At 71.4% G+C, this 57671-nt stretch carries 43 protein-coding genes (2 of these 43 running past the window's edge); 28 read left to right on the top strand and 15 right to left on the bottom strand.

Annotation, left to right across the window (positions count from 1 at the left end):
* Together nrfD and ACQPWW_RS19945 are read left to right on the top strand one after the other, a co-directional pair.
* Positions 1–60 carry the 3' end of an NrfD/PsrC family molybdoenzyme membrane anchor subunit gene (nrfD, locus tag ACQPWW_RS19950; protein ID WP_433124603.1) on the top strand. The gene continues 1017 nt to the left of window position 1, outside the view, so the window shows 60 of its 1077 coding nt (coding positions 1018–1077); the start codon falls outside the window, past its left edge; its stop codon occupies positions 58–60.
* Between the two features lie 83 nt (positions 61–143).
* Positions 144–1397, top strand: a complete 1254-nt coding sequence (locus ACQPWW_RS19945; RefSeq protein WP_433124601.1) for an L-lactate MFS transporter — start codon at positions 144–146, stop codon at positions 1395–1397.
* Between the two features lie 67 nt (positions 1398–1464).
* Here the strand turns inward: ACQPWW_RS19945 and ACQPWW_RS19940 are convergent, their stop codons facing one another.
* A complete protein-coding gene (locus ACQPWW_RS19940) occupies positions 1465–4296 on the bottom strand; it encodes a BTAD domain-containing putative transcriptional regulator (protein WP_433124600.1) in 2832 nt (943 codons plus the stop codon).
* Positions 4297–4421: 125 nt separating this feature from the next.
* On the bottom strand, positions 4422–5012 hold the full coding sequence (locus ACQPWW_RS19935; protein ID WP_433124598.1) for a winged helix-turn-helix domain-containing protein: 591 nt from the start codon (positions 5010–5012) through the stop codon (positions 4422–4424).
* A 242-nt stretch (positions 5013–5254) separates the two neighbouring features.
* Between ACQPWW_RS19935 and ACQPWW_RS19930 the strand changes: the two genes are divergently transcribed.
* On the top strand, positions 5255–9658 hold the full coding sequence (locus ACQPWW_RS19930) for a S8 family serine peptidase (protein ID WP_433124596.1): 4404 nt from the start codon (positions 5255–5257) through the stop codon (positions 9656–9658).
* Positions 9659–9729: 71 nt separating this feature from the next.
* Here the strand turns inward: ACQPWW_RS19930 and ACQPWW_RS19925 are convergent, their stop codons facing one another.
* Positions 9730–10233: a winged helix-turn-helix domain-containing protein gene (locus ACQPWW_RS19925; RefSeq protein ID WP_433124594.1), complete on the bottom strand. Its 504-nt coding sequence runs from the start codon at positions 10231–10233 to the stop codon at positions 9730–9732.
* A 251-nt stretch (positions 10234–10484) separates the two neighbouring features.
* Between ACQPWW_RS19925 and ACQPWW_RS19920 the strand changes: the two genes are divergently transcribed.
* Genes ACQPWW_RS19920 through ACQPWW_RS19905 form a run of 4 tightly spaced genes read left to right on the top strand, consistent with a single transcriptional unit; the run spans position 10485 to position 14107 of the window.
* Positions 10485–11456 (top strand): phosphatase PAP2 family protein, encoded by a 972-nt coding sequence (locus tag ACQPWW_RS19920; RefSeq protein ID WP_433124593.1) that lies wholly within the window; start codon positions 10485–10487, stop codon positions 11454–11456.
* Between the two features lie 16 nt (positions 11457–11472).
* Positions 11473–12168: a response regulator gene (locus ACQPWW_RS19915; RefSeq protein WP_433124592.1), complete on the top strand. Its 696-nt coding sequence runs from the start codon at positions 11473–11475 to the stop codon at positions 12166–12168.
* Positions 12165–13619 carry an ATP-binding protein gene (locus ACQPWW_RS19910; protein WP_433124591.1) on the top strand — a complete coding sequence of 485 codons (1455 nt, stop codon included), beginning with the start codon at positions 12165–12167 and terminating at the stop codon, positions 13617–13619. Before ACQPWW_RS19915 ends, ACQPWW_RS19910 begins: the two co-directional genes overlap by 4 nt.
* Positions 13616–14107 carry a hypothetical protein gene (locus ACQPWW_RS19905; RefSeq protein ID WP_433124590.1) on the top strand — a complete coding sequence of 164 codons (492 nt, stop codon included), beginning with the start codon at positions 13616–13618 and terminating at the stop codon, positions 14105–14107. Before ACQPWW_RS19910 ends, ACQPWW_RS19905 begins: the two co-directional genes overlap by 4 nt.
* Here ACQPWW_RS19905 and ACQPWW_RS19900 read toward each other — a convergent pair.
* The 3 genes from ACQPWW_RS19900 to ACQPWW_RS19890 are packed head-to-tail and all read right to left on the bottom strand — an operon-like array spanning position 14100 to position 17265.
* Positions 14100–15149: a D-alanine--D-alanine ligase family protein gene (locus tag ACQPWW_RS19900; RefSeq protein ID WP_433124589.1), complete on the bottom strand. Its 1050-nt coding sequence runs from the start codon at positions 15147–15149 to the stop codon at positions 14100–14102. The two genes, ACQPWW_RS19905 and ACQPWW_RS19900, sit on opposite strands and share 8 nt — an antisense overlap.
* Positions 15146–16288 (bottom strand): alanine racemase, encoded by a 1143-nt coding sequence (gene alr / locus ACQPWW_RS19895; RefSeq protein ID WP_433124588.1) that lies wholly within the window; start codon positions 16286–16288, stop codon positions 15146–15148. The genes ACQPWW_RS19900 and alr overlap by 4 nt, the downstream gene beginning before the upstream one ends.
* The gene (locus ACQPWW_RS19890) at positions 16285–17265 is read right to left on the bottom strand and encodes an acyltransferase family protein (protein ID WP_433124587.1); all 981 of its coding nucleotides are present in this window, start codon (positions 17263–17265) and stop codon (positions 16285–16287) included. Before ACQPWW_RS19890 ends, alr begins: the two co-directional genes overlap by 4 nt.
* A gap of 385 nt (positions 17266–17650) precedes the next feature.
* On the opposite strand from ACQPWW_RS19890, the gene ACQPWW_RS19885 reads away from it, so the two are divergent.
* Both ACQPWW_RS19885 and ACQPWW_RS19880 read left to right on the top strand, forming a co-directional pair.
* Positions 17651–18523: an LLM class F420-dependent oxidoreductase gene (locus ACQPWW_RS19885; protein ID WP_433124585.1), complete on the top strand. Its 873-nt coding sequence runs from the start codon at positions 17651–17653 to the stop codon at positions 18521–18523.
* 240 nt (positions 18524–18763) lie between these two features.
* A complete protein-coding gene (locus ACQPWW_RS19880) occupies positions 18764–20734 on the top strand; it encodes a serine/threonine protein kinase (RefSeq protein ID WP_433134443.1) in 1971 nt (656 codons plus the stop codon).
* A gap of 118 nt (positions 20735–20852) precedes the next feature.
* Here ACQPWW_RS19880 and ACQPWW_RS19875 read toward each other — a convergent pair whose 3' ends face one another.
* Positions 20853–23114, bottom strand: a complete 2262-nt coding sequence (locus tag ACQPWW_RS19875) for a catalase (RefSeq protein WP_433124584.1) — start codon at positions 23112–23114, stop codon at positions 20853–20855.
* A 184-nt stretch (positions 23115–23298) separates the two neighbouring features.
* Here ACQPWW_RS19875 and ACQPWW_RS19870 point away from each other — a divergent pair, with 184 nt between their 5' ends.
* The 10 genes from ACQPWW_RS19870 (at position 23299) to ACQPWW_RS19825 (ending at position 34702) form a co-directional block, all read left to right on the top strand.
* The gene (locus ACQPWW_RS19870; protein WP_433124583.1) at positions 23299–24189 is read left to right on the top strand and encodes an alpha/beta hydrolase family protein; all 891 of its coding nucleotides are present in this window, start codon (positions 23299–23301) and stop codon (positions 24187–24189) included.
* 136 nt (positions 24190–24325) lie between these two features.
* On the top strand, positions 24326–25111 hold the full coding sequence (locus ACQPWW_RS19865) for an ABC transporter ATP-binding protein (RefSeq protein WP_433124582.1): 786 nt from the start codon (positions 24326–24328) through the stop codon (positions 25109–25111).
* Positions 25108–25830 carry an ABC transporter ATP-binding protein gene (locus tag ACQPWW_RS19860; protein ID WP_433124581.1) on the top strand — a complete coding sequence of 241 codons (723 nt, stop codon included), beginning with the start codon at positions 25108–25110 and terminating at the stop codon, positions 25828–25830. The genes ACQPWW_RS19865 and ACQPWW_RS19860 overlap by 4 nt, the downstream gene beginning before the upstream one ends.
* 30 nt (positions 25831–25860) lie before the next feature.
* A complete protein-coding gene (locus ACQPWW_RS19855) occupies positions 25861–26739 on the top strand; it encodes a branched-chain amino acid ABC transporter permease (RefSeq protein WP_433124580.1) in 879 nt (292 codons plus the stop codon).
* Positions 26736–27833: a branched-chain amino acid ABC transporter permease gene (locus ACQPWW_RS19850; RefSeq protein WP_433124578.1), complete on the top strand. Its 1098-nt coding sequence runs from the start codon at positions 26736–26738 to the stop codon at positions 27831–27833. The genes ACQPWW_RS19855 and ACQPWW_RS19850 overlap by 4 nt, the downstream gene beginning before the upstream one ends.
* An 84-nt stretch (positions 27834–27917) precedes the next feature.
* Positions 27918–29204 carry an ABC transporter substrate-binding protein gene (locus ACQPWW_RS19845; protein WP_433124577.1) on the top strand — a complete coding sequence of 429 codons (1287 nt, stop codon included), beginning with the start codon at positions 27918–27920 and terminating at the stop codon, positions 29202–29204.
* 344 nt (positions 29205–29548) lie between these two features.
* Positions 29549–30160 (top strand): TetR/AcrR family transcriptional regulator, encoded by a 612-nt coding sequence (locus ACQPWW_RS19840; protein WP_433134441.1) that lies wholly within the window; start codon positions 29549–29551, stop codon positions 30158–30160.
* 63 nt (positions 30161–30223) lie between these two features.
* Entirely contained in the window at positions 30224–33010 is a 2787-nt protein-coding gene (locus ACQPWW_RS19835) for an AAA family ATPase (RefSeq protein ID WP_433124575.1), read from the top strand.
* Positions 33011–33071: 61 nt separating this feature from the next.
* Positions 33072–34220, top strand: a complete 1149-nt coding sequence (locus ACQPWW_RS19830) for an acyl-CoA dehydrogenase family protein (RefSeq protein ID WP_433124574.1) — start codon at positions 33072–33074, stop codon at positions 34218–34220.
* A 17-nt stretch (positions 34221–34237) separates the two neighbouring features.
* Positions 34238–34702, top strand: a complete 465-nt coding sequence (locus ACQPWW_RS19825; protein WP_433124572.1) for a MaoC family dehydratase — start codon at positions 34238–34240, stop codon at positions 34700–34702.
* A gap of 54 nt (positions 34703–34756) precedes the next feature.
* On the opposite strand, the gene ACQPWW_RS19820 is transcribed toward ACQPWW_RS19825, so the two are convergent.
* From ACQPWW_RS19820 to ACQPWW_RS19800, 5 genes are all read right to left on the bottom strand, one after another.
* Entirely contained in the window at positions 34757–35971 is a 1215-nt protein-coding gene (locus tag ACQPWW_RS19820) for an RNA polymerase sigma factor (RefSeq protein WP_433124570.1), read from the bottom strand.
* Positions 35971–36357, bottom strand: coding sequence for a YciI family protein (locus ACQPWW_RS19815; RefSeq protein WP_433124569.1), 387 nt, complete (start codon positions 36355–36357; stop codon positions 35971–35973). The genes ACQPWW_RS19820 and ACQPWW_RS19815 overlap by 1 nt, the downstream gene beginning before the upstream one ends.
* 143 nt (positions 36358–36500) lie before the next feature.
* On the bottom strand, positions 36501–37715 hold the full coding sequence (locus ACQPWW_RS19810; RefSeq protein WP_433124568.1) for a cellulose binding domain-containing protein: 1215 nt from the start codon (positions 37713–37715) through the stop codon (positions 36501–36503).
* Positions 37716–38018: 303 nt separating this feature from the next.
* Positions 38019–39023, bottom strand: coding sequence for an acetylxylan esterase (locus ACQPWW_RS19805; protein WP_433124566.1), 1005 nt, complete (start codon positions 39021–39023; stop codon positions 38019–38021).
* A gap of 22 nt (positions 39024–39045) precedes the next feature.
* Complete coding sequence (locus ACQPWW_RS19800; RefSeq protein WP_433124565.1) at positions 39046–40083, bottom strand: LacI family DNA-binding transcriptional regulator; 1038 nt, start codon at positions 40081–40083, stop codon at positions 39046–39048.
* 317 nt (positions 40084–40400) lie between these two features.
* Between ACQPWW_RS19800 and ACQPWW_RS19795 the strand changes: the two genes are divergently transcribed.
* From ACQPWW_RS19795 to ACQPWW_RS19765, 7 genes are all read left to right on the top strand, one after another.
* A complete protein-coding gene (locus ACQPWW_RS19795) occupies positions 40401–42776 on the top strand; it encodes a glycoside hydrolase family 3 N-terminal domain-containing protein (protein ID WP_433124564.1) in 2376 nt (791 codons plus the stop codon).
* Between the two features lie 12 nt (positions 42777–42788).
* Positions 42789–43778: an ABC transporter permease gene (locus tag ACQPWW_RS19790; RefSeq protein WP_433124563.1), complete on the top strand. Its 990-nt coding sequence runs from the start codon at positions 42789–42791 to the stop codon at positions 43776–43778.
* Positions 43775–44683, top strand: coding sequence for a carbohydrate ABC transporter permease (locus ACQPWW_RS19785; protein WP_433124562.1), 909 nt, complete (start codon positions 43775–43777; stop codon positions 44681–44683). Before ACQPWW_RS19790 ends, ACQPWW_RS19785 begins: the two co-directional genes overlap by 4 nt.
* A 46-nt stretch (positions 44684–44729) precedes the next feature.
* Positions 44730–46367: an ABC transporter substrate-binding protein gene (locus ACQPWW_RS19780; RefSeq protein WP_433124561.1), complete on the top strand. Its 1638-nt coding sequence runs from the start codon at positions 44730–44732 to the stop codon at positions 46365–46367.
* A 118-nt stretch (positions 46368–46485) separates the two neighbouring features.
* Entirely contained in the window at positions 46486–47172 is a 687-nt protein-coding gene (locus ACQPWW_RS19775; RefSeq protein WP_433124560.1) for a DUF624 domain-containing protein, read from the top strand.
* On the top strand, positions 47169–49202 hold the full coding sequence (locus tag ACQPWW_RS19770) for a beta-galactosidase (RefSeq protein WP_433124558.1): 2034 nt from the start codon (positions 47169–47171) through the stop codon (positions 49200–49202). The genes ACQPWW_RS19775 and ACQPWW_RS19770 overlap by 4 nt, the downstream gene beginning before the upstream one ends.
* Entirely contained in the window at positions 49199–51313 is a 2115-nt protein-coding gene (locus tag ACQPWW_RS19765) for an alpha-glucuronidase (protein WP_433124556.1), read from the top strand. The genes ACQPWW_RS19770 and ACQPWW_RS19765 overlap by 4 nt, the downstream gene beginning before the upstream one ends.
* Before the next feature lie 24 nt (positions 51314–51337).
* Here ACQPWW_RS19765 and manD read toward each other — a convergent pair whose 3' ends face one another.
* A complete protein-coding gene (gene manD, locus ACQPWW_RS19760) occupies positions 51338–52546 on the bottom strand; it encodes a D-mannonate dehydratase ManD (RefSeq protein ID WP_433124554.1) in 1209 nt (402 codons plus the stop codon).
* Positions 52547–52804: 258 nt separating this feature from the next.
* Between manD and ACQPWW_RS19755 the strand changes: the two genes are divergently transcribed.
* A complete protein-coding gene (locus ACQPWW_RS19755) occupies positions 52805–54190 on the top strand; it encodes an extracellular catalytic domain type 1 short-chain-length polyhydroxyalkanoate depolymerase (RefSeq protein ID WP_433124552.1) in 1386 nt (461 codons plus the stop codon).
* A 44-nt stretch (positions 54191–54234) separates the two neighbouring features.
* Positions 54235–55662 (top strand): endo-1,4-beta-xylanase, encoded by a 1428-nt coding sequence (locus ACQPWW_RS19750; protein ID WP_433124551.1) that lies wholly within the window; start codon positions 54235–54237, stop codon positions 55660–55662.
* 537 nt (positions 55663–56199) lie between these two features.
* Here ACQPWW_RS19750 and sthA read toward each other — a convergent pair.
* Both sthA and ACQPWW_RS19740 read right to left on the bottom strand, forming a co-directional pair.
* A complete protein-coding gene (sthA, locus tag ACQPWW_RS19745; protein ID WP_433124549.1) occupies positions 56200–57603 on the bottom strand; it encodes a Si-specific NAD(P)(+) transhydrogenase in 1404 nt (467 codons plus the stop codon).
* Between the two features lie 53 nt (positions 57604–57656).
* A protein-coding gene (locus ACQPWW_RS19740) for a fibronectin type III domain-containing protein (RefSeq protein WP_433124547.1) crosses the window boundary here: on the bottom strand, positions 57657–57671 show its end. 1008 nt of this gene lie beyond the right edge of the window; only the last 15 of its 1023 coding nucleotides appear in the window; its start codon lies beyond the right edge, outside the window — the gene reads right to left on this strand; its stop codon occupies positions 57657–57659.

Here is a 57671-nt window from a genome sequence, read left to right as displayed (position 1 = left end):
CCGCAACGGGAGCGGCGCGAGCGCAGGGAGGGCCGGTCGCCGGCCGAGAAGGGGACATAGCTCGACAAGCAGGCGCCAGCCAATGAGCAAGCAGACGGGGGACTCAGCTCATGGCACACACCGCAAGCGATCAAGGAAGATCCGTGCCGACGCGGGGCCGATGGGGTCTCGTCGTCGCCGCTGTGCTCGTCCAACTCGCGCTCGGCGCGGTGTACGCGTGGAGCGTGTTCAACAAGCCGTTGCAGGCCGAATTCGGCTGGGCGAAGTGGGAGGCCGTCCTGCCGTTCGAGGTGGCGATCGGCACGATCTTCATCGGCAGTCTGGTCGGCGGGCGCATCCAGGACCGGCGCGGCCCGCGACCTGTCGCGCTCGGCGGCGGCGTGCTCTACGCGATCGGCAACATGCTTGCCGCGCTCACCTCGTCGGCGGACCAACTGTGGTTGCTGGTGCTCACCTACGGCGTGTTGGGGGGAATCGGCCTGGGGGCGGCCTACATCACCCCGATCGCGATGCTCGCCAAGTGGTTCCCGGACCGGCGCGGCCTGATCACCGGCATCGCGGTCGCCGGGTTCGGCTTCGGCGCCGTGATCGTCGCACCGGTGGCGAAGGGACTGCTCAACGGCACCGACGATCCCACCCACGTGTTCTTCCCGCTGGGCGTCGCCTACCTTGTCGCGATCCTGCTCGGGGCGTCCTTCTTCCGTAACCCGCCGGCGGGCTACCAGGTGCCCGGGTTCACGCCGAAGACCACCGGTCGGGCCCTCGCCGGCACCCGGGTCTACACCCTGCGGGAGGCGCTGCGGACCCGGCAGTGGTACCTGCTGACCGGCATCCTCGCGCTCAACGTCACCTGCGGCATCGCACTGATCTCCCAGGCCTCCGACGCCGCCCAGGTGATCACCGGGGCGAGCGCGGCCGCCGCCGCCACCCTGGTTGGCGTCCTCGGCCTGTTCAACGGCGCCGGACGGGTGGCCTGGGCCTGGCTGTCCGACCGGATCGGCCGGATGCCGGCCTTCCTCGGGATGCTGCTCCTGCAGGCGATCTGCTTCTTCATCCTGCCGCACGCCGCGTCGCTGGCGCTCTTCGCGGTCCTGGCCGCGCTGGTCTACCTCGCGTACGGCGGTGGGTTCGGCACCATGCCCGCCACCGCGGCCGACTACTTCGGCACGCCCAACGGCGGTGCCATCTACGGCGCGATGATCGTGGCCTGGAGCATCGGCGGGGTGGTCGGCCCGCTTGTCACGTCGCTGCTCTACGAGGCGAGCGGCAAGAGCTACACGCTGCCGTTCACTGTCATCGCGATCGTCGCCGTCATCGCCCTGATCCTGCCGCCGATCACCCGGATGCCGTCCGAGCCGGGACTGCCCCAGTCGCTGGGCGGCGGCACCGGACGCTGAGCCGGCTGGCGAAGAGCGGCGCGGGGTGCGGCGCCCCCTTACCCGCTCGTCGCCGGCACCGGCACGGCTACTCGGTCGTCGGCGACGACCCGTCCTGCCGGCGCGACGTCTGCCGCGCCGGCAGGACCGACATCCGCTGGCGGAGCAGTGCGGCTTCTCCGGTGCGACGTTGGACCTGCAGCAGATCCACCGCCTCCTGCCACGCCTGCTGGGCCTCGGCCCGCCGGTCCATGCTTGTGTACAGCTCGCCCAGGCTGGTCAGGCAGTCGACCTCGCCCCTCGTGTTGCCCACCTCGGCGTACACCGTGCGGGCCTGCTGGTAGTAGGCCAGCGCCTCGGTGTGGCGCCCCGTCTGGTGGTCGATGTAGCCGAGGCTGTGCAGGGTGTCCGCAGCGGCGTCCGGGTGCTCGTGGCGGCGGTACAACTCGACGGCCTGCTCGCAGGCGGCGCGGGCCTCGTCGTACCGTCCGAGCTGGGCGAGGGACCAGCCCACTCCGTTCAGACCCCGAGCCTCCTCCACCGCGTCACCGAGTGACCGGAATATCCCCACCGCGAGCCGGTAGTGGGCCAACGACTGCTCGTGGTCGCCCTCCAACCCCCACGTGACGCCGAGCGCGAAACAGGTGCGGGCCTTCTCGGCGAGGTCGCCCGCCTGCTCGGCGTACGCGATGGCGACCTGAAAGCGCGCGACGGTGGCCCGGATGTCGCCCAACCACTGGATGGCCTGCCCGAGGAAGCGGTGTGCCATGGCCTGGACGGCCGGATCGCCCTCGGAGTCGGCGGCGGCGACTCCGGCCTGCCAGACCGTCACCTGGTCGCGCTTGCGGCCCCGCCGGGCGTGGAAGGTCGCCAGCGTCCGGGCCAACTGCCACACCTGCCGATGCCAGCCGTGCGTCACGCTGACCTGCTGGGCGCTCAGCAGGTGCGGATGTTCCCGATCGAACCACGCCATCGACTCCGCCACGCCGCCCATGCGTTCCGGGGCGCACCCCGGCGTCGGACAGCCGACCGTGAGGGGCGGACGCCACGGGTCCAACAGCCGATCGGCCGCGTAGGCGGTGTGCAGGTAGAACTCGACAAGTCGCCGCAGCGCCGCCTCGCGCGTCTCGGCGTCCACCGTCTCGGTGGCCTGCTCGGCGGCGTGCAGCCGGACGAGGTCGTGCATCCGAAAACGGCCCGGCGCCTGCTGGTGCACCAGGTAGGTGGCCTCCAACTGTCGCAGCAGCTCCCCGGCCCTGGTCGCCGGCACACCGATCAGGCTCGCCACGGCGGCGAGGCTGATGTCGTCGGTCGGCACCAGGCCGAGGAGCGCGAACACCGTCGCCGCCGCGCCGGGCAGTGCGGCGCAGGACGAGGAGAACACGGCCCGCAGATTGACGTTCAGCTCGCCGGCGTCGAGGGCGTCGAGCCGGGCGGAGGCGTCCCGTAGCTCTCGGGCCAGGGTGGCCAGCGGGAGCTGGGGGCGGGTGGCGGCGCGGGCGGCGACGATGCCCAGCGCGAGCGGCAGCCCGGCGCACTGGTCGACGAGGGTCGAGACCGCCGCGGGCTCCGCGCGGACCCGATCGGGTCCGAGATGCCCGATCAGCAGCTCGCGACTCTCGTCCGGGGACAGCACGTCGAGAGCGATCGGGCGGGCCCGGTGGGTGGCCGTCAGGGCGGCCAGCTCGCGCCGGCTGGTGACCAGCACCGTGCAGGTCGGGCTGCCGGGGAGCAGCGGTACGACCTGCTGGGCGTCGCGGGCGTTGTCCAGCACGATCAACATTCGTCGGCCCGCCAGCAGGCTGCGGTACAGGGCGGCCTGGGTGTCCGGATCGACGGGTATCGCGTTCGGGGCGACGCCGAGGGCTTCCAGGAAGCCGCGGATCACGGTGCTCGGCGAGACCGGACCGAATCCGGGACCGAAGCCACGCAGGTCCGCGTAGAGCTGGCCGTCGGTGAACCGGTCGAGGTGGGTGTGTGCCCACCGCAGCACCAGCGAGGTCTTGCCGATCCCGCCCGAGCCGCCGATCGCGCAGATCCCCACCGCCGTGTCGGACCCGTCCGCGACGGCCGCGGTGAGGTACGCCAGTTCCTCGGCTCGGGCGGTGAACAGGCCCGGGGGAGCGGGCAGTTGACGGGGGACCACCGACAGCGCCTCCCGGGGAGCCGGCTGCGGCCCGGCCAGCGTGGGGTCGGCGGCCAGGATGCGCTGGTAGAGGTGTTGCAGCGGCGGACTGGGGTCCGTGCCCAGGTCGTCGGCCAGCCGCAGCCGGATCCGCTCGTAGTGCTCCAGCGCCTCGGCCGGCCGGCCGCGTCGATACAGGCTCAGCATGAGCTGACCGGCGATGCGCTCGTCGAGGGGGCGCGCGGCGGCCCGCGCCGGCAGGTCGGCCAGCAACTCGTCGTGCCGACCCCGCAGCAGCATCAGATCCGCGTGGTCCGACTCGGCCTCGATCCGCTGCCGGTCCAGACCCGCCCGTACGCCGTTGAACCAGGGACTGTCCAGCCGGGCGAACGCCTCACCCCGCCACAGGGCGAGCGCCCGCTCGAACAGCGTCAGCGCCTCATTTTGGTCACCCGTCGACCGGGCCCGGTCGACGAGGTCGTGGAAGCGGCGCAGGTCCACCGACTGCTCGTCCACGGCGAGCACGTAGCCGCCCGAGCGGCGGACGAGGTCCACCCCGGGGGCGGCCGTCAGTGCCTGACGGAGCCGGGAGAGATAGCCGTAGAGCGTGTCCCGCACGCCGTCGGGAGGCTCTTCCCCCCACACCCGCGCCACGATGCTCTCGACGGAGACGAGCTGGTTGGCGTCGGTGAGCAGGGCGGCGAGCACGGCTCGCTGACGGAGGGTGCCGAGCGGCATCTCCCGGCCGTCGAGGTGGGCCTGGATCTCACCGAGCAGACCAAACTCGACCGCCACAGCAGACTCTCCTCGGCTCGACACCGCATCTATTGATACACCTGGCGTCGGCGCGGGGGCAGGCGGTGCCGTGGGCGGGACGGCCCGTCGAGAAAACCACGGTGCCTGCCCACATCAGGCAGGCGTCAGGCTCTTTCGACGCGCGGATGCCGACGATCGGTCAGCCGCAGCCCGACGCCCCGCACCGCTTCGATGCTGGCTCCGGTGTCCAGCTCGTGCAGCTTGCGCCGCAGCCGCTTCACCAGGGACTGCACGTCCGCCTTGCGCTCCCGCCCCTCGTCCCGCCAGACCGAGCGGTGCAGGTCGGCGTAGCTCCAGACCCGGACCGGCTCGGTGGTCAGGCAGATCAGCAGGTCGTGCTCCAGTCGGGTGAGGTCGACCTCGCGATCGCGGTAACGGGCGACGGACCGGGCGGAGTCGATCACCAGAGCCGAGTTGGCTCCGGTCGCGGTGGGTGTCGGCCCGGCCGAGGTGGTGTCCGGCTGCTGCGGTGCGGCGATCAGTCGGCGTAGCTCGTCGAGGTCGGCCACCAGCAGCAGCGGAGCGATGCCGTCGAGGCGTTCCGCGAGCCGGATCCGTTCGGTCGGTGAGGAGGTCACCGCGATCAGCAGCGGGAACGGCTCGTCGGCCGGATCACCCCGATTCAACGTCGCCTCGTCGTCCTCGGCCACAGCACCGCCCGGGATCGATGGGCATCCCTGCCCAGCTATCGTCATGGTCCTGACAATGATTGGCAAGCGCGTCGCCAGCGGGGCAACTCTTAGCGACAAGTTACTCACGGCAAGTTCTTGATCGTCCGTTCTTCTCGATCATAGTGTCCAGTCGGGCAACCGGCGTGACCCGCGCGGTGCATGGGGAGGCATGGGGGGGTTCGATCGCTCGGCCCGCCGAGCCGACTCTCCCGCACCCTCACCATGGCCCATTGACACCCTGGGTCGTTCTGAGGGAGGCAGCACCAATGTTCAGACGTCCACAATGGGGACGCGCGGCCAGATCACTGGTCAGCGCCGGGGCGGCGACGATCCTCGCCGCCACATGCCTGGTCACCGTCGGGTCCGGCGCGCAGGCCGCGCCCGGCGGCGCGGTGGGGGCGGGGGACAAGATCCGCCCGGAGCTCGCCAAGCAGCTCCAGGCCAAGAGTGAAGGGGACTTCTGGATCCGGTTCAAGGACCGGGCCGACCTGAGCAAGGCCAGCGCCATCAAGGACTGGTCGAAGCGCGGCACGGCGGTCGCGGACGCGCTGCGCAAGACCGCCGCCGCGAGCCAGGGCAAGATCCGGGCCGACCTCGACAGCTCGGGCGCGAAGTACCAGACCTTCTGGGCCACCAACGCGATCAAGGTGAACAGCGGCTCGCTGGCGATGGCCCAGAAGTTCGCTGGCCACGCCGAGGTCGAGGGCCTCTACGCCCCGGTCGCCTACAAGGTGCCCGAGACGATCAAGGGCACCGACGAGAAGACCGTGAACGCCCTGGAGTGGGGCATCGCCAACATCAACGCCGACGACGTCTGGTCCCAGTACGGCGTCAAGGGCGAGGGCATCACCGTCGCCAGCATCGACAGCGGGGTCCAGTTCGACCACCCGGCGCTTGTCAACTCCTACCGCGGCAACAACGGCGACGGGACGTTCGACCACAACTACAACTGGTTCGACGCCGCCGGCACCTGCCCGACCGCCCCCTGCGACGACGACGGCCACGGTACGCACACGATGGGCACCATGGCCGGCTCCGACGGCGCGAACCAGATCGGTGTCGCCCCCGGGGTCAAATGGATCGCGGCGAACGGTTGCTGCCCCAGCGACGCCGCTCTGATCGAATCCGGTCAGTGGATGCTCGAACCGCTCGACCTCAACGGTCAGAACGCGGACGCGAGCAAGCGACCGAACGTCATCAACAACTCGTGGGGCACCCGGGACCCGTCCAACGAGCCCTTCATGGAGGACGTGACGGACGCCTGGGCCGCGTCCGGGATCTTCGGCGTCTGGTCCAACGGCAACAGCGGGCCGGCCTGCCAGACCAGCGGCTCGCCCGGCAGCATCGTCAGCAACTACTCGACCGGCGCGTACGACGTCAACAACAACATCGCCGGCTTCTCCGCCCGGGGCACCGGGCAGAACGGCGAGATCAAGCCCAACATCTCCGCCCCCGGCGTGAACGTCCGGTCGAGCATTCCGGGCAACGCCTACGGCAGCATCAGTGGCACGTCGATGGCGGCACCGCACCTCGCGGGTGCGATCGCGCTGCTGTACTCGGCGGCCCCGTCGCTCATCGGTGACATCGACGCGACCCGTGCGCTGCTCAACGGCGCCGCGATCGACAAGGCCGACGACCAGTGCGGCGGCACCGCGGCCGACAACAACGTCTACGGTGAGGGCCGGCTGGACGCCCTCGCGTTGCTCGCCGCCGCGCCGACCGGCGACATCGGCACCCTGGCCGGCACTGTCACCGACGCGGCCACCGGCGCCCCGATCGCCGGCGCGACAGTGACGCTCACCGGCCCGACCGCCCGTGAGGTGACCACCGGCGCCGACGGCAAGTTCTCCACCCAGCTCCCGACCGGCGACTACCAGGTCGTCGTGGCGGCGTTCGGTTACGGCAGCGCCACGCAGCCGGCGACGGTCACCAAGGCCGCGACCACGACGATCAACGTCGCGCTGACGCCGGTGCCGAGTGTGAACGTCACCGGGGCGGTCACCGACGGCTCCGGCCACGGCTGGCCGTTGTACGCGAAGGTGACAGTGACGGGGGTGTCCGGCGTCTACGACTACACCACGCCGTCCAACGGCCGTTACAGCCTCAAGCTGCCGGCCGGGCAGACCTACACCCTGAAGTACGAGTCGCAGTACCCGGGTTACCAGACCGTCACCAAGCAGGTCGTCGTCGGCTCGGGCAACACCACGGCGAACGTCGCGGTGCCGGTGGACTCCACCACCTGCACCACCGCGCCGGGCTACACGTTCGGCTCCGACGGTGAGTACGAGTCCTTCGACGGCACGACCACGCCGTCCGGCTGGACCGTCGTGGACAACGCGGGCAGTGGTCAGGTCTGGAAGTTCACCGACGACGGCGACCGGGGTAACCTGACCGGCGGCAGCGGCAACTTCGCGATGATCGACAGCGACGACTACGGCGCGGGCACCAGCCAGGACACCTCCCTGGTCAGCCCGGTGGTCGACCTGACCGGCGTCACGGCCCCGGTCATCCGGTTCAACCAGGACTTCAACCAGCTCAACGACGACACCGCCGACGTCGATCTGAGCATCGACGGTGGCGCCACCTGGACGAACGTGCTCCGTCAGGAGACCGACGTCCGGGGCCCGAAGGTGACCGAGATTCCGATCCCGCAGGCGGCCGGCCAGGCGAAGGTGCAGGTCCGGTTCCACTACTACGACGCCTCGTACGAGTGGTGGTGGGAGGTCGACAACGTCCTGATCGGCAGCCAGATCACCTGCGTGCCGGTCGACGGCGGTCTGGTCGTCGGCAACGTCCGCGACAAGAACGACAACAGCTACGTCAACGGCGCGACGGTCACCAGCAAGGACCGGCCCGCCGAGAAGGCCGTCACCGTGGCGACCCCGGACGACCCGGAGTTGGCCGACGGCTTCTACTGGATCTACTCGACGCTGACCGGCACGCACCCGTTCACCGCGACCGCCGGCAACTACGTCAGCCAGACCAAGCAGGTCGACGTCGAGGCCGACTGGGCGACCGCCGCGAACTTCCAGCTCGCGGCCGGCCGGCTGTCGGTGACGCCGACGCAGGTGAGCGCCACGCTCCAGATGCCCAGCGGCAAGGCCAGCAAGACGTTCACGGTGACCAACACCGGCGGCGCGCCGGTCGAGGTGAAGTTCGGTGAGCGGGACAACGGCTTCGAACTGCTTCGGGCGGACGGATCCACTGTCACCAGGCAGCAGGTGCTCGGTGGCTCCGGCGCGCCGGAGCAGCGGCTCACCGCCGCGACCTCCTTCGCCGCGAAGGCGTCCAGCAAGCAGGCCAAGGCGGCCACCGCCGCGGTCGGCCCGCAGGCGGCGCCGTGGACCGACATCGCCGACTACCCGTCCACCATCATGGACAACCGGGTGGTGAGCCTGGGCGGCAAGGTCTACTCGCTCGGTGGTGGTGACGGCAGCGCCTCCACCACGAAGAACTACGCCTACGACCCGGTCGCGCAGACCTGGACCGCGATCGCCGACCTTCCCGGTGCCCGCAACGCTCTGACGGCGGGTGTCGTGGAGGGGAAGATCATCGTCACCGGTGGCTGGGGTGAGGCGGGGCCGGACTCCGCCACCTGGTCGTACGACCCGGCGGCCAACGCCTGGACGGAGCTGGCCGACAACCCGGCGCCACGGTCGGCGGCCGGTCAGGCCGTCGCCAACGGCAAGCTGTACGCCATCGGCGGCTGCACCACGGCCAGCTGTACGCCGATGTCGAACAGCGTCGTCCGGTACGACCCGGGCAGTGACACCTGGGAGACGCTCGCCAACTACCCGAAGTCGGTGGCATTCGCCTCCTGCGGCGGAATCGACGGCATCGTCTACTGCACCGGCGGCAACGACGGGGCCGCCGCGCAGAAGTCCAGCTACGCCTACGACCCGGGCGCCAACGCCTGGACCACGATCGCCGACGCGCCGACCGACAACTGGGCCAGCTCGTACGCCGTCGCCAACGGCAAGCTCCTCGTCGTCGGCGGTTCGCAGGGTGGGGCCATCAGCAACGCGGGCTTCGCCTTCGACCCGGCCGCCGGTTCGTGGTCCAACCTGCCGAACGCCAACACGGCGCGGTACCGCGGCGGGGCGGCGTGTGGCTTCTACAAGATCGGCGGCTCGTCCGGGAGCTTCGACGCGGCCCCGGACAGCGAGGTGCTGCCCGGCTTCGAGGGCTGCGCCGAGTCGGCGGCCGACGTCAGCTGGATGGCCATCGACAAGTCGGCGGCCACCCTCGCGCCGGGTGAGAAGGTCACCGTCACCGTCACGATGACGGCGAACGTGGACCAGCCGGGCACCTACTCCGGCTCGGTCGCGATCACGGAGAACACGCCGTACCCGGTCGCGCCGGTCGCGGTGACCATGACCGCGAACCCCCCGAAGACCTGGGGCAAGCTCATGGGTACGGTCACCGGCACCAGCTGCCAGGGTGCGACCTCGCCGCTCACCGGCGCGGTCGTCCAGGTCGACTCGTGGGCGTCGTCGTGGACCTTCGCCACCGACGCCGAGGGCAAGTACGCCTACTGGGTGGACCGCCGCAACAACCCGATCACGATGATCGTCGCCAAGGACGGCTGGAAGCCGCAGACCCGTCAGACGAAGATCAACACCACCACTCCCACTGTGGAGAACTTCGGGTTGGCGCCGATCCGGTGCTGACACCTGAGCGGTAGCGAACGACTCCGGCCCGCCTGGTCTTCGACCGGGCGGGCCGGACCGTGTCGACCGGGTCAGACCGGGACGAGCCGGAAGCCGACCCCGCGGACCGAGTGGATCGTCGCCGCGGCGTTCAGCCGGGCGAGCTTGCCGCGTACCCGGCGGACCACCGAGTGCATGTCGGAGCCGCGCCCGAGGTGCCGGTTGCCCCAGACCTCGAGGTGCAGGCGCTCGTAGGTCCAGATCTGCCCGGGGGCGTGCACCAGGCAGAGCAGGACGTCGTGCTCCAGCCGGGTCAGATCGATCTCCTGGTCGCGCCACCGCAGCACCCGCCGGTCGGAGTCGACGGTCAGGTCCGGTGGTGGCGGCGGGCTCGGCGCAACCTCGGCGAGGATGCCCGGGGCCGGGGGAGTCGGAACGGGAGGCGTCTCGACCACCCCGAGGAACTCCCGCGCCTGCTCGACGGTCGAGACGATCAGAAAGGCGTCGCTTCCGCCGAGTAGTCGCGCCAGTTGTCGACGTTCGGCCGGCGACGACGCGATGCCGATGACCAGGCTGGCGACTGGAGTTCCCCGCATTCCCCCAACCCCTTCCGGTTCCCCAACTGACTCCGGATGGATTTCTCGCACCGTCGACTGAGACATCGATCGGCGTCCTGACCCTAGTGGCGGCTCGTCTCGGCCGGGTTAAACATCGCTGCATGCAAGCAGATGAATTTCACCACGTCGCAGCGGTTGCCAGCCGGCCTTCGGCGGTCCGGAAGCAGTTGTGACAGAACCAAGACAATCCGCGCACGCCGTACGGACCTGGCCGGGCGAGCATGGTCGCCATGTCCATCGGATCGTCGTACCCCGTCGGATGGTCGACGCCCGGCCCGCAGCCGGCGCGGCCGCTGCCGCCCACCCGCGCGGCGGTGCCGCTGGGTCTCCGGCTGCTCGCGGCGTCGCTGTGCGGCCTGCTCGCCCTGACTGTCACCGCCGCCGTCTTCGTGCGCACGTACCCCGGTCAGTGGTGGGACGGTGCGCTCCTGCCGCGCGCCGAGCGGGGCGGAGGGTACGAGCAGCAGACCGTTCTGGTGGGTCCGGCCAAGACCGTGCTTGCCGCCTTCGGCAGCCCGACACTCCTCGCCGCCCTGCTCGGCGCGGTGCTGGTGGTGGGTGCGCTCCGCCGACGGCTGGTGGCCGGCGTGGTCGGCGTGGCCCTGGTCCTGTGCGCGGTGGTGGTGGCCGGCGCGGTGAAGTCGGCGCTGCCCCGCCCGGATCTCCAGATCGAGAGTTCGACCACCCACAACAGTTTTCCCAGCGGCCACGTCGCGGCGGCGACGGCGCTGCTGCTGGCGTTCATGCTGGTCCTCCCCGGGTGGGCCCGACGGTGGCTGGCGGTGCCGGGCGCGGCGGGTGTCGCGGTCATCGCCTCGGCCACGATGATCGCCGGGTGGCACCGGTTCAGTGACGCGCTCGGCGGCGTACTGCTGGGGGTGGCGTTGTTCTGCCTGGCCGCGGCGGCGCTGGTGGCGTGGCGGGGCGACCGGGGCGTGGACGGCCGACCGGACGGCGGCGGTCTGTGGCGCGCGCTGGCCGAGGCGGCGGCCGGCCTGGTCGTGCTGGTCGGGGCGCTGGTGGTGGTCGTGCCCGAGCTGGCCGCGACGGTGCAGCGCGGAGCGCTCGTCGCCATCGCGGTGGCCGGCGCGGTGACGATGTTCCTTGTGGGGTCGGTGGTGTTCCTGGTGCGGGCGACCGACTTCGCCGGTCCGCTTCCCGCGCGGCCACGGCCGTCGACCGGATCTCAAAAGATCTCATGATGGGATACTTGACGACATGTCCCAGGTGCTGCTGATCGAAGACCACCAGACGGTGCGCGACGGACTGCAACTGGCGCTCACCCGACAGGGCCACACCGTGCACGCCGTGGGAACCGGGGAGCAGGGGTTGGACCGGCTGCGCACGACCTCGTCCGACGTCGTGGTCCTCGATCTCATGCTGCCCGGGATGGACGGGTTCGAGGTCTGCCGCCGCATTCGGCAGCTCGGCGACCTGCCGATCATCATGCTCACGGCCCGCAACGACGACATGGACGTGGTGGCGGGCCTGGAGGCCGGCGCCGACGACTACGTGGTCAAGCCGGTGCAGGCCCGAGTGCTGGAGGCGCGTATCCGCGCGGTGCTCCGACGCACCGGTGGCGAGTCGCGGCGTTCCGCCGGCGAGCGCGCCGGTGTGGAACAGTACGGTCCCCTGACCATCGACCGAGCCGCGCTGGTGGTCAGCAAGGACGGTACGCCGGTCAGCCTGGCCCCGACCGAGCTGCGCCTGCTGCTCGAACTCTCGCAGACGCCGGGCCAGGTGCTCAGCCGCCAGCAACTGCTGGAGGCCGTGTGGGAACACGGGTATCTCGGGGACTCCCGACTCGTTGACGCGTGCGTCCAGCGGTTGCGCGCCAAGATCGAGGTCGACTCGTCGGCGCCGGTCTTCATCCAGACCGTGCGCGGTTTCGGCTACCGGTTCGGGCCGCTGTGACCCGCTGGGCCAGTGCCCGCGTCCTGGGCCTGCGGCTCCGGCTGCTGTTGACGTTCGCGCTGCTGGGCGTGACCACGACGGCGGTGGTGGCCAGTGGGAGCTACGTCCAGGCCCGCACCGTCATCCTGCAACAGGCGCAGGACGCCGCCGTGATGTCGCTGACCGACCAACTCACCAAGGTCTACCCGATCGTCCAGCTTCCGCCGACCCAGGGTGACCTCGACCTGCTGGCCCAGCGGCTCTCCGACCGGGAGGGTTTCGCGGTGGTCGTCTACCGGGGCATGCGGTCACAGGGTGGCGCGGAGGTCGCCGACCCGCTCACCCCCGAGCTGCGTGAGCAGGTCGGCGACGGCCGGATCGCCTGGCAACGGGTCTCGTTCGACGGGCAGCCCTGGCTGCTCATCGGCACCCAACTGGACATTGACCGGCCCGGCGTCCCGTCCCGGCCGTCCGGGCTGGAGGTCTACTCGGTGCGCAACCTCGTGCCCGAGCAGCAGAGCATCAACCGCCTCGCCACCCGGGCGTGGCAGACCGGCGCGCTGTCCCTGGTCCTCGCCGTCCTGCTGGCCCTGCTGGCCGCCCGCGGTGTGCTGCGACCCGTCCGCGACCTGGGCCGGGCCGCCCGCCGCCTGGGCGAGGGCGACCTGAGCACCCGGTTGACCGTCCGGGGCGCCGACGAGCTGGCCGACGTGGCGCGGACCTTCAACGACACCGCCGGGACGCTGGAGCGGCAGGTCGGGGAGCTGCGGCGGATGGAGTCCGACGCCCGCCGCTTCGTGGCCGACGTCTCGCACGAACTCCGTACGCCACTGGCGGCGATGACGGCGGTCACCGACGTGCTCGACGAGGAGGCGGAGCACCTGCCCGGTGACGCGGGCCGGGCCGCCCGGCTGGTCAGTCGGGAGACAGAGAACCTCACCCACCTGGTCAACGACCTCATCGAGGTCAGCAGGTTCGACTCCGGCACCGCACGGCTCGCCCTGGACGACGTGGACGTGGCCGCGGCGGTGACCGCGACCCTGCGGATCCGGGGCTGGGCCGACCGGGTCCGCGCCGAACTGCCGCCCGGAGTCGTGGCCCGCCTCGATCCCCGTCGGCTCGACGTGATCGTCGCCAACCTGGTCGGCAACGCCTTCCGGCACGGTGCCGAGCCGGTGTCCGTACGCCTGCGCGCGGATGCGGACTGGGTCACCATCGAGGTCGCCGACCGGGGGCCGGGGCTGGACCCGGCGGTGCTGCCGCACGTGTTCGACCGCTTCTACAAGGCCGACACCGCGCGGACCCGTTCCGAGGGCAGCGGCCTCGGGCTCGCCATCTCCTGGGAGAACGCGCGCCTGCACCGCCACGGCGAACGACGGGGGAGTCTCGTCGCGGGCAACACCCCCGGCGGCGGCGCGGTGTTCACCCTCTGCCTGCCCCGCGACCCGGCGGACGTCGGAGGCGCCCGGTGACCCGACGCGAGCTGCTCGCCGGAGGCGTTCTGCTCACGCTGCTCGCGACGGGCTGCGGGGTGCGGCCCACCGACGTCATCACCGGTCGGCCCGCGGTCAGTGGCCCGTCCCAGGGCATCGGGCTCTACCTGCTCGCCCGGGGCGAACTCGCGCTGGTCCTCCGTCCGGCACCGGAGGACGCCTCGCCCGCCAAGACGCTCGCCCTGCTCGCGGCCGGTCCGCGGGAGAACGAACGCGGCCAGGGTCTCACCAGCGAGGTGCCGGCCGGGCTCGATCCGGTCAGTGTGACGTCGGCGGCCAACCCATCCGGTGGGCTCACGGTGCGGACGACCGGCCCGGCGCGGACCCTGTCGCCGAAGGCGGCCGACCAGGTCATCTGCACGGTGGCCGACGCCGCCGCCCGGACCGGCCTGGCGGAGAGCTTCGCCCCGGTCACCGTCACCGGGTCCGACGGCGCCCGGCCGGCCCGGCCGTGCCCGATCAAATGACCGAGCGCTGACCACCACTTTCCACAAGGTCGCCCGGTCGAGCCTGCCGGGGCAGCCCGGTGCGCCGGCTCCGCTCCTGGTCGACGAGCGCGCCGGCGATCAGGATGTCGATCAGCGCCGCGAATCCGAGACCGGCCTGCGCCCAGATCTGCGGGAACTGCGACGCGGCGGTGAAACCGGGGAACGTGTTGACCTCGTTCACGATGGGCTCGGGTGACCCCTCGGCGGGCAGGAAGAAGTCGACCCGGAGCAGGCCACGGCAGTCGAGGGCGCGGAAGGCGCGGATCGCCCGGTCCTGGAGCACCTCGGTGGTCGCCGCGTCGAGCGGGGCGGGGATCTGGAACGCCGCACCGCCGTCGTACTTCGCGTCGTAGTCGAAGAAGCCGGGACCGGTCACCCGGATCTCCAGCGGCGGACCGGCCTGCACCCGCCCGTCCGGGTACTGGAGGACGGCCACGTCGATCTCACGCCCGCGCGCCCCCTGCTCGACAAGCACCTTCGGGTCGACCCGACGGGCCTGCTCCAGCGCGGCGGGCACGCCCGCCCACTCGTCCACCTTGACCACGCCCAGGCTGGAACCGGCCCGAGCCGGCTTGACGAAGACCGGCAGGTCCAGCCGTTGCCGGTCGGCGGGCGACAACTCCTCGCCGGGACGCAGGGTCACCCCCGGGCTGACCCGCAGGCCCTCCGCCGCGAGGAGCCGCTTGGTGACACCCTTGTCCATGCCGGCGGCGCTGGCGAAGACACCGTTGCCGACGTACGGCACGCCGAGCCACTCCAGCAGCGACGACACGGTGCCGTCCTCGCCGTAGGGGCCGTGCAGGGCTGGGAACACCACATCCTGGGCGCGCAGCACGCGCAGCGCCTGGGAGAGTGTCGTCGGGCGACCGCCGACGTGCCAGCCGCCGTCCCGGTCGATGAGCACCTCGGTGACCTCGTACCGTTCCCGGTCCAGGTTGGCGAGGATGCTCTCCGCCGAGCGGCGGGACACCTCGTGCTCGCCGCTCTGCCCGCCGTACAGCACTGCCAGTCGGGTCGTCATGAATTCCGTGCCCTTTCGTGGAGGTGGTCGCGGGCCACCCGGGGCCCGATCCCGGTCAAGATCTCGTGCGGGTTCGTGTCGGCCCAACGGGCCCACTCGACGACCGTCGGTGGGGCCTGGTCACCCTCGCCGGGGCCGAAGACCACGACCGGGTCGCCGACCGCCACCGGGAGCTCCCCGGCGTCGACCACGCACTGGTCCATGGCGACGCGCCCGACGATGGGACACCGTCGGCCGCCGAGCCACACCTCGGCGCGACCGCCGGTGGCGCGGGGCAGCCCGTCGGCGTAGCCGAGCGGCAGCAGCGCCAGTGTGGTCGGCGCGCCGGTGACGTGTTCGGGCCCGTAGGAGACGCTCGTGCCGGCGGGCACCCGCTTGACGTTGACCACAGTCGTGCGCACCGTCATCGCGGCGGTCAGCCCGAACTCGCCAGAACCGCTCGCCCCGAACGGGTCCACGCCGTACAGCGCGATCCCGATCCGGCAGAGGTCGAAGCGCGTCCGCGGTGCGCGGAGCGCGGCCGCCGAGTTGGCCAGGTGAACCAGATCCGGGTCGAGGCCGGCCCTGCGGGCCACCCGCAACGCCTCCTCGAAGGTCGCCACCTGCCGGTTCAACTCCGGGGTGCCCGGCAGGTCCGCGTCGATGAGGTGGGACCACACCCCGCGTACCCGGATCGCGCCCTCCCGCTCGTACTTGCGGGCCCAACCGACCAACTCCGGCCAGTCGTCCCCGGCGGCCCCGTTGCGGGACAACCCGGTGTCCGCCTTGAGCTGCACCATCGCCGGTACGCCGAGCGGGTGGGCCGCGTCGACGACGGCGTGCAGGTGCGTCGTGGTCGACACGCCGACGTCGACGCCAGCCTCGATCAACGCGCCGAAGTCGTCGTTCGGCCGGTGCAGCCAGCTCAGCGTGGGCGCCGTCACCCCGGCCGCCCGCAGGGCCAGCGCCTCGGCCGCCGAGGTCACCCCCAGCCAACGGGCGCCGGCGCGGAGCGCGGCACGGGCCACCTGCACCGCGCCGTGACCGAACCCGTCCGCCTTCACCACTGCCATCAGGTCGGTGTTCGTGATCGACGCGATGGCCCGCACGTTGTCGGCGATCGCCCCGAGGTCGACCACCGCCTCGGCCAGGGCGCTCATCCGGCCGCCCCCACCCGGCGGGAGCCGGGGAGCGCGAACAGCCAGCGTGCGTGTACCGCCAACAGCCCGCGGTGCAGGGCCAGGCTCAGACCGATCACCAGTCCACTCAGCAAAATCGGATAATTGAGCACGATCAGGCCCTGGGCGGACCGGTCCAGCCCGGAAACCGGTACGAGCAACAGCCGGTGCAGCAGGGCCAGGACCGGCATGTGGATGACGTAGATCGGCAGTGTGATGCGGCCGAGCCTAGCCAGCGGTTCGCTGAGCGCCGACCACCGGGCCAGCCGTGCAGCGGCGGTTATGCCGAAGATCACTGCCAGCACGGAGACCGCCGTCCATACGCCGAACCACTGCTGGGCGCCGGCCGCCGCCATGGCGGCGAGCGCGAGCCCGTAGGCGCCCGAGGTCAACAGGAGGCGGCGTCTGCTGGCGGTGGCCGCCCACCGCTCGATCTGCGGCCGCAGGGCCAGGCCGGCGAGGAAGAAGACAAGGTTCTGGTAGAGGCCGGCCCGGTTGCCCGGGGTGTCGAGCAGGCCGGCGGCGGTGATCGCGGACAGCGCCGCGGCGGGTACGAGGACCAGCACCCGGGGCGCCCGGCGGGTCGCCTTGGCGACTGTGAAGTACAGCGCCAGCGCGTACAGGTACCAGAGGTTGGACGGCGTGATGGTGAGCTGCTCCAGCAGGCCGAGGGCGGAGGTGGCGCGGTCGGTCGGCAGTTGCGGAGCGGCGGCGAGGACCGCGGTGTGGATCAGCAGCCAGACGACGTACAGGTAGAGGAACCCGGCGATCCGGCTGCGGGCGACGACCCGCCACGGCCGCTGGACGGCGTTCGCCGCGAAGATGCCCGAGATGGTGAAGAACAGCGGCATCCGCAGCGGCAGGAACTGCTCACCCAGCGTTCCCCACAGGCCCGGCACCGGTACGCCGACGTGCCAGTCGATTTGCAGGTAGTCCTTGACCACGACGTGCCACAGCACGACGAGAATGATGCACACGCCCTTCGCCGTGTCGGCCCACTGTGCCCGCTGTGACTGTCGGCCGGCGGGTGCGGTCCCGGTGCGGTACCGGTGGCGAAACCGGACGCGCGTCGCCGCGGGCCGCATTTCGGCGGACCTGGACTCGGGGGCAGACAACTGTTGGATCACTCAGCAGAAGCTGCCAGCCGGATATCCGCGCCTGATCCACGAATTGTCATGAACCGGTAATGGACGCGCGGCCCGCCCGACTCGCGGGCAATGACGGGTCGCCAACGTGACCGCCCCGGACGGGTGGCTTCGCGCAGGTGGTTCTGGCTCGCTGCCGACCACCGCTTCCGAGACAGGTCGCGCGACGTCCCCTAGGCTCGGTGCGGAGGTGCCGAACATGAAGCTCGGGCTGCACTACTGGAACTATTCGGTCCCGGCCGAACCGACAGCGATCGCCCCGACCCTGGCGGAGGCGGCGACCACCGCCGAGCAGGCCGGCGTCGCGTCGTTCACGGTGATGGACCACTTCTTCCAGATGGACGCGGTGTTCGCCGCCGAGGAGCCGATGCTGGAGGCGTACACCACGCTGGGCTACGTCGCGGCGAAGACTCAACGGATGACGCTGGGCGTGCTGGTCACCGGTGTGATGTACCGGTACCCGGGGTTGCTGGCCAAGACCGTGACGACCCTCGACGTGCTCTCCGGCGGCCGGGCCCGCCTCGGCATCGGCGCCTCCTGGTACGAGCGGGAGCAGCTCGGGCTGGGCGTGCCGGTGGTCCCGGTGGCCGAGCGGTTCGAGCGGCTGGAGGAGACGCTGCGCATCTGCCTGCAGATGTGGAGTGACGACGACGGCCCGTTCGACGGACGGCACTACCAGCTCGCCGAGACCATCAACTCGCCGCAGCCGTTGCGCCGCCCGCACCCGCCCATCATGATCGGCGGCGGGGGCGAGAAGAAGACGCTGCTGCTGGTGGCGCGCTATGCCGACGCCTGCAACCTGTTCGGCCGCGGCGGCAGCGACGACGTGGCGCGCAAGCTGGACGTGCTGCGCGGGCACTGCGCCACCGAGGGCCGCGACTACGACACCATCGAGAAGACGGTGGTGGCCCACCGGTCGCCGCTTGACGACACCGACGCGTTCCTCGCCGAGGTGTCCGACTACGCCGCGCTCGGGGTGAGCGAGGTGCAGGTGACGCCGGATCGGCACCCGGTCGAGTTCGCCCAGCGGCTCGGCGACGAGGTGCTGCCACTGTTGGCCGACATCGGCTGACTCCGCGGCGACCGGGCGAGTGGCCACTGTGAACACAGGGCCAATTCCTGGTTGACAAACGGTGCCTCGGGCGTCGGAATCGGCGGTCCCGGCGGCAATGAGGCGGATCACATAAGTGCCCGTTGCGACTGCCCGGAATTGTTCGCGCGGCACGCCAGGTAGCCTCTCCGGGTGCCGCAGATGCTACCGCTACTTGTTACCGATCGGTATGACGTCGTGGGGCTTCTCGGCCAGGGCGGAATGGGTCGAGTGTGGAAAGCCCGCGACCGAATGCTGCAACGGGACGTCGCCATCAAGGAAATCGTCCCACCGCCCGGCCTGACCAATGAGGCGCGACAGGAATTGCGAGTCCGGTCACTCCGGGAGGCTCGGGCGATCGCGCGGCTCGACCACGTCAACGTCGTCCGGGTCTTCGACGTGCTGCTGAGCGCCGACGGTGACCCGCAGATCGTGATGGAGTACGTGCCGTCCCGTTCGCTGCACGACGCCATCACCACCGACGGCCCGATCCCGCCGGTGCGGGCGGCCGCCATCGGGCTGTCCGTGCTCGGCGCGCTCCGGGCCGCCCACCGCGCCGGCATCATGCACCGCGACGTCAAACCGGCGAACATCCTCGTCGGCGCGGACGGCCGGATCGTGCTCACCGACTTCGGCCTGGCCACCGCCGTCGAGGACGTGAACCTGACGCTCAGCGGAGTGGTGCTGGGCTCGCCCGCGTACGTCTCGCCGGAACGGGCCATGCGCGGCACGGTGGGTCCCGAGGGGGACTTCTGGTCGCTCGGCGCGACCCTGTACGCCGCCGTCGAGGGCCAGTCGCCGTACGCCCGACCGTCCAGCCTGATGAGCCTCACCGCGCTGGTCACCGAGCCGCCACCCACCGCACGGCACGCGGGACCGCTCGCGCCGGTGTTGGCCGGTCTCCTGCGCAAGGACCCGGCCGAGCGGATGGACGCCGACACCGCGGAGCGGTTGCTCCGCGCGGCCCTCGACGGCACCGGACTGCCCACTGCGGGAACGCGCCCACCGGGGACCACCGCTCTCTCGCTGGCGACCGTGTCCGGCACCGACGGCGTACCTCCGGCCGGGCCTGACTCCGGGATGGACGGTGACGGCCCCGCGACCGGCCGCCGCCGGCGGACCTGGCTGCTCGGTGGGGTCGCTGTCGTGCTGGCGCTCGGCCTGGTGATCGGCATTCCGCTGGCCGTCCGGCGCGCGCCGCGCCCGAGCGACGGCGGGTTCGAGCCGGCGCAGGCCGCCGTGGCGGGCGCGACCCCCACGCCCGGTGACCCACCGAGCGCCGCCGCACCGCGGCCGATCGCCTGGTCGGTCTACCGGGACGGCACCGGCTTCTCGGTGCCGGCGCCGCGCGACTGGCAGATCGTCCGCCGGGGCCAGCAGGTCGAGTTCCACGAGCCGGACGGTGCGCGGATGCTCGTGGTCAGCCAGACCGACGCGCCGCGTACCGACCCGGTGGCCGAGCTGACCAGCCACGAGAAGCAGCCCGCCGTCGTCGGGCGCTACCGCGACTACCGCCGCATCGCGCTGCTCGCTGTCAACTACCAGCTCGCGGCGGCCGACTGGGAGTGGCGCTACACCGGCGACAGCGGCACGACGATGCACGCCCGTCAGCGCACCTTCCGAACCGCGGACCGGAAGGGCTACAGCCTCACCTGGTTCACGCCCGAGGCCACCTGGGGCGTGGACGAGTTCCGGCAGGTCACCTCGGGGTTCCGGCCGGCGTCGGCGATGGTCGGCGCCACACCGACCGGCAGACCCCCGACCGGCGGGTCACCGACGCCGAGCGCACCACCTGCCCGGTCGGGTTACCGGCTCGTCGGGGTGGCGAGCAGCCGGTGCCTGGACGTCGCGACGCCGCAGTCACCCGATCCGGTCCGGCTCCGGCTCTGGGACTGCCGCGACGACCGTGCCGCCAACCAGCTCTGGGCGACGCGACCGGACGGCAGCGTGCAGCTCGGCGGCCGGTGCCTGGACGTGCTCGGCGCCTCCAGCGACGTCGGTGCGGCAATCCAACTCACCACCTGCAACACGACCCCGGCGCAGCAGTTCACCCTCACCGCGGACCGCCACCTGGTCAACGCGCACAGCGGACTGTGCCTGGGCGCGGTCGACCAGAGCACCGCGGACGGCGCGCTTATCGAACAACGCGGCTGCGACGCCGGTACGAACGACCTGCGCTGGACCCGGAGTTGACGGCGAGCGACTGACCGAGGCGGCCGTCCCTCGAGTCCGGGGTGGTACTCGTCGGCCCCGGGACTGCCCGAGGGGCTGCCCTTCCCGGTGCGGGAAGGACAGCCCCTCGGCAGGTGGGTCAGGCGACAGTGGCGGGGAACCTCTCCCACACCCGGTGCGCGGCCATCAACTGCTGCACGGCCGCCAGCGCCTCGGCACCCGAATCCGCCGTCACGACGCCGGGCGTGCCAACCACCCCGGCCTGCTCCAGCACTGTGACGCCGGCGCCCCAGGCGCCAACCGCCTTGGCGTGCCGCCAGCACTCCTCGACGAGGAGCAGCACGCGGGGATCGACGCTGGTCGGCCCCGGCTTACCCGCCTTGGCGTCGCGGGCCGGGACGGCATCCGGCGCGGGCGCCGGCGCTCCGGCCAGCAGGACCACGTCGAACTCGACGGACCGGCCGGTGGCGAAGGTGCGCTGCACCGGCATGTCGCCCACCAGGCCGCCGTGCGGGGCGATCAGCAGCGGCACCATGCCGGCCGCGAACACGGCCCGCCGGACCTCGTCGACGCCGTCCAGGTCGCCGTCCGGGTCGACGACGATGCCGACCACCCGACCGTCACTCGGCCACTCCCGGCCGACCTGCGACAGCGCCGGGCTGGGCGTGACGTCGGCGAGCGGTACGGTCGGCTGCGGGGCGGGCAGACCCAGCCCGGTGGCGACCTCCGCGCAGAGCACCGGGTCGATGTTGGCGAGGCACTGGAGCTGGCGCTCCTTGATCGCCTGGTGGTAGCACTTGCCCAGCTCGAAGGTGTACGCCCGGATGATGTGCTCCTTCTCGACCGGCGACATGCTCGACCAGAACAGGCGTACCTGGCTGTAGTGGTCGTCGAACGAGGCTGGGTTGGCGCGCACCTTCGGCGCCTGTGCGACGGTGACCGGCACGTCGACGAAGGCGTGCTCGGCGTCCCCGGCGGGGAACGGGTTGCCGCCGTCGAGCGAGTTCGGCCGGTACGGGGCGACGCCCGCGTGCACGGCGTGCTGGTGGAAGCCGTCGCGCAGCATGTCGTTCACCGCCGCGTGTGGCCGGTTGATCGGGATCTGCGCGAAGTTGGGCCCGCCCAGCCGGGTGAGCTGCGTGTCGACGTACGAGAAGAGCCGGCCCTGCAACAGCGGGTCGTTCGTCACGTCGATGCCGGGCGGCAGGTGCCCCAGGTGGAAGGCGACCTGCTCGGTCTCGGCGAAGAAGTTCGTCGGCGTCCGGTTGAGCACCAGCCGCCCGATCGGCTGCACCTCGGCCAGTTCCTCCGGCACGATCTTCGTCGGGTCCAGCAGGTCGATGTCGGCGAAGGTCTCCTCCGCGGTGTCGGGAAAGACCTGGATGCCGAGCTCCCATTCGGGGTACGCGCCGGCCTCGATGGCGTCGTAGAGGTCGCGCCGGTGGAAGTCCGGGTCCATGCCCCCGAGCAGTTGGGCCTCCTCCCAGGTCAGGGAGTGCACACCCAGCTTGGGCTTCCAGTGGAACTTGGCAAGCACCGTCTCCCCGGCCTCGTTGACGAGGCGGAACGTGTGCACACCGAAGCCCTCCATCGTCCGGTACGACCGCGGGATGCCCCGGTCGGACATGTTCCAGATGGTGTGGTGCTGCGCCTCGGTGTGCAGTGAGACGAAGTCCCAGAAGGTGTCGTGGGCGCTCTGTGCCTGGGGGATCTCCCGGTCCGGGTGCGGCTTGCCGGCGTGGATGATGTCCGGGAACTTGATCGCGTCCTGGATGAAGAAGACCGGCATGTTGTTGCCGACCAGGTCGAAGGTGCCCTCGTCGGTGTAGAACTTGGTGGCGAAGCCGCGGGTGTCGCGGACCGTGTCGGCCGAGCCCCGCGAGCCGAGCACTGTGGAGAACCGCACGAAGACGTCGGTCTCGCGCCCCTTCTTGAGGAAGCCGGCCCTGGTGACCGCCTCGGCGGTGCCGTACGCGGTGAACACGCCGTGCGCACCGGCGCCCCGGGCATGCACCACGCGCTCCGGGATGCGCTCGTGGTCGAAGTGCGTGATCTTCTCGCGTAGGTGGTGGTCCTGGAGGAGCACCGGGCCGCGCGGGCCGGCCTTGAGCGAGTGGTCGGTGTCGCGTAGCCGCGCTCCGTTCGCGGTCGTGAGGTAGGCCCCCTGTTGGCCCTTCGCGGTCGTCGGCGCGCCGGTCTCCGCGCCGGTCGGCGTCCGCGTCTGCGGTGCCCCCTGCTCCGGCTTCGGTGGCAGCGGGTCGTGCGGCGTCGTCGGCTCCGCGAGGGGCGGCGGCGCGCTCCCCGGCGCACCGGGGACATCCGGGGTGAGGGCGTCGGCGATCTTTCCTGAGGCGGTCTTCACTGCGTTCTTGACCGCCTCGGCGGGCTTGCTGGAATCCACTGAATGAACCTCTCCGTGGCGCGTGTGCGGGCCGGCGCCTGCCCTGCTACCCCTGGTCAGAGGGTCGAAACACGACCGATCCCGGCAACCTGCGCCGGAACTGGTGATTTCGCCGATGCGCGGACCGGTGGACCGGCCAAAACTGACGTACGTCGATATCCCTCGACCCTAGGGAGTGCCCGACGTGTCCTCACCAACCACCACCCGTCCCCGTTCCGTCGCAACCCGGCTCGCGGTGGCCGCCGTCCTGGTCGCCGGCGGCGTCCTCGCCGGCCCGACCGGTGCCGCCCAGGCCGCTGGCCCGTACGAGCGGGGCCCGGCCCCGACCACCGCGATCCTGGAGGCCAGCCGCGGCCCGTTCGCCACGGCCTCGCAGAGCGTGTCGTCGCTGAGCGTCACCGGCTTCGGCGGCGGTGTCATCTACTACCCGACAAGCACCAGCGAGGGCACCTTCGGCGCCATCGCCATCTCGCCCGGTTACACAGCGGCCTGGTCCAGCATCAGCTGGCTGGGGCCGCGGATCGCCTCGCACGGGTTCGTGGTGATCGGCATCGAGACCAACACCCGGCTGGACCAGCCGGACAGCCGGGGCCGGCAGTTGCTCGCCGCGCTGGACTACCTCACCCAGCGCAGCTCGGTGCGTACCCGGATCGACAGCAGCCGGCTCGCGGTCGCCGGTCACTCCATGGGTGGCGGGGGCACCCTGGAGGCGGCCTCGTCGCGGCCGTCGTTGCAGGCCGCGGTGCCGCTCGCGCCGTGGAACACCGACAAGAGTTGGTCCGAGCTGCAGGTGCCCACGCTGATCATCGGTGGCGAGAGTGACACCGTCGCGCCGGTCGCGACGCACTCGGTGCCGTTCTACAACAGCATCCCGGCCTCCGCCGAGAAGGCGTACCTGGAGCTGAACGGGGCGAGTCACTTCTTCCCGCAGACGACGAACACGCCGACCGCCCGGCAGATGGTGGCCTGGTTGAAGCGGTTCGTCGACGACGACACCCGCTACGAGCAGTTCCTGTGCCCCGGCCCGAGCGGCTCGGCCATCGAGGAGTATCGCAACACCTGTCCCAGCGCCTGAGCGTGGTCGCGGGGCGGTCGCCGGTGGCGGCCGCCCCGTCGACGTGCACGAAGGGCCATTGAAGGTCTTGACGCGATACCCGAGAAACGTACACTGCGAGTGTAAATAAACACCCGCCACGACAGAGGGATGGGTGATGGAGCGCGGCCTCGAACTGCACCACATCGGCGTCCGTTTCGGCGGCCTCACCGCCCTCGACGACGTCTCCCTGCGGGTGCCACCCCACCGGGTGGTGGGAGTGATCGGGCCCAACGGCGCCGGCAAGACCACGCTGTTCAACGTGATCTGTGGGTTCGTCGCTCCGGAGACGGGCTCGCTCACCCTCGACGGCCGACCGCTGCGGCCACGGCCGCACCGGCTGACCCGGCTCGGCATCGCCCGGACCCTCCAGGGCACCGGCCTCTTCGCCGGTCTGACCGTGCTGGAGAACGTGATGACCGGCGCCTCGCACACCGCCCGGGCGGGCTTCGTACCGGCGCTGCTCGGGTTGCCGGCCAGCGACCGCGACGAGCGCCGGCTCCGTCGGCACGCCCTGGACATCCTCGACGACCTGGGGATCGCCGAGCACGCCGAGGCCGCGCCGACCACCCTGCCCTTCGCCGTACGCCAGCGGGTCGCCCTGGCCCGCGCGCTCGCCGCCCGGCCCCGGCTGCTGCTGCTCGACGAGCCCGCCGGTGGCCTCGGCGCCGACGACATCGCCGAGCTGGCCGAGCTGGTCCGGCAGCTGCCCCGGCGCGACGACGACCCCTGTGCGGTGCTGCTCGTCGAGCACCACATGGACCTGGTGATGGCGGTCTGCGACGAACTCGTGGTGCTCGACTTCGGCCGGGTGATCGCCGCCGGCACCCCGGACGAGATCCGCGACGACCCGGCGGTCACGGATGCCTACCTCGGCGCCGCCGTCGAGGAGGTCTCCCCGTGAGCGCGGCCGACCTGCTCGTCGTGCGCGGGCTGGTGGCGGGTTACGGCGCCGCGCCCGTGCTGCGGGCCATCGACCTCACCGTTCCGGCCGGCACCATCGCCGCGGTCGTCGGCGCGAACGGCGCCGGCAAGACCACCCTGTTGCGCGCGCTCTCCGGCATGATCCGCCCGGCCGCCGGCCAGGTGATCCTCGCCGGGGAGGACCTGCGCGGTACGCCGGTGGAGCAGCTCGTTCGACGCGGCATGGCGCACGTCCCGGAGGGGAGGGGCGTGATCAGTGAGCTGACTGTCGACGAGAACCTGCGGCTCGGCGGGTTGTGGCGGCGCGACCGGGCCGACGCGGGGCGTGCCCTCGACGAGGTCTACGACCTGTTCGAGCCGCTGGCCCGACGTCGCCGGCACCTCGGCCACCAGCTCTCCGGCGGTGAGCGGCAGATGCTCGCGCTCGGCCGGGCCCTCGTCGGCCGACCCCGCCTGCTGCTGCTCGACGAGCCGTCGCTCGGCCTGGCGCCGCGGGTCGTGGCCCGGACCATGGCCCTGCTCCGCCAGTTGCGCGACCGCACCGGCCTGACCGTTCTGCTGGTCGAGCAGAACGTGCGCAGCGCGCTCGCCGTCGCCGACCAGGGCGTCGTGATGTCCCTCGGTCGGGTGGTGATCGCCGCCCCGGCGGCGCAGCTGCGTGACGACGTCGACCTGCGCCACGCGTACCTCGGTTTCTGACCACCACCTCGTCTTCCGGAGGGAGGACTGTTGGACCGCTTCGTCTTCCTCACCATCGACGGCCTGTCCCGGGGCGCGGTGTACGCCGCGTTCGCGCTGGCCCTGGTGCTCATCTGGCGGGCGGCGCGGGTCGTCAACTTCGCCCAGGGCGCGATGGCCGTTGCCGCCGCCTACGTCGCCTACACCGTCAGCACCGCGACCGGCTCCTACTGGCTGGGCTTCGTGGTGGCGATCGTCGCCGGGCTGCTGCTCGGCGCGCTTGTGGACCGCGTCGTGATGCGGCACGTCGACCACGCCTCACCGCTCAACCCCGTGATCGTCGCACTCGGGCTGGTGTTGTTGATCCAGGCCGTGCTGGGCATGGTGTACGGCAACGAGTTCCGCCCCGCCGAGGCGCCGTTCAGCCGGTCCGCGCTCACCGTCGGCGGGGTGGCCGTGCTGTCGCCGTACGACCTGTTCGTCTTCGCCACGATTGCGGTGGTGGTCAGCGGCCTGGCCTGGATGTTCGCCCGTACCCCGGTGGGGTTGCGGATGCGCGCGGCGGCCTTCGCCCCCGAGGTGTCCCGGCTGCTCGGGGTCAACGTCGGTGGCATGTTGACCCTCGGCTGGGCGCTCGCCTCCGGGGTGGGCGCGCTGGCCGCCATGCTGGTCATGCCGACCGAGCTGGGGCTGCACCCGCACGCGATGGACCTGGTGTTCGTCTCGGCGTTCACCGCGGCGGTGGTCGGTGGGCTGGACAGCCCGCCGGGGGCGGTGGTCGGCGGCCTGGTGGTGGGTCTGTTGCTCTCCTACGTCAGCGGTTACGCCGGCAGCGACCTGACGCCGCTCGCGGTGCTGGTCCTGCTGCTGGCGGTGCTGCTGGTCCGGCCCGGTGGGCTGTTCGCCCCGGTCGCGGCGAGGCGGGTGTGAGCGCCACGAGGGCGGCAGTGCCGCCGAAACAGCAGCTCGTCGACGCGGGCCGACCCGTCGACCGGCGTCGCGGCTCGACAGTGCTGCGCCACCTTGCGATCGCGCTCGTCGTCGGGCTCCTGCTGGTCGGGGTCAGCTACGCCGTCGAGCCGTTCCGTAACTTCCAGCTCGCCACGGTTGCCGCCTACCTCTGCGCGACCGCCGGCCTGACCGTCCTCACCGGACTCAACGGTCAGCTGTCGCTGGGGCACGGCGCGTTGATGGCCACCGGGGCGTACACCGTGGCGCTGTGCCAGAACGCGTTCGCCGACCGGGGGATGACCGGCGGCTGGCTGCTGCCGCTCTCGCTGGGGGCGGCGATCGTCAGCACCGTCGCGGTCGGCGCGGTGGTCGGGGTGGCTGCGGCCCGGCTGCGCGGCCCCTACCTGGCCGGGGTCACCCTGGCGGTGGCCGTCGTCGTGCCGGCGCTGGCCGTCACCTTCGACGGCGTCTTCAACGGTGAGCAGGGGCTGTCGGTGCCGGTGGAGCCGCCGCCGATGTCGCTCGGCCCGTACTTCCCCTACGAGCGGTGGCAGCTCTGGCTCACCGGCGCGGCCACCCTGCTCGCGCTGTTGCTGCTGGCCAACCTCATCCGCAGCCGGTACGGACGTACCTTCCGGGCGGTTCGGGACGACGAGGTGGCGGCCCGCCTGGCCGGCATCCACGTGGCCCGCACCCAGGTCCTCGCGTTCGTGGTCAGCGCCGCCACCGCCGGGCTCGGCGGCGCGTTGCTGGCGGTGCTCGCGCAGAGCGTCTCGCCCGGGGCGTTCTCGCTGACCCTGTCGCTGTTCCTGCTGATGGCCGTGGTGATCGGCGGTCTCGGCCGGCTCAGCGGCGCGCTCTGGGGGGCCGTCCTGCTTGTCGCCCTGCCCGACCTCACCCACTCCGCGACCGAGTTGCTCACGCTCTCGCCCGCGGTGGCGCAGCGGCTGGAGGGAAACCTGCCGCTGGCGATCTTCGGCCTCACCCTGATCGTCGTCATGATCGCCGCACCCGGTGGCGTACAGGGACTGCTGTCCCGTCTTGGTCGGCGCCTGCGGGCCCGGCGTTCCTGAGCTGCCCCGAGCCCGGCCCCGGTCGGGCGTACCACCACCCACACCGTTCCCTCAGAACCGGACCGAGAAAGGTCGGTGTTCTCCATGCACCGTTTGGCACAACGTGGTCTCGCGATCGCCAGCACCATCGCCCTGTTGGCCGCCGCCGCTGGTTGCAGCGGTGACGACGGCTCCGGTCCCGGCGGGGCGTCGGTGCCGGGCGTCACCGACGCCGAGATCGTCGTCGGCACCCACATGCCGCTGACCGGGCCGGCCTCGGCCGGCTACTCGAAGATCGCTCCCGCGACGAAGGCGTACTTCGACTACGTCAACGCCAACGGTGGCGTGCACGGTCGGAAGATCACCTACAAGATCATGGACGACGGCTACAACCCGGCGAACACCCAGCAGGTGGTGCGCCAGCTCGTCCTGCAGGACAAGGTCTTCGCCGTCCTCAACGGTCTCGGCACGCCGACGCACACCGGGGTGCTCGACTTCCTGAAGAGCAACCGGGTACCGGACCTCTTCGTCGCCTCCGGCAGCCGCAGCTGGGACCAGCCGGACAAGTATCCCGGCACGTTCGGCTTCAACCCGGACTACACGGTCGAGGGCAAGATCCTGGCCAACTACGCGAAGACGAGCCTGGCCGGGCAGAAGCTCTGTTTCCTCGGCCAGGACGACGACTTCGGCCGGGACAGCCTGGCCGGTGTGGAGAAGGTGCTCGGGGCCGCGGCCGTGGCGGTCAAGCAGACGTACGTCACCAGCAACACCAACGTGGCGCCGCAGATCGGCGCGTTCAAGGCGGCCGGGTGTCAGGTCGTCGTGCTCGCCACCGTGCCCGGCTTCACCGCGCTCTCCGTGGGCACCGCCGCGCGGCTGGGCTTCAAGCCGCAGTGGCTGGTCTCCAACGTCGGCGCTGACCACCCCACCCTGGCCAAGCAGCTCGGCGCCGCCGCCCCGCTGCTGGAGGGCATGGTGGGCACCAACTACCTGCCGATGCAGAACGACACAGCGAACCCGTGGATCCAGCTCTTCACCAGGATCAACAAGGAGCACAACGGGGACGCGCCGTTCGACGGCAACACCGTCTACGGGATGTCGGTCGGTTACCTCTTCGTGCAGACGTTGCTCGCCGCCGGCAAGGACCTCACCCGCGAGAAGGTGCTGGAGGCCGTGCAGAAGGGCGGCTTCCAGGGCCCCGGGCTCGTGCCGCTGCGCTTCTCCGCGAAGGACCACTCCGGGTACGGCGGTCAGCGGCTGAGTCGGGTGACCGGGGGAGTGCAGAGCTACTTCGGGCCGGCGTACGAGACCGACGAGGCGGACGGGCCGGTCAACGAGTACACCGCCGCGGCGGTCGCGCCGCCGGCGAACGGGGTGCCGACCGTCTCCTGAGGACCCGTAGCGCCGCCGTCCGACCGGGCGTGGTCCCCGCGTGACCACGTCCGGTCGGACGCTGCGCGCGCGGTGGCGCGGTGTGCCGGGCGGCGGTCCGAGACGTTGACCGACACCGATTAGCGCTCCTACTATCTGCACCGTGAATGCATATTCAGGTTGGCTCGTGGTTCGAGCCGTCATCGGGTGCGGCACCGGGCGGACCGTCGCCTGTGACGGCGGCCTCGCGCCGAGCGGCCGGGCCGGATGAGCACGCCGGCGGTCGGCCCGGGCCCGCTGATCACCGCCTGTCTAGACTCGGCGGTGCGTCAGGAGGCGCCGTGGCGGTGAGAGGGCGGGGGCGGATGGACGGGGTCGAGGTCGCGAGCCGGGTCGACGGGCGCACCGCTCGGGCCGAGCGCACGCGGGCGGCCATCGTCGAGGCCCACCTCGCGCTCATCGGTGAGGGGGACCTGCGCCCGACCGGGGAACGCATCGCCGAGCGGGCCGGGATCTCGCTGCGGACGCTCTGGACCAACTTCAAGGACATGGAGACGCTCTTCGAGGCCAGCGGCGCGGAGGTGCTCCGTCAGCAGGACGCCGCCTACCGGCCGATCTCGCCCCGGTTGCCGCTGGCGAAGCGGGTCGACGCGTACTGCCGGCAGCGGGCCCGGCTGCTCCAGCTCATCGCGCCGTCGGCGCGGGCCGCCCAGATGCGCGAGCCGGTCTCCGACCAGCTGCACCGCAACCGCCTCAAGCACATCGACCGGGTGCGCGACGAGGTCGAGGAACTCTTCGCCGTCGAGCTGACCCAGGCCGGCCCTGGTCGGGAGCAGCTGCTCAGCGCGCTGGTGGCGGCGAGCATGTGGCCGGCCTGGTCGATGCTGCGCTACGGCCTCGGGCTGGGCGTGGACCAGGCCCGTGGCGTGATGACCCGGACGGTGGGTGCGCTGCTGGCCGAGGTCGCGGCCGACTGATTCCGGCTCGGCCCGATATCGACCCTCTTTCCATTCGGTTACCGATGAGTGACACTGGCAGGCATGGTTACTGCATCGAGAGTGCAACTAACCGTGCTGCGTGGCCGGGACGACGAGTGCCGCGCCGTCCGGTGCCTGCTCGACGGCGTGACCAACGGCGGCGGTGCCCTGCTGCTGCACGGTGAACCGGGCTCAGGCCGCACCGCGCTTGTCGGCCACGCCCACCGGTACGCCGTGGGCTGCACCGTGCTCGCCGCGAGCGGACTGGCCGAGGAGGCCGCGCTGCCGTACGCGGGTCTGCAACGACTGCTCGACCCGGTGCTGCGCCACGCCGCGGCCCTGCCAACGCCGCAGCGTGACCTGCTCCGGCGGGCGCTGCGCGGGGACGGTTGCCCGGCCAACCGCCGGCTGGCCCTGTCGATGGCCGTGCTCGGGATGCTCACCGACGCGGCACGGGACCGACCGCTGCTCGTCACGATGGACGACGTCGACCGGGGCGACCCGCTGACCGGACAGGTGCTGGCCTTCGTGGCCCGCCGGCTGCGACGCCTACCGGTTGTCGTCCTGCTCACCGCGGACGTCGGGGTCACTGTCGACGGGGTGCCGGCGCACCGCCTCCGGCCGCTCGACCAGCGCGGCAGCGTCGCCCTCCTCACCGACCGGCTGCCCGAGCGACCCGCCGCGTCGGTGGTGACCGCCCTGGCCGCGATCGGCGGCGGCAATCCGCAGGCCCTGGTGGACCTCGCCGAGGTGCTCAGCCCGGCACAGTGGCGGGGCGAGGAGCCGCTGCCCGCCGCGCCACCGGAGGACGGTGCGCTGGGCCGCGCGTACCGGGCCCGGCTGGACCGGTTGCCGCCGGACACCCGGCGGATGCTGCTGCTCGCCGCGCTCGACCAGGATGGTGCGCCGGGCACGCTGATCCGGGCCGCCGGCGCCGCCGGCACCGAGGTCGAGGCGCTCGCTCCCGCGGAGGTCGCCGGACTGGTCCGCGTCGAGCCGCAGGGCGTCACCTTTCCGCAGCCGTTGGTCCGCACGATGATCGCGGCCAGCGCGCCACTCGCCGAGCGCCGCGCCGCACACCGGCTGCTCGCCGGGGTGCTGGTCGCCGACGGGCAGCGGCTGCGCCGGGCGATGCACCTCGCCGCCGCCACGGCGGGCGCCGATCCGGCCCTGGCCGCGGAGCTGGAGGAGGCGGCCTCGGGCGGAGCCGGCGGCTGGGCCGTCGCCTCGGCGGCGCTGCGGTGGGCCGCCGACCTCAGCGATCATCCGGCCCAGACGGCCGCCCGGCTGGTGAGCGCCGCCCACTGTGCCTGGGTCGGCGGGCAACCCGAGGTGGCCCGGCAGTTGCTCGACCGCCTGCGCGCGGTGTCCACGGACCCGGCCGTGCGGGGCCGCGCCGACCTGCTGCGCGGTGAGTTGGAGCTGCGGTGCGGCGCGGCGTCGGATGCGTCGGCCCGACTGCTGGCCGCGGCCGCGGCGGTGGCCGACACCGACCGGGCGCTGGCGTTGTCCGGGCTGGTACGGGCCGGCGAGGCCGTCTGCTTCGCCGGCGACCAGTACCGGTACGCCGAGGTCGGCCGTCGGGCGCTGGCCCTGCGACGGCCGACCGACCCGCCGGCGATGGAGCTGATGGGCAGTCTGGTCGCCGGGGTGGCGGCGACCCTGCGGGGCGACCACGAGCGGGCCGGCCCCACGCTGCGCCGCGCCGTCGTGCTGGGGTCCCGGTTGAGCGGGTCGGCGGTGACCCCCACCGCGCTGACCTGTGCGGCGGCGGCCGGCCTGGTGGTGGCCGTGGACGGCGCGGCGCACCGGCTCGCCGAGCGTGCCGTCGCGCTGGCCCGGGACCGGGGCGAGTTGTCAATGCTGCCCCGGGCGCTGGAGTTGCGGGCGGTCGCCGAGTACTGGCAGGGCCGGCACGAGGCGGCGGCGGAGACCTCCCGCGACGGGTTGCGGGTCGCCCGCGCCTCGGGTCAGGTCAACTGCGCCAACGTCCACCTGGGCATGCTCGCCGTGCTCGCCGCGATCCGGGCCGACCGCGACACCAGCCTGCGGCAGATCCGTGAGATCGGCGAGTCGCCGACGCCCGGCAGCCGTCCGCACGCGCTCGCCGGGTGGGCGCTGGCGGTGCTCGACCTCATCGATGGACGGCACGCCGAGGCCGCGGACCGGCTGGCGTCGCTGGCCCGGCTCGGCACCGGCCGAGGTCAGGTCCTGGTGCAGGTGATGGCGACGCCGTATCTGGTGGAGGCGGCGGCGCACCTGGCACACCGACCGGCGGCCGCCGCCGCGCTCACCGTGTTCGACAGGTGGGCCAGCAGCACGGCGAGCCCGCTGCGCCGGGCCCTGTCCGCCCGCTGCCACGCGCTGCTCGCCCCCCGGGGAAGTGCCGAGGCGGAACACCACTTCCAGGCGGCGCTGCGGCTGCACCCGACGGAGGCCGGCACGTTCGAGCTGGCCCGCACCGAGCTGCTCTTCGGCCAGGAACTGCGGCGCAGCCGACGCCCGCGCGACGCGCGTACGCACCTGCACCGGGCCCGGGAGATGTTCACCCTGCTCGGCGTGGCGTGCTGGGCCGAGCAGGCCACCACGGAGCTGCGGGCCGCCGGGGAGTCGGTCGGTCCGCCGGACCTGCCGGCGGCGCGGCTGCTGACCGGCCAGCAACTGCGGATCGCGGAGCTGGTCGCGGAGGGTGCCACCAACCGGGAGATCGCGGCCCGGATGTTCCTCTCGATCCGCACTGTCGACCATCACCTGCGCAACGTGTTCCACCGCCTCGGCATCCGCTCGCGGACCGAGTTGGCCCGCGCGTTCGCGGGCGAGCGGCACGCCGGCCTGGCCTCGGACCGGTGACCGGGGAGCCGTCGACGGTCCGCTCTGGACGGCATAAACTATCACCGCTAGTTTGAAGGCCATGGACCTCACCCTCTCCGCCGAGCAGGCCGCGGTCCGCCAGCTGGCCGCCGAGTTCGCCGACCGCGAGCTGGCGCCGCACGCCGCCGCCTGGGACCGGCGCGAGTCGGTCGACCCCGCCATCGTCGGCATGCTCGGCGACCTGGGCTTCCTGGGGCTGACCATCGCCGAGGCCGACGGCGGTTCCGGCGGCGACCACCTCGCGTACTGCCTGGTCCTGGAGGAGCTTGGCCGGGGCGACTCGGCGGTGCGTGGCATCGTGTCGGTCTCCCTCGGGCTTGTCGCGAAGTCGATCGCCGCCCACGGCTCGGCCGAGCAGCGGACCGAGTGGCTGCCCCGACTCTGCGCCGGCACCGCGCTCGGCTGTTTCGCGCTGACCGAGCCGGACAGCGGCTCGGACGCGGCCGCGCTGCGGACCCGCGCGGTCCGCGACGGCACCGACTGGCTGCTCACCGGCACCAAGACCTTCATCACCAACGGCACCACCGCCGACGTCGCGCTGGTCTTCGCCCGCACCGGCGGCCCGGGGCACCGCGGCGTCACCGCGTTTCTGGTGCCCACCGACAGCCCGGGGCTGGTCCGCCGGGAGATCCACGGCAAGCTGGGCCTACGCGGCCAGGCCACCGGCGAGCTACGCCTCGACGAGGTACGCGTCCCCGACGCGGCCCGCCTCGGCGCCGAGGGCGGCGGGTTCCGGCTGGCCCTGGCCACCCTCGCCAAGGGCCGGATGTCGGTGGCGGCCGGATGCGTCGGCATCGCCCAGGGCTGCCTCGACGCGGCGGTCGGCTACGCCGGGCAGCGCACCCAGTTCGGCAAGCCCATCGCGGGGCACCAACTCGTCCAACAACTGCTCACCGCGATCGCCGTGGACACCGCCGCCGCCCGGCTGCTGGTGTGGCAGGTGGCCGACCTGATCGACAGGGACCAGCCATTCGCCACCGAGGCGTCGATGGCCAAGCTCTTCGCCAGCGAGGCCGCCGTCCGCGCGGCCAACAACGCGGTCCAGGTCTTCGGCGGGTACGGCTACATCGACGAGTACCCGGTCGGCAAGTACCTGCGCGACGCCCGGGTCGCCACCCTCTACGAGGGCACCAGTCAGATCCAGCAACTCCTCATCGGACGCGCGCTCACCGGCGTCAACGCCTTCTAGTCCCAGGGAGACCTGACATGAGAGTCTTCAGCTCGTTCGAGGAACTGGCCAGCGCGGTCGGCGAGACCCTCGGACCCGGTCCGTGGGAACGGATCGAGCAGAGTCGGGTCAACCTCTTCGCCGACGCCACCGACGACCACCAGTGGATCCACCTCGACCCGGCGCGGGCGGCGGCGGGGCCGTTCGGCGGGACCATCGCCCACGGGTACCTGACGCTGTCGCTGCTGCCGGCGCTGGCCGGCCGGCTCTACCGGGTGGAGGGGGTGGCGATGGGGGTCAACTACGGGTTGAACCGGGTGCGCTTCCCCGCCCCGGTGCGGGTCGGCGCCGCCGTCCGCGCCGCCGCGACAATCGCCGAGGTGTCCCCGGTGACCGGCGGCGTCCAGCTGGTCGCGACGGTCACCGTGGAGAGTGACAGCGGCGGCAAGCCCGTCTGTGTGGCCGAGACCGTCAGCCGGCTCTACCGCGCGACGGACTCATGACCGTCTAGCTCGGCGCTCGCCATCCGCTGTGGCTGCCCGGCCGTGCTGCCGACGTCAGCTCAGCGCCGCCGCCTTACCCAGGAGCACCGAGCGCTCGCGCTGGTTGGCGCAGAGCCGGGCCGCCAGCTCCAGCTCGGCGCGCGCTTCCGGTCGCCGGCCGAGGCGGGTCAGTAGCTCACCGCGTACGGTCGGGACCAGGTGCGAGCCGGGGAGCCGGTTCGCGGCGATCAGCTCGTCCACGATGGTCAGGGCCTGCGCCGGACCCGAGGCCATGGCCACGGCGACGGCCCGGTTGAGCTCGACCACCGGCGAGGGCGCGGCCCGGCCGAGCGCCTCGTAGAGCACCACGATCCGATCCCAGTCGGTCTCCTCGACCGAGGGCGCCGAGGCGTGGATGGCGGCGATCGTGGCCTGTAGGCCGTAGGGGCCGAGGCCGCGAGTCGATGCCCTGGCCAGCGCGGCCAGCCCGCGGCGGATCGCCGAGAGGTCCCACAACCGGCGGTCCTGATCCGCGAGCAGAACCGGCGAACCGTCCGGGGCGGTCCGGGCCGGGAAGCGCGCGGCCGTCAGCTCGCACAACGCGAGGAGGCCGTGCACCTCCGGTTCGTCCGGTTGCAGCGCCGCCAGCGTGCGGATCAGCCGGACCGCCTCGGACGCGACGTCCGGGCGCACCAGCCGGTCGCCCGACGTGGCCGTCGACCCTTCGGTGAAGATCACGTAGAGGACGCTGAGCACACCGCCCAGCCGTGCCCGACGCTCGCCGGCCGGCGGCAGCTCGAACGGCACCCGGGCCGCCGCGATCGTCTTCTTGGCCCGGGTGACACGCGCCTGCACGGTCGGCACCGGTACCACGAACGCGCGGGCGATCTCCTCGCTGCTCAGGCCGCCGACCACGCGCAGGGTCAGCGCCACCCGGGCCGCCGGGGAGAGCACCGGGTGGCAACTGACGAACATCAGCGCCAGGACGTCGTCGTCGATCCTGTCGAGATCGACGTCCTCGTCGACCGTCGGGTCGGCCGCCAGCAGGGCGTATCGGTCCTGTAGGGCGACCCGGCGGCGGATCGCGTCGATCGCCCGCCGCCGGGCCGTGGCCATCAGCCAGCCGGCCGGGTTGGCCGGTGCGGCCCGCGGCCACGACACCAGCGCCTCCGCCACCGCCTCCTGCGCGGCGTCCTCGGCCAGCCCGAAGTCGCCGGTGAACCGGGTCAACGCGGCGACGATCCGGGCCGACTCGACCCGCCAGACGGCCTCGACGTCGGCCGTACCCATCAGCTCCGGCCGTTGCTCTCGCTGCCGGGCGGGACCTCGTCGGCCTCGGCCACCCGCCGGACCTCGATCTGGGACCCGCGGACGGCCGGCATCCGCGTGGCCCACTCGACCGCCTCCTGCTTGGTGGCGACATCGAGGAGGAAGTAACCACCGAACAGTTCCCGGGTCTCACCGTACGGCCCGTCGGTGACCACCGGGGCCTCGCCGCTGAAGTCGACAACGACGCCCCGGCCCGGATCGTCCAGCCCCTCGGCCGCGACGAGCACACCGGCCTCCATCATCTCCTCGATGAACCGGCCGGTCGCGGCCATCGCCTCGTCGATGGAGGCCATCATGGCCGCGTTCGTCTCGTCGGTGCCCCGCATGATCAGCATGTACTTCGACATCGCGTTCTCCTCGTCCGGCGGGACCGCCTCCCGGCCCTCGCACCCCCACGTCGAACGAGCGGCGCGCGGATCGACACGGCGCGTCAATAATCTCTCGCCGGGGCGGTGCCGGGCCGGTGCGACCCGGCACCGCGACGGAATCGTCAGGCGACGGTGCAGGCGGTGCCGTTGAGGGTGAACGCGGACGGACGGTCGGCGTTCCCGGTGTGGGTGGCCTGGAAGCCGATGTCGACAGAGGTGCTCGGCGCGATCGTCGCGTTGTAGGAGACGTTACGGGCGGTCACCGCCCCGCTCGACGGGGAGTAGCTGGCATTCCAGCCGTTGGTGATGGTCTGCCCGCTGGGCAGCGTGAACGCCAGCGCCCAACCGTCGACGGGGGTGCTGCTCGTGTTGGCCACCGAGACGGACGCGGTGAGACCGTTACCCCAGGAGTTGACCGTGTACGTGACCCGGCACGCACCGGTCGGCGGCGGGGTGGTCGGCGGCGGCGTGGTCGGAGGCGCGGTGGTGGGTGGCGCGGTGGTGGGTGGCGCGGTGGTGGGTGGCGCGGTGGTCGGTGGCGCGGTGGTCGGCGGCCCGGTGGTCGGCGGACTGTTGCTGCCGATGCTGCCGGGCACCGCCCGGAGAGCGTCGTACCAGGCCATGGCCATCTTGCGGTAGCCGGTCGCGTTGGGGTGCACCCCGTCGGCCAGGTCGCTGAGCGTCAGGGCGCGGTACATGTCGACAAGGTGGACGTGTTTGCCGGCGGCGGCCCTGGTCTGCACGATTCCGGGAATCGCCGCGTTGTACCCCCGGACCTGGTTGTCCGCGCCGGACTTCGGGATGATCGTGGCGACGAACACGTCAGCGTTGGGGGCGGTGTTGGTGATCCGGTCGACAAGGGTGGCCAGCCGACCCGGGGCGCCGGAGGTGTCGCCGTACATGTCGTTGGTGCCGATGTGCAGCAGCACGGTCCGGGGATTCGTGGCCCGCAACCAGTTGACGACGTTGGCGTCGATCTGGGCGATGGTCCAGCCGGAGTGGCCCTCGTGATCGTGGTCGCCAAGGCTGGACGGGCCGTTGAACTGGGAGCCGACGAAGTCGATCCGGTAATTGCCGGACATGAACCGCTGCCAGAGCTCGATCCGGTAGCCACCCGCGACGTTGAACCCGTCGGTGATCGAGTCGCCCAGCGGCATCACGCGTACGCCGCCGTTGGATTCCGCGATGGCGGGAGCGGTCGCGATCGGTACGGCCGCGGCCACGGCGGCGACGGCGGCCAGGGCCGCCCACCAGAGGCGGGCTCGTCGGGGCCTTGGCGTCGTCGCGGTGGTGGGGGGTGACGGAGGGACGGGATGGCCGAGCGTTGCACTGCTCATGGGACTTCCTCTGGTGGTGAGGGTGCGCGACGACAGCGGCCACCAGGAGGACGGTCGCCGTCAGGACGCGGTACGCGGGGGAGCGGGCCGCGCGGAACGACCACGAACCCGGACGTCTGCACTGGTGGTCGTGGCGCTATCGCGGACACCGGTCATCGATGGTCGGGGGCGACAGATCGATGAGCCGGGGCGGAAGTGTGCCCTGCACCTCGCCTGACGCACCCTAACGTGTTATCGCTAACACCGGCAATAGATCGGCGCCCGACTATGCGTTGCGACCCGGGTCCCGGCCGGGCGGCGGGCTCACGTTCCGGCTGGACCAGCCGGGTGCAGCGTCGAGGCGAGCCAGCGCAGTTGACGCCGGACGTGCACGGCTTCGCCGCCCTCGTGACCGTTGAACGGGTAGACGTGCATCTCGCGCGCGGGTGGCACCGGCAGCCCGGCCGCCGCGCCGTACTGGTTGTACGCGGCGAAGCCGGTGCTCGGCGGGCAGACGGTGTCCCGCAGCCCGACCCCGAAATGCGCCGGCGCCGTCGCCCGTCGGGCGAAGCTCACCCCGTCGACGTAGGACAGGGTGCGCCACACCGCGTCCTCGGCCTCCCGGTGCACGGCCAGGAACCGGGCGATCTCGCCGTACGGCGCGGGGTCGCTGAGCTGGACGGCCCGCCGCATGTCGCAGAGGAACGGCGCGGTGGTCAGCACCGCGCCGAGATCGCCGACCAGGCCGGCCACCGCCAGGGCGAGGCCGCCGCCCTGGCTGTTGCCGGCCACGGCGACCCGGGTCGCGTCGACCCCCGGCAGGGAGCGGACCGCCTCGACCGCCCGGACCGCGTCGGTGATCAGACGCCGGTAGTGGTAGTCGCGCGGGTCGAGGATTCCCCAGGTGGCCGGCCAGGGCCCGCCGGGTGCGCCGTGCGGGTCGGGGGTGTCTCCGGCGCCGTACTGACCCGCCTGGCCCCGGTTGTCCATCAGCAGATGGGCGTACCCGGCCGTCGGCCAGGTCAGCCGCTCGTGGGGCAGGCCGCGACCACGGCCGTAGCCGGCATACTCGACGACGGCGGGCAGTGGCCCCGACGCGCCGGCGGGGCGGGTGTACCAGGCCCGGACCGGGTCGCCACCGAAGCCCGCGAACGTGACGTCCCAGGAGTCGAGCAGCCGCAGGTCGGTGGACTCTGGACGGACGTCGACGAGCACCGGCCGGGCGGTCGCCTCGACGAGGGTGTCGCGCCAGAACTCGTCGAAGTCGTCGGGTTCGACGACCTGGGGGGCGTACCGCTGGAGTTCGTCGAGCGTGGCGGCGTGGGGCACGGGTCCTCGCAGGGGGCTCGGGTCAGTGCGGGCTGGCGGGGGGTGCGGTGCTCTCCCGGACGACCAACTCGGTCACCAGGTCTATCCGGCTGGTCGCCGGCTCGTTGCCCCTGGTCAGGTCGAGCAGCATCTGGGTGGCGATGCCCGCCATGTCGCGCAACGGCTGGTTGATCGTGGTGAGGGCCGGGTCGGTCCAGGTGGAGACCGGCAGGTTGTCGTACCCGATCACCGACAGGTCCTCGGGCACTCGCAGGCCGCACTGGCGGGCGGCCCGGAGCACCCCCATGGCCTGGATGTCGGAGCCGGCGAAGATCGCCGTGGGTCGGGACGGCAGGCGGAGCAGTTCCAGCCCGTGGGCGTGCCCGGCTCCCGCGGAGAAGCTGCCGTAGCGGATCAGCTCGCGGTCGACCACGAGCCCGGCTTCCTCGTGGGCCGACTGGAAGCCGGCAGCGCGGGCCCGGCTGCACAGCACATCGGGCGGCCCGGAGATGATGGCGATCCGCCGGTGCCCCAACTCCAGGAGGTGCCGGGCGGCCAGCAGGCCACCGTTCCAGTTGTTCGACCCGACGGTGGGTACGGAGGCCGAGGTCGCGCTGTCGGTGTCGACGACGACGAACGGTATGCCCTGACGCCGCAGGTGCTGCTGTTGTGCCTCGGCCAGGTGGGAGAGGACGAACACCACGCCCAACGGGCGGTCGGCGAGGATCGCGTCCAGCCAGCGGGCCGGAGGGCGGTGCGCGCCGTTGAGCTGAGCGACGGACAACCCGATGCCGGCCGCGGCGGTCACCGCCTCGACACCACGCAGGATCTCCATGGCCCACCCGGTGTCGAACTCGTGGAACACGAGATCGATCCGCCCTCCGCTGGTCGAGGGCCGTCGGGCGCGGCGTTGGTACTGGTGGCGATCGAGGCTCGCCTCGACGCGCGCTCTGGTGCTGGGGGCGACATCGCCGCGTCCGTTGAGGACCTTGGACACCGTGGCGACCGAGACGCCGACGTCGTGGGCGATTGTCGCGATGGTGGTGGAGGCGGGTGGATCGAGCGGGCGGTGCTCTGTCATCGCAGCCCCATACAGCATCCGAAATTTTCGGGAGACCTTAACACGATCGGCCGATCACGCCAGCCGTTGCGGCAGCCGGCCGGCCCGTTCGCCGGTCAGTTCGCGGCGGATTCGCGACGGTGTGCCGATGGTGGCGTCACCGTGTGCAGGGAGTGGTCGCTGGAGTCCAGCTGAGACCCTTGACACTCATCGATGGGGCACTTAGGTTGCCGAAAAGGTTGCGCAGGCTTCCGGAAAGTTTCGGATCGCGTGAACGTCCGCCACGGAGCTGGTTCCACGAGGGCACGGGGATGTGGCCGGAGCTAAGGGGTCATGGCATGAGAAGTCAGTTGCCCGTGCACAGCGACGCCGCGCCGTGGCGCGATCCGCAGCTGTCGCCGACCGAACGGGCCGAGGCGCTCCTGCCGTTGATGACACTCGAAGAGAAGATCGCGCAACTGATCGGGGTCTGGGTCGGCGCGGACGCCTCCGGCGAGGGCGTCGCCCCCCACCAGTCCGACATGATCAGCGAGCTTCCGCCGTGGAGCACCATCATCCAGCACGGGTTGGGTCAGCTCACCCGGCCGTTCGGCACCGCGCCGGTCGATCCGGTGCTCGGCGCCCGGTCGCTCGCCGCCTCCCAGGCGCAGATCGTCGCCGCCAGTCGGTTCGGCATCCCGGCCCAGGTGCACGAGGAGTGCCTCACCGGGTTCGCGGCCTGGCGGGCGACCGTCTACCCGACCCCGCTCGGCTGGGGCGCGTCCTTCGACCCGGACCTGGTCGAGGCGATGGCCGACCGGATCGGGCGCTCCATGCGCGCCGCCGGCGTGCACCAGGGGCTCGCGCCGGTCCTCGACGTCACCCGCGACTATCGCTGGGGCCGCACCGAGGAGACGATCGGCGAAGACCCCTACCTGGTGGGGACGACCGGCGCCGCGTACGTGCGGGGCCTGGAGGGCGCCGGTGTGGTGGCCACCCTCAAGCACCTCGCCGGCTACTCGGCCTCCCGGGGTGGACGCAACCTCGCCCCGGTGCCGATGGGCCGCCGGGAGTTGACCGACGTGATCCTGCCGCCGTTCGAGATGGCCCTGCGCCTCGGGGGCGCCCGCTCGGTGATGAACTCCTACGCCGAGATCGACGGCGTGCCGGTTGCCGCCGACGAGGAACTGCTCACCGGCCTGCTGCGCGACGAGTGGGGCTTCACCGGCACTGTGGTCGCCGACTACTTCGCCGTCCGGTTCCTGGAGACCCTGCACGGTGTCGCCGGCGACGCCGCCGACGCCGCCCGGCTCGCCCTGCGGGCCGGGATCGACGTCGAGCTGCCCACAGTGGACGCCTTCGGCGCCCCGCTTGTCGAGGCGGTCCGCCGCGGCGACGTCGACGAGGCGCTCGTCGACCGGGCGCTGCGGCGGGTGCTGATCCAGAAGATCGAGATCGGTCTGCTCGACGAGGACTGGCAGGAACTGCCCGACGACGTGGCGTCCCTGCGACTCGACGATGAGGTCAGCCAGGACGTGGCCGTCCGCCTGGCCCGGGAGTCCGTCGTCCTGCTGCGCAACACCGGCGTTCTCCCGCTGGCCGTCGGCAGCCGGGTCGCCCTGATCGGGCCGGCCGCCGACGACCCGATGGCCATGCTGGGCTGCTACTCCTTCCCCAACCACGTGGGCATCCACCACGTCGACCACGGGCTCGGCCTGGAGATCCCCACGCTGCGCGACGAGCTGGCCCGACGCGTCCCGCTGCTCAGCCACGAGCCGGGCTGCACCATCACCGGTGCGGACACCTCCGGCATCCCGGCCGCGGTCGCCGCGGCCGCCGCCGCCGACGTGTGTGTGCTCGCCGTCGGCGACCGCGCGGGAATGTTCGGCCGGGGCACCTCCGGTGAGGGCTGCGACGCCGTCGACCTGCGGCTGCCCGGCGTCCAGGCCGAACTCGTCCGGGCCGTCCTCGCCACCGGCACCCCGGTCGTCCTGGTGCTGATGACCGGTCGCCCCTACGCGCTCGGCCCGGAGTTCGACACCGCGGCGGCCGTGGTGCAGGCGTTCTTCCTCGGGCAGCTCGGCGGGCAGGCGCTCGCCGAGGTGCTCACCGGTGCGGTGAACCCGTCCGGCCGGTTGCCGGTCAGCGTTCCCCGCGACGCCGGCGGCCTGCCGGGCACCTACCTGGCGCCGCCGCTCGGTCGCCGCAACAAGGTCTCCTCCGTCGACCCCACCCCGGCGTACCCGTTCGGGCACGGGCTGAGCTACACCACCTTCGACTGGTCCGACGCCGGTGTGCTGGATCGGGCCGACGCGACGCCGGATGCGCCGGCGGCCTGGCCGGTCGACGGCGAGGCGCGGGTGCGGATCACCGTCACCAACACCGGTGACCGGGCCGGCACCGAGGTGGTGCAGCTCTACCTGCACGACCCGGTCGCGCAGACCACCCGCCCGGTGGTCCGGCTGGTCGGCTACACCCGACTGACGCTGGAGCCCGGTGCGGCGGCGCACGTGACCTTCGGCGTACCGGCCGACGTGGCCTCGTTCACCGGCCTGTCCGGCCGGCGGGTCGTCGAGCCCGGCGACGTGGAGCTGCGCTTCGGCCGGTCGAGCGGCGACGCGGCGGCGACAGTGCCGCTGCGGCTGACCGGCGTCGAGCGCCAGGTCGGCCACCAACGGGAACTGCTCACGTCGGTGCGGGTGGAGCCCCTCGTGGCCGTCCCGCATCCCGTCTAGGAGGGGCCGAGGATGACATCGACCTTACGGCCACCGCCGCCGGCGCCACCCCGGTCCCCGGCGGAGGCGGCCGGCTCCGCCCCACGGGCGCCGCGCCGCCGCCAGAGCTGGCGGCAGGCGCTGCGGCGGGACTGGCAGCTCTACTCCCTCGCCGTCCTGCCGCTGCTGTTCTTCCTGGTCTTCCGGTACCTGCCGATGATCGGCAACGTCATCGCGTTCCGCCGGTTCAAGCCCGGCGGCAGCATCTTCGGCGAGTACTGGGTCGGCCTGCGGTACTTCCGGATGTTCCTGACCGACTCGACGTTCTGGGATGTCTTCACCAACACGCTTGTGCTCGGGGCGCTGACCCTGCTGTTCTGCTTCCCGTTGCCGATCGTGTTGGCGTTGCTGCTCAACGAGGTGCGTGCCCGCCGGTTCAAGCGGTTCGTGCAGTCGGTGTCGTATCTGCCGCACTTCCTGTCGATCGTGATCGTGGCGGCGATGGTCATGCAGTTGACCTCGATCGAGGGCACCGCCAACCAGCTCGTCCGGTTCTTCGGCGGCGACGCGGTGGCGTTCCTGCAACAGCCGGGGTGGTTCCGCACCATCTACGTGTCGTCCGAGGTCTGGCAGACCGTCGGCTGGGGCACGATCCTCTACCTCGCCGCCCTCACCACTATCGACGAGGACCTGTACGAGGCGGCCCGGATCGACGGCGCCAACCGGCTGCGGCAGACCTGGCACGTGACGCTGCCGGGGATCCGACCGACGATGATGACGTTGCTGATCCTCAACATCGGCAGCTTCCTCGCTGTCGGGTTCGAGAAGATCCTGCTGCTCTACAACCCGTTGACGTACCCGACCGCCGACGTGGTCTCCACGTACCTGTTCCGGATGGGCTTCCAGTCCAGCAACTTCAGCTACGCCGCCGCCATCGGTCTCTTCGAGGCGGTGATCGGGCTGGTCCTGGTCCTGACGGCGAACCTGATCTCCCGGCGGACGGTGGGGACGAGCCTGTGGTGATCCTCGGTACGAAGAGCGACGCCCCGAAGACCCGGGGCCAGGTGGACAGTCGGGGCTACCGGATCTTCCGGGTCGTCAACACGATCGTCCTGCTCGGCGTCGTGGTCGTGACGTTGTACCCGTTCCTCAACATCGTGGCCCGCTCGCTCAGCGACGAGGCGTACATCCTCGCGGGGAAGGTGACAGTCGTCCCGCGCGGGTTCGACCTGACCGCGTACAAGCTGGTGATGTCCGACGGGATGTTCTGGACGAACTACCGCAACACAGTGGTGTACACGGTGGTCGCCACGCTCATCTCGATCGTGCTGACCACCTGCTACGCGTACGTGCTGTCGAAGCCTCAGCTCAAGGGGCGCGGCGTCCTCGTCGGCATCGCGCTGTTCACCATGTTCTTCTCCGGCGGCCTGATCCCCAACTACGTGCTGGTCACCAGCCTGGGCATGAAGAACACCATCTGGGCCGTCGTGGTCCCCAACGCCATCAGCGTGTTCAACCTGCTGGTCATGAAGGCGTTCTTCGAGAGCCTGCCGACCGAGTTGGAGGAGGCCGCCGCGGTCGACGGGCTGAACACGTACGGCATCCTGCTGCGGATCGTGCTGCCGCTGTCGAAGGCGATCATCGCGACGATGGTGCTCTTCTACGCGGTGTCCTTCTGGAACTCGTGGTTCGCCGCGTTCCTCTACATGGACAAGCAGGACCTGCTGCCGGTCACCGTCTACCTGCGCAACCTCATCGCGGGCGCCACCAGCGCCGAGTCCTCCGCCGCCGACGCCGACAAGGTCCAGGCCGCGGCCACCTTCCAGGCCGTGACGATCGTGCTGACCACCCTGCCGATCCTGGCGGTCTACCCCTTCGTCCAACGGTACTTCGTCCGCGGCGTGATGCTCGGCGCGGTCAAGGGGTGACGCCACACCGTTCCACAGTCGAATCCCACCACCGAAAGGACGAGCCATGCTCCACAAGACGTGGCGCCGGGTGGCGATAGCCACCGCGGGTGTGCTCGCGCTCACCCTCAGCACCGCCTGTTCCGAGGATCCCGGCGAGTCGAAGGACCTCTCGGAGAACAAGGTCGGGGCGATGGCCAGCTACGGCGTCGGCGACCAGTTCAAGGCCACCGAGGCGCTCTCCTTCTCCACCCTCTACAACAACCACACGTTCTATCCGCTCAAGGAAGACTGGCTGTTCTGGTCGGAGCTGACCAAGCGGACCAACGTCAAGATCGAGCCGGTCGCCGTTCCGCTGAGCGACTACGAGCAGAAGCGCAGCCTGCTGATCGGCGCCGGGGACGCCCCGATGATCATCCCGAAGACGTACCACCCGCAGGAGGACGCGTTCGTGGCCTCCGGGGCGATCCTCCCGGTGAGCGACTACCTGGATCTGATGCCCAACTTCAAGGAAAAGATCACCAAGTGGAACCTCAAGCCGGAGATCGACAACCTGCGGCAGGCCGACGGTAAGTTCTACCTGCTCCCCGGCGTCCACGAGAAGCCCACGCAGGACTACACGGTGCTGGTGCGCACCGACATCATGCAGGAGCTCAACCTGCCCGTCCCGAAGACCTGGGACGACCTGTACACGGTGCTCAAGGCGATGAAGGCCAAGTACCCGAACGTCTACCCGTACTCCGATCTCTTCAGCAAGCCCAACCCGACCGGCGCCCTGCTGGGGATCCTCGGCTCGTCCCACGGCACCTACGCGGGCTGGGACTTCCAGCACGCCACCTGGGACCCGACGGCGAAGAAGTTCACCTACACCGGCTCGTCCGAGCAGTACAAGCAGGTGGTCACGTACCTGCACAAGCTCGTCGCCGAGGGCCTGCTCGACCCGGAGAGCTTCACCCAGACCGACGACCAGGCCCGCCAGAAGCTTGCCAACGGCAAGTCCTTCGTGGTCACCGGCAACGCGCAGACGCTCGTCAACAACCACCGGCCCGACCTGGCCAAGACCCTGCCGAACGCGAAGATGGCCAAGATCCCGCTGCCGATCGGCCCGGCCGGCGAGGTCAATCCCTTCCCCCGCCTGGAGAACGGCATCATGATCTCCTCGAAGGCCCGGGAGAGCAAGAACTTCGTCGCCATGATGCAGTTCATCGACTGGCTGTGGTATTCGGACGCCGGCATGGAGTTCGCCCGCTGGGGCGTCGAGGGCACCACCTTCACCAAGGACGCGTCCGGCAAGCGAACGCTCAACCCCGGTGTCGACTTCCTCGGCCTCAACCCGAAGGCGCCCAAGCACCTCCAGAAGGACTTCGGTTTCCACAACGGCGTCTTCGCCTACGGCGGCACGCCCGATCTGGTCCGCGGGTTCTTCTCCCCGGAGGAGCTGGAGTTCCAGAAGGTGATGGACGCCCGCAAGCCGAGGGAGGTCCCCCCGCCGCGCCCGTTCACCGATGAGGAACGCGAGCAGGTGTCGCTCTGGGAGACCCCGCTGAAGGACTTCGTCACCCAGAACACGCTCAAGTTCGCCCTCGGCCAGCGACCCCTGAGCGAGTGGGACGCCTACGTGGCGGAGCTGAAGTCCAAGAACTCCGAGCAGTACATCGACGTGGTCAACAAGGCGTACGAGCGGTTCCAGAAGGACAACGGCTGATCAGCGGGGAGTCCGGTCGGGCGGTCACCACGGCCCGACCGGGCTCCCCGACGACCACCGGCCCGGGGCGCGCGGGTGACCCGCCCGCCCTCGGGCGAGACGAGCGGAGGGGGCAGCCGTGAGCGCCGCGCGCACCTGGCGACAGTTCGGCGACGGGCCACTGTCGCGGATCACCTCGCGGGTCTACATCCTGCTCGTCGTCGAGTTGCTGCTCCTGCTCACCACCCTGCCCGGCCTGCTCCCGATGCTGCTGCTGGGTCGCGATCCCAGCAACCTGCCGCTGGCCGCCGTGCTGCTGGTGCCGGTCGGCCCGGCGCTCTCGGCCGCCCTGTACGCCCTGTGCCACCAACCCGCCGACCTGACCGACCTGCGGCCCGCCGCCGTGTTCTGGCGCGGGTACCGGACCAATCTGTCCGGCGTGCTGCGCGTCTGGGTGCCGACGCTGCTCTGGCTGACAGTGCTCGCCGTGAACCTCGCCTACCGGGACGCGGTCGGCCTCCCGGGCTGGTGGGCGGTGCCCCTGGTCCTGCTCGCGGTGGTTGTGACGCTCTGCGCGGCGAACGCCCTGGTGATCACCTCGCTGTTCGACTTCCGCACCCGGGACGTGCTCCGACTGGCCGTGCACTTCCTCGTGCGTACCCCCGGTGTCACAGTCGGCAACGCGCTGCTGCTGGCCGCGGCGGCCGCGGTCACCGCGGTCTTCTCCGAGGCGGTGCTGGCGATGCTCGGTGCGGTAGCGGTCCTGGCGTTCCTGCGCGTCAGCGACCCGATGGTCCGGCTGATCCAGAAGGAGTTCATCCGATGAGCCTGCCCGTCACCGCCAAGGTGCCCTTCGGGGGCGACTACAACCCGGAACAGTGGCCCGAGGACGTGTGGAAGCAGGACTACCGTCTCTTCGACACCGCGCGGATCGACCTGGTCACCATCGGCGTGTTCGACTGGGCGCTCTGCCAGCCCGCCGAGGACAGGTACGACTTCACGCTGCTGGACCGGATCATCGAGCGGGCCGCCGCCGAGGGGCGCGGGATCTGCCTGGCGACCGGCACCGGCGCCCACCCACCGTGGCTGGCCAAGGCGTACCCCGAGGTGACCCGGACCGACTTCGAGGGCCGCAAGCACCGGTTCGGCCAGCGGCACAACTCCTGCCCCAGCTCGCCGGTCTTCCGCCGGCTCTCCGTCGAGTTGGCCCGCCGGATCGCCGGCCGGTACGCCGACAACCCGGCGGTCATCGCGTGGCACGTCGGCAACGAGTACGGCGGCGCCTGCTACTGCGAGCTGTGCGCGGCCGGCTTCCGGGACTGGCTGCGCCACCGCTACGGCACCCTCGACCACCTGAACGCGGCCTGGTACACCAGCTTCTGGTCGCACACCTTCACCGACTGGGACCAGATCGAGCCGCCGTCGGCGCTCACCGAGCACTGGCGCGGGCCGGACCACACCGCGTTCCAGGGCATCACCCTCGACTACCTGCGGTTCACCTCGGACGCCATGCTTACCAACTTCCACGACGAGAAGGCCGCCATCCGTGAGTCCAGTCCGGACCTGCCGGTGACGACCAACTTCATGGGCCTGTACCGGCCCGTCGACTACCACCGCTGGGCCGCGCACCTGGACTTCGCCTCGTGGGACAACTACCCGCCGAACGACGAGTCGGCGGCCCGGATGGCGCTGACCCACGACCTGATGCGCGGGCTCAAGGACGGCCAGCCGTTCTGGTTGATGGAACAGTCCCCGGGGGTCACCTCGTGCCGGGACGTCAACCCGCTGAAGCGGCCCGGCCTGATGCGGCTGTGGAGTTGGCAGGCGGTGGCGCACGGCGCCGACGCGGTGCTGTTCTTCCAGCTCCGCGCCTCCCGGGGGGCGAGCGAGAAGTACCACGGCGCCGTCATCGGTCACGCCGGTCGCTCCGACACCCGGGTGTTCCGGGAGGTCGCCCAGTTGGGCGTCGAGCTGGACCGGTTCGGCCCGGTGTCGCTGGGCGCGCGGACCCCGGCCCGGGTGGCGCTGCTGTTCGACTGGGACAGCTGGTGGGCGTTGGAGATCTCCGACGGCCCGTCCCGGCTGGTCCGCTACCAGGAGGTCGTGCTCGCCTACCACCGGGCGCTCTGGGACGCCGGCGTGGACCTGGACGTCGTCGCGGTGACCCAGGACCTGTCCCGCTACGACGTGGTCGTCGCGCCGGCCCTGCACATGCTCAAGGGTGACCTGCCGCAGCGGCTGGAGGCGGTGGCGGCGCGCGGCGGCTCGGTGCTCACCACCTACCTGTCGGGTCGGGTGGACGAGAACGACCAGGCCTTCCAGATGGACGTGCCCGGCCCGCTCGGTCAGCTGCTGGGCGTCCGGGTCGACGAGTGGGACGCGCGCGGACCGGAGACGGTCAACCCGGTCCGTCTCGGCGCCGGCCCGGACCAGCTCGACGTGGAGGCGCGACTGCTGTTCGAGCTGGTGATTCCGCAGGGAGCGGCGGTGGTCGGCACCTACCAGGCCGACTTCTACGCGGGCACCCCGGCGGTGACCCGCAACTCCTTCGGCGCCGGCGACGGCTGGTACGTGGCCGCCGGTCTGGACCAGGCCGGCGTGTCCTGGGTGGTTCGGCAGGTGCTGGCTCGGCACGACGTCCTCGGCCCCTACCCGGACACACCCGACCTGGAATCCGCCGTCCGCGTCGCGCCGGACGGCACGCGGCTGCTGTTCCTGCTCAACCACCGCGCCGAGCCGGTCGAGGTGACCGCTCCGAGCAGCGGCGTCGACCTGCTCACCGGTCACCGCACGACGACAGGTGCTTCCTTGCCGCTTCCGGCGTACGGTGTCGTCGTGCTACGGGAGGATCGATGAACGCCGAAGAGTGGGTGGACCTGGAGCAGCTGATGTTCGTCGAGGAGCCGCTGGACGGTGACGAGCCGCGGGTACACCCGGCCTGGCTGCCACCGGAGGCGTTCCGGACCCTCGGCGCGCGTCGAGTTCTCGTCCACGGTGACGGGTTGCTCGTCGACACCGTGCTCGACGAGGTCTCGCGGGCCTGCGCGCGCTACGGCGGGCGGGTGTGGCACAACCCCTCCTGGGACGTCGACGTCGACCTGGTGCTCGCCCTGCGTGGCGCGGGTGAGCTGCCCGCTCCGGCGGTGGAGGCGGCACGCGACGACGTCGGTGACGGGACGCTCGGCAAGGAGGGGTTCCTGCTGACCCACGCCGGCCAGGTGACGGTGGTGGTGGCCGACGCGCCCGCCGGCCTGCTGTACGGGCTCTTCCACGTGGTCCGGCTCTGCGCGGCGGCCTTCGACCCGACCCGCCCGCCGGAGCGGCACCGGCCCGCGCTGCGCCGGCGGATGCTCAACCACTGGGACAACGTGGCTGTGCACCCGGTGATGGGCCAGGTCGAACGGGGTTACGCGGGCGGCTCGATCTTCTGGCAGGACGGCCGGCCGCGCGGCGACCTCTCCCGGATCCGGGAGTACGGACGACTGTTGGCCGCGAGCGGCGTCAACGCCATCTCGGTGAACAACGTCAACGTCTCCCGTACCGAGGCGCTGCTGCTCACCGATCGGCTCGGCGACGTGGCCGAGATCGCCGACGTGCTGCGCCCGTACGGCATTCGGGTGCACCTGTCGGTCACCTTCGCGGCGCCGATGCTCCTCGGTGGCCTGTCGACAGCCGACCCGCTGGACGAGGAGGTGCGGAGCTGGTGGGCGCAGGTCACCCGGACCGTCTACGACCGCATTCCCGACTTCGGCGGCTACCTGGTGAAGGCCGACTCGGAGGGGCAACCCGGCCCGTTCAGCTACGGGCGGGATCACGCCGACGGGGCGAACCTGCTGGCGGACGCGCTCGCCCCGCACGGGGGAGTGGTGCACTGGCGGGCGTTCGTCTACAACCACCACCAGGACTGGCGGGACCGGTCGACCGACCGGGCCCGCGCCGCGTACGACCACTTCGCCCCACTCGACGGGCGGTTCCGCACCAACGTGATCCTCCAGGTGAAGTACGGCCCGGTGGACTTCCAGACCCGAGAGCCGGTCTCCCCGGTGATCGCCGCGATGCCCGCCACCCGACTGGCCGTGGAGTTGCAGGTCACGCAGGAATACACAGGCCAGCAGCGACACGTCTGCCACCTCGGCCCGTGGTGGAGTGAGGTGCTGCGGTTCGCGCCCTGGGGGCCGGGCGGACGGTCGGTGGCCGACGTGGTGGCGGGGGCGGAGGGCGTTGGCGGTGGCCTCGTCGCGGTCGCCAACACCGGCGACGACCTGTTCTGGACCGGGCACCCGTTGGCGCAGGCCAACCTGTACTCGTTCGGGCGGCTCGCCTGGGACCCACGGCTGGACCCGACGGCGGTCCTCGACGAGTGGATGACGCTGACCTTCCCGCCCTCGGCCACCGCCGACCCGGACCTGGTGCGACGGACGCTGCACGAGATCATGGACGACTCGTGGCGCACCTACGAGCGGTACACCGCCCCGTTGGGCGTTGGCTTCATGGTCAACCCCGGCGACCACTACGGCCCCGGCGTCGACGGGTACGAGTACTCGCGGTGGGGCACCTACCACTTCGCCGACCGCGACGGCGTGGGCGTGGACCGCAGCCGCGCGTCGGGCACCGGCTTCGCCGGCCAGTACCCGCCGTACTGGGCTGAGAGGTACGAGACGCCCGAGAGTTGTCCCGACGAGCTGCTGCTCTTCTTCCACCACGTGCCGTACCAGCACGTCCTGCACAGCGGCTCGACAGTCATCCAGCACATCTACGACACGCACTTCGCCGGTGTCGAGGAGGTGGCGGCGATGCGACGGAGGTGGCAGACGCTGAACGGGATGATCGACCCGGCCGTGTACGAGCGGGTGGCCGAACGCCTCGACGAGCAGATGCGCTCCGCCACCGAGTGGCGCGACCAGGTCAACACGTACTTCTTCCGCAAGTCCGGGGTGCCGGACGAGCGGGGGCGGCGCATCTACTGAGCCGGCCGGGCCACTGTGGCGCGGTCACCAGGGGTGGACCGTGCCGTCCTCCAGCCGGTTCACCGGCAGGTACGCCGGCGAGTACGGGTAGCGGGCCGCCGCCTCCTCGTCGATGTCCACACCGAGACCGGGCGTCTCGGCGGGGTGCAGGTAGCCGTCGGCGAAGTGGTAGCCGTGCGGGAACACCTCGTCGGTCTGCTCGGTGTGCCGCATGTATTCCTGCAGGCCGAAGTTGGGGATGGAGATGTCGAGCTGCAACGCGGCGGCCATGCAGACGGGGGAGAGGTCGGTGGCGCCGTGCGATCCGCTGCGGACGTGGTGCAGCGCCGCGAGGTCGAAGATGCGGCGCAGGTGGGTGATCCCGCCGGCGTGCACCACGGTGGCCCGGATGTAGTCGATGAGCTGTTCCCGGATGAGCTGGGCCGCGTCGAAGATGCTGTTGAACACCTCCCCGACGGCGATCGGGGTGGTGGTGTGCTGCCGGATCAACCGGAAGCCCTCCTGGAGGTCGGCGGGGACGGGATCCTCCATCCAGGTCAGCGCGTAGGGCTCCAGGCTGCGGCCGAGTCGGGCCGCCTCGATCGGGGTGAGCCGGTGGTGCACGTCGTGCAGCAGCCGCAGGGTGGGGCCGAACTCGTCGCGTACCTGGGCGAACACCTTCGGCACGTGGCTCAGGTAACGCGGCGTCGACCAGGTCGCCTCGCTGGGCAGCGCCGCGTCCGCCGGCTCGTAGAAGAACTTGTCGGTGCTGACCCCGTAGGTCTTGGGTAGCCCCGGCACCCCGCACTGCACCCGGACCGCCCGGTAGCCGAGGTCGACGTAGCGGGCGACCTCCACAAGCACCTCCTCGACGGTCTCGCCGTTGGCGTGGCCGTACACGGTGACGCCCTCGCGGGAGCGGCCGCCGAGCAGTTGGTAGACCGGCAGGCCGGCGACCTTGCCCTTGATGTCCCACAGCGCCGTGTCCACGGCGGCGATGGCGCTCATCGTGACCGGGCCGCGCCGCCAGTACGCCCCCTGGTACAGGTACTGCCAGGTGTCCTCGATGCGGGCCGGATCCCGGCCGATCAGTAGCGGCGCCACGTGGTCACGCAGGTACGACGCGACGGCCAGCTCCCGGCCGTTGAGGGTGGCGTCCCCGACGCCGGTCACCCCCTCGTCGGTGACGATCTTGAGGGTGACGAAATTGCGGCCCGGAGAGGTCAGGATGACCCGGGCGTCAACGATCCTCACTGAATCTCCGTCCGGCACGTTTCGAGAACATCCCGATAATAGCCCGCCAGCCGCCGCCGGCGGCCGGGCCCGTCGGTGTCCCCGGTTGCGCAGGTGGGCCCGGAATCCGTTGCGGCGAAAGGTTTCCGGAAGTCTTGACAATCGAGTGTCCTCGATCGAAGCTGACCTGGTCACGCGAGCCGCGGTCAGGGTCGGGCGAAGGGCAGTCCTCGACTTCAGTCCCCTTCCACGCGCCTATCTCCCGAGGGATCGCGATCGATGACACTCAAGACACGGATGCTCGGCGCCGCCATGGCGGCTCTGACGCTCGCCGCCGCCGCGCTGACCTTCGCCACCCCGGCGTCGGCGGCGACGCTGACCCAGGTGACCGGCTTCGGCACCAACCCCACGAACCTCCAGATGCACCTGTACGTCCCGGACCGGGTGGCCACCCGACCGGCGATCCTGCTCGCCCTGCACTACTGCACCGGCACGGGTCCGGCCTTCTACTCCGGCACCCAGTACGCGTCCCTCGCCGACCGGTACGGGTTCATCGTGATCTACCCGTCGGTGACCCGCAGCAGCAAGTGCTGGGACGTGGCCTCACCGCAGGCCCTGCGCCGGGGCGGAGGCAGCGACCCGGTCGGGCTCATGTCGATGGTCGAGTACGTGCGGCAGCGCTACGCCGCCGACCCGGCGCGGATCTTCGCCACCGGCACCTCGTCCGGAGCGATGATGACAAACGTCATGCTCGGTGACTACCCGGACGTGTTCGCGGCGGGCGCTTCCTTCGCCGGGGTGCCGTTCAGTTGCTTCGCCACCGGGGGCAGTTCCGAGTGGAACAGCGAGTGCGCGAACGGGCAGCTCATCAAGACCCCGCAGCAGTGGGGGGACCTGGTCCGTGGGGCGTACCCGGGCTACACCGGCCAGCGACCACGCATGCAGATCTGGCACGGCACCAACGACGAGACGCTGCGCTATCCGAACTTCGGTGAGCAGATCAAGCAGTGGACCAACGTGCACGGGTTGAGCCAGACCCCGACGTACACCGACTCACCGCAGTCCGGTTACACCCGCACCCGGTACGGCAGCAGCGGCCCGATGGCGCCGGTCGAGGCGATCAGCATGCAGGGTGTCACGCACAACCTGCCGGTCGACGCCGCGCAGGTCATCCGCTTCTTCGGGCTGGACGGCACCACGCCGCCGACGACTCCGCCGCCGACGACTCCGCCCCCCACGACTCCGCCGCCGACCACGCCGCCGCCGACGACCCCGCCCCCCACGACTCCGCCACCGACCACGCCGCCGCCGACGACTCCGCCCCCGACCACGCCGCCGCCCAGCGCGGGCGCCTGCCGGGTCGGCTACACGGTGAACGCCTGGAACAACGGGCTCACCGCGAGCGTGGCCATCACCAACACCGGCACGGCCGCTGTGAACGGGTGGACGCTGGCCTTCACGCTGCCCAGCGGCCAGACCATCACCAACGGCTGGAACGCCACCTACTCCCCGACGAGCGGTGCGGTGACCGCCCGCAACGTCTCCTACAACGCCACCATCGCCCCGAACGCGTCGGTCGAGATCGGCTTCCAGGCCACGCACGGAGGCGGCACCGGCAAACCCACCTCCTTCACCCTGAACGGCGCGGCCTGCTCGGTGTCCTGAGTTTCCTTTCCCTGCCACTCCACCACCACACAAGGAGTCACCCGATGAGAAGGACGAGATGGAAGGCGGCATCGAGAGCCGTGATCGCGCTGACCGGCGCGGGGGCCCTCGCCGCCGGCATGGCGCTGTTCGTGACGACACCCGCCTCGGCTGGGACCACGCTCGGCGCGGCCGCCGCCGAGAAGGGTCGTTATTTCGGTACGGCGGTGGCTGGATACAAGCTCTCGGACAGCGCGTACACCACGATCCTGAACCGTGAGTTCAACATGGTGACGGCCGAGAACGAGATGAAGATCGACGCCACCGAGCCGCAGCAGGGTCGGTTCAGCTACGGCTCGGCGGAGCAGATCGTCAACCACGCCCGCAGTCGCGGGATGCAGGTACGTGGGCACACCCTGGCCTGGCACGCCCAGCAGCCGAGTTGGATGCAGGGCATGAGCGGCAGCGCTCTGCGGCAGGCGATCCTGAATCACGTGACGCAGGTGGCGACGCACTTCCGGGGGCAGATCTATTCCTGGGACGTGGTGAACGAGGCGTTCGCCGACGGTAACTCCGGCGGCCGGCGCGACTCGAACCTGCAGCGTACGGGCAACGACTGGATCGAGGCCGCGTTCCGCGCCGCACGGGCGGCGGATCCCGGTGCGAAGCTCTGCTACAACGACTACAACATCGACAACTGGACCTGGGCCAAGACCCAGGGCGTCTACAACATGGTGCGGGACTTCAAGTCCCGTGGGGTGCCGATCGACTGCGTGGGTTTCCAGTCGCACTTCAACAACGACTCGCCGTACGTGAGCAACTACCGCACCACGTTGTCGAGCTTCGCGGCGTTGGGGGTGGATGTGCAGATCACCGAGCTGGACATCCAGGGCGCCCCAGCGAACACGTACCGCAGTGTCGTCGAGGACTGCCTTGCGGTGCCCCAGTGCAACGGGATCACGGTGTGGGGCATCCGCGACAGTGACTCGTGGCGGTCCTCGCAGACGCCGTTGTTGTTCAACAGCAACGGGTCCAAGAAGGCGGCGTACGACGCGGTCCTGGCCGCACTGAACAACGGCACTCCGCCGCCGACCACTCCGCCTCCCACCACCCCGCCGCCCACGACCCCGCCGCCCACGACCCCGCCCCCCACCACCCCGCCGCCGACCACCCCGCCGCCCACGACTCCTCCGCCGGGGCAGGGTGACTGCACCGCGACGGTGACGGTGAACCAGTGGACCGGCGGCTTCGTGGCGAACGTACGGGTGACGGCCGGCTCGTCGGCGCTCAACGGCTGGACGGTGACGATCAACTTGCCGTCCGGCGCGACGGTCACCAACGCCTGGAGCGCCAACAACAGCGGCACCACCGGCACGACGAACTGGACGAACGTGGCCTACAACGGCCAGGTCGGCGCCGGGCAGTCCACCGAGTTCGGCTTCCAGGGCAACGGCACCGCCGGCAGCCTCAGCCCAACCTGCGCGGCCAGCTGACAGGATCATCGGCCGGTGCGGAGGCATCCCGCCCCCGCACCGGCCTCCGGCCCTCGCACCGGCCCTTGGCCCTCGCACCGGCCCTTGGCCCTCGCACCGGCCCTTGGCCCTCGCACCGGCCCCCGGCCCTCGGCCCTCGGCCCTCGGCCCCGCCCTCTGGCAAACGGCGGCTGAGGTGGGGCTGGATGAGGGCGGACGAAGCTCAGCAGGGGACTGATGAGGCCGCAGAGGGCGGCGCGGTCAGGGGAGCAACCTGTCGGTTGGTGCCTGTAGAGCTGCCCCGGATATGGGGCGGCGGGCATTCGCTGCCGCCTCTCCCGGACGCCGCTCGGATCTCCCGGACGTAGCTCGGATCTCCTGGACGCCGCTCGGACCTAGCGTGCGACTCGGGTGGCAGGTGCCGCCCCATTTCTGGGGCAGCTCTACAGGCGTTCCGGGGACTGGTTGAGCCCCCGCGTCGAGGCTGGCCCCGCGTCGAGGCTGCCGGCGCGCCGAATCGCCTGTTCCGCCGTGACCGACTCGACCGAGGTGCAGAGTTCAGCCGTCGATGCGGGTGATGTTGCGGATCTTGTTGGACGCGTCCAGGGCGGCCACCTTGTACGCCTCGGCCAGCGTCGGGTAGTTGAACACCGCGTCGACCAGGTAGTCGATCGTGCCGCCGCAACCCATCACCGCCTGCCCGATGTGGACGATCTCGGTGGCGGCGGTGCCGAACACGTGCACCCCGAGCAGTCGGCCGTCGTCGGGGGAGACGAGCAGCTTGAGCATGCCGTACGAGTCGCCGACGATCTGGCCCCGGGCCAGCTCCCGATAACGCGCGATGCCGACCTCGAACGGAGTCGATGCCTCGGTGAGCTGCGCCTCGGTCTGCCCGACGAAGCTGATCTCGGGGATGGTGTAGATGCCGATCGGTTGCAGGCCGTGCATCTCCCGGATCGGTTCGCCGCAGGCGTGCTGTGCCGCCAGTCGGCCCTGCTCCATCGAGGTGGACGCGAGCGCGGGAAAGCCGATCACGTCGCCCACCGCGTAGATGTTCTCCACCGAGGTGCGGTAGTTGACGTCCACCTTGATCCGGCCGCGCCGGTCCGCCTCCAACCCGGCGGCCTCCAGGGCCAGATCGTCGGTCTGGCCCTGCCGACCCGCCGAGTACATGACCGTGTCCGCGACAATCTTCTTGCCGCTCTTGAGGATGCACAGCGCGGCGGTCTGGTGCTTCTCCACGGCGGCGACCTCCTCGCCGAAGCGGAACGCCACCGACAGGTCGCGCAGATGATATTTGAGCGACTCGACGACCTCGTCGTCGCAGAAGTCGAGCATCCGGTCGCGGCGCTCCACCACCGTCACCTTGGTGCCCAGCGCCGCGAACATGGACGCGTACTCCATGCCGATCACGCCGGCGCCGACCACGACCATGCTGCGGGGTACGGCCTGGAGGTTGATGACGCCGTCGGAGTCCACGATCGTCCGATCGTCGAAGTCGACGCTGTCCGGGCGGGCCGGGCGGGTGCCCGCCGCGATGATGGCCTTGTCGAAGGTCACCTTCGACTCCCGGCCGGAGCCACTGTCGACCCAGATCGAGTGCGCGTCCGCGAACCGGCCGGTGCCGGTGATCATCGAGACCCGGTTGCGGGCCAGTTGATTGCGGATGACGTCGGTCTGCCGCGTGATCACGTGCTGCGTCCGGGCCGCCAGGTCGCTGACCGTGATCTCGTCCTTGACCCGGTAGCTGCTGCCGTAGAGGTCTCGCTGGCTCAGCCCGGTCAGGTAGAGGACGGCCTCCCGCAGCGTCTTGGAGGGGACCGTGCCGGTGTTGATGCACACCCCACCGATCATGTCGCGGCGGTCCACGATGCCGACCCGCCTGCCGAGCTTGGCGGCAGCGATAGCGGCCTTCTGACCGCTGGGTCCGGAGCCCAGCACCACCAGGTCGTAATCATCCACAACCGATAGCGTCGCAAGATGTCGTGGCTGGCGCCAGACCCCGGAGCCGAGCGTTATTCGTCTGCCAC

Origin of the sequence: Micromonospora sp. CA-240977 (assembly GCF_050942285.1) — a bacterium.
Classification (GTDB): domain Bacteria; phylum Actinomycetota; class Actinomycetes; order Mycobacteriales; family Micromonosporaceae; genus Micromonospora.
The sequence above is the reverse complement of the archived record's forward strand: the minus strand, read 5'-3'. Positions and strand labels throughout refer to the sequence as shown.

Coding starts and splice junctions, on each gene's coding strand:
- ACQPWW_RS19925 (WP_433124594.1), bottom strand. CDS start 10,233: ATGCGGGGAACTCCAGTCGCCAGCCTGGTCATCGGCATCGCGTCGTCG.
- ACQPWW_RS19880 (WP_433134443.1), top strand. CDS start 18,764: ATGGGTCGAGTGTGGAAAGCCCGCGACCGAATGCTGCAACGGGACGTC.
- alr (WP_433124588.1), bottom strand. CDS start 16,288: ATGAGCGCCCTGGCCGAGGCGGTGGTCGACCTCGGGGCGATCGCCGAC.
- ACQPWW_RS19750 (WP_433124551.1), top strand. CDS start 54,235: ATGAGAAGGACGAGATGGAAGGCGGCATCGAGAGCCGTGATCGCGCTG.
- ACQPWW_RS19755 (WP_433124552.1), top strand. CDS start 52,805: ATGACACTCAAGACACGGATGCTCGGCGCCGCCATGGCGGCTCTGACG.
- ACQPWW_RS19820 (WP_433124570.1), bottom strand. CDS start 35,971: ATGGGTACGGCCGACGTCGAGGCCGTCTGGCGGGTCGAGTCGGCCCGG.
- ACQPWW_RS19865 (WP_433124582.1), top strand. CDS start 24,326: ATGGAGCGCGGCCTCGAACTGCACCACATCGGCGTCCGTTTCGGCGGC.
- ACQPWW_RS19825 (WP_433124572.1), top strand. CDS start 34,238: ATGAGAGTCTTCAGCTCGTTCGAGGAACTGGCCAGCGCGGTCGGCGAG.
- ACQPWW_RS19770 (WP_433124558.1), top strand. CDS start 47,169: ATGAGCCTGCCCGTCACCGCCAAGGTGCCCTTCGGGGGCGACTACAAC.
- ACQPWW_RS19915 (WP_433124592.1), top strand. CDS start 11,473: ATGTCCCAGGTGCTGCTGATCGAAGACCACCAGACGGTGCGCGACGGA.
- ACQPWW_RS19885 (WP_433124585.1), top strand. CDS start 17,651: ATGAAGCTCGGGCTGCACTACTGGAACTATTCGGTCCCGGCCGAACCG.
- ACQPWW_RS19920 (WP_433124593.1), top strand. CDS start 10,485: ATGTCCATCGGATCGTCGTACCCCGTCGGATGGTCGACGCCCGGCCCG.
- ACQPWW_RS19845 (WP_433124577.1), top strand. CDS start 27,918: ATGCACCGTTTGGCACAACGTGGTCTCGCGATCGCCAGCACCATCGCC.
- ACQPWW_RS19900 (WP_433124589.1), bottom strand. CDS start 15,149: ATGACGACCCGACTGGCAGTGCTGTACGGCGGGCAGAGCGGCGAGCAC.
- ACQPWW_RS19810 (WP_433124568.1), bottom strand. CDS start 37,715: ATGAGCAGTGCAACGCTCGGCCATCCCGTCCCTCCGTCACCCCCCACC.
- ACQPWW_RS19835 (WP_433124575.1), top strand. CDS start 30,224: ATGGTTACTGCATCGAGAGTGCAACTAACCGTGCTGCGTGGCCGGGAC.
- ACQPWW_RS19800 (WP_433124565.1), bottom strand. CDS start 40,083: ATGACAGAGCACCGCCCGCTCGATCCACCCGCCTCCACCACCATCGCG.
- ACQPWW_RS19795 (WP_433124564.1), top strand. CDS start 40,401: ATGAGAAGTCAGTTGCCCGTGCACAGCGACGCCGCGCCGTGGCGCGAT.
- ACQPWW_RS19815 (WP_433124569.1), bottom strand. CDS start 36,357: ATGTCGAAGTACATGCTGATCATGCGGGGCACCGACGAGACGAACGCG.
- ACQPWW_RS19790 (WP_433124563.1), top strand. CDS start 42,789: ATGACATCGACCTTACGGCCACCGCCGCCGGCGCCACCCCGGTCCCCG.
- ACQPWW_RS19765 (WP_433124556.1), top strand. CDS start 49,199: ATGAACGCCGAAGAGTGGGTGGACCTGGAGCAGCTGATGTTCGTCGAG.
- ACQPWW_RS19930 (WP_433124596.1), top strand. CDS start 5,255: ATGTTCAGACGTCCACAATGGGGACGCGCGGCCAGATCACTGGTCAGC.
- ACQPWW_RS19840 (WP_433134441.1), top strand. CDS start 29,549: ATGGACGGGGTCGAGGTCGCGAGCCGGGTCGACGGGCGCACCGCTCGG.
- ACQPWW_RS19780 (WP_433124561.1), top strand. CDS start 44,730: ATGCTCCACAAGACGTGGCGCCGGGTGGCGATAGCCACCGCGGGTGTG.
- ACQPWW_RS19935 (WP_433124598.1), bottom strand. CDS start 5,012: ATGACGATAGCTGGGCAGGGATGCCCATCGATCCCGGGCGGTGCTGTG.
- ACQPWW_RS19830 (WP_433124574.1), top strand. CDS start 33,072: ATGGACCTCACCCTCTCCGCCGAGCAGGCCGCGGTCCGCCAGCTGGCC.